The organism is Corynebacterium amycolatum, assembly GCF_016889425.1.
Classification (GTDB): domain Bacteria; phylum Actinomycetota; class Actinomycetes; order Mycobacteriales; family Mycobacteriaceae; genus Corynebacterium; species Corynebacterium amycolatum.
On sequence record NZ_CP069513.1, the window covers coordinates 575,538 to 633,208 of the forward strand.

The 57,671-nt window shown below is 58.6% G+C and carries 51 protein-coding genes, 1 tRNA gene, 2 pseudogenes and 1 CRISPR repeat array (2 of these 55 cut by a window edge); of the genes and pseudogenes, 20 read left to right on the forward strand and 34 right to left on the reverse strand.

What is annotated here, in order from left to right; all coding sequences use genetic code 11:
• The 4 genes and pseudogenes from I6J19_RS02595 to I6J19_RS02610 all read right to left on the reverse strand — a co-directional run.
• Positions 1-177, reverse strand: the 5' portion of a protein-coding gene (locus tag I6J19_RS02595) for a DegT/DnrJ/EryC1/StrS family aminotransferase (RefSeq protein ID WP_038627215.1). 1,002 nt of this gene lie to the left of the window's left edge; only the first 177 of its 1,179 coding nucleotides appear in the window; its start codon is at positions 175-177; its stop codon lies beyond the left edge, outside the window.
• Positions 177-1,367 (reverse strand): glycosyltransferase family 4 protein, encoded by a 1,191-nt coding sequence (locus I6J19_RS02600; protein ID WP_038627213.1) that lies wholly within the window; start codon positions 1,365-1,367, stop codon positions 177-179. Before I6J19_RS02600 ends, I6J19_RS02595 begins: the two co-directional genes overlap by 1 nt.
• Before the next feature lie 3 nt (positions 1,368-1,370).
• The gene (locus tag I6J19_RS02605; protein ID WP_038627211.1) at positions 1,371-2,615 is read right to left on the reverse strand and encodes a lipopolysaccharide biosynthesis protein; all 1,245 of its coding nucleotides are present in this window, start codon (positions 2,613-2,615) and stop codon (positions 1,371-1,373) included.
• Positions 2,616-2,633: 18 nt separating this feature from the next.
• Positions 2,634-4,510 (reverse strand): annotated as a pseudogene (locus I6J19_RS02610) (polysaccharide biosynthesis protein).
• 367 nt (positions 4,511-4,877) lie between these two features.
• Here I6J19_RS02610 and I6J19_RS02615 point away from each other — a divergent pair.
• Together I6J19_RS02615 and I6J19_RS02620 are read left to right on the forward strand one after the other, a co-directional pair.
• Positions 4,878-5,081 carry a hypothetical protein gene (locus tag I6J19_RS02615; protein ID WP_038627209.1) on the forward strand — a complete coding sequence of 68 codons (204 nt, stop codon included), beginning with the start codon at positions 4,878-4,880 and terminating at the stop codon, positions 5,079-5,081.
• Between the two features lie 132 nt (positions 5,082-5,213).
• Complete coding sequence (locus I6J19_RS02620; protein WP_038627207.1) at positions 5,214-7,778, forward strand: multicopper oxidase domain-containing protein; 2,565 nt, start codon at positions 5,214-5,216, stop codon at positions 7,776-7,778.
• Positions 7,779-7,786: 8 nt separating this feature from the next.
• Here I6J19_RS02620 and I6J19_RS02625 read toward each other — a convergent pair whose 3' ends face one another.
• Positions 7,787-9,328, reverse strand: a complete 1,542-nt coding sequence (locus I6J19_RS02625) for a glutamate synthase subunit beta (RefSeq protein WP_038627205.1) — start codon at positions 9,326-9,328, stop codon at positions 7,787-7,789.
• Entirely contained in the window at positions 9,321-13,943 is a 4,623-nt protein-coding gene (gene gltB / locus I6J19_RS02630) for a glutamate synthase large subunit (protein ID WP_052155625.1), read from the reverse strand. The genes I6J19_RS02625 and gltB overlap by 8 nt, the downstream gene beginning before the upstream one ends.
• A gap of 325 nt (positions 13,944-14,268) precedes the next feature.
• Here gltB and I6J19_RS02635 point away from each other — a divergent pair, with 325 nt between their 5' ends.
• Positions 14,269-15,114: an HNH endonuclease family protein gene (locus I6J19_RS02635; RefSeq protein WP_235191220.1), complete on the forward strand. Its 846-nt coding sequence runs from the start codon at positions 14,269-14,271 to the stop codon at positions 15,112-15,114.
• 540 nt (positions 15,115-15,654) lie between these two features.
• A complete protein-coding gene (locus I6J19_RS02640; protein ID WP_038627201.1) occupies positions 15,655-17,352 on the forward strand; it encodes an AMP-binding protein in 1,698 nt (565 codons plus the stop codon).
• A gap of 30 nt (positions 17,353-17,382) precedes the next feature.
• On the opposite strand, the gene I6J19_RS02645 is transcribed toward I6J19_RS02640, so the two are convergent.
• A complete protein-coding gene (locus I6J19_RS02645) occupies positions 17,383-18,114 on the reverse strand; it encodes an SDR family oxidoreductase (RefSeq protein ID WP_038627199.1) in 732 nt (243 codons plus the stop codon).
• A gap of 25 nt (positions 18,115-18,139) precedes the next feature.
• Positions 18,140-18,901: an SDR family oxidoreductase gene (locus tag I6J19_RS02650; RefSeq protein ID WP_187402527.1), complete on the reverse strand. Its 762-nt coding sequence runs from the start codon at positions 18,899-18,901 to the stop codon at positions 18,140-18,142.
• A 183-nt stretch (positions 18,902-19,084) separates the two neighbouring features.
• On the opposite strand from I6J19_RS02650, the gene I6J19_RS02655 reads away from it, so the two are divergent.
• A complete protein-coding gene (locus tag I6J19_RS02655) occupies positions 19,085-21,145 on the forward strand; it encodes an oxidoreductase (protein WP_038627194.1) in 2,061 nt (686 codons plus the stop codon).
• A gap of 5 nt (positions 21,146-21,150) precedes the next feature.
• Here the strand turns inward: I6J19_RS02655 and I6J19_RS02660 are convergent, their stop codons facing one another.
• The 4 genes from I6J19_RS02660 to I6J19_RS02675 all read right to left on the reverse strand — a co-directional run bounded on the left by I6J19_RS02660 (position 21,151) and on the right by I6J19_RS02675 (position 24,280).
• The gene (locus I6J19_RS02660) at positions 21,151-21,813 is read right to left on the reverse strand and encodes a nitroreductase family protein (RefSeq protein ID WP_038627191.1); all 663 of its coding nucleotides are present in this window, start codon (positions 21,811-21,813) and stop codon (positions 21,151-21,153) included.
• A gap of 3 nt (positions 21,814-21,816) precedes the next feature.
• A complete protein-coding gene (locus I6J19_RS02665) occupies positions 21,817-22,317 on the reverse strand; it encodes a methylated-DNA--[protein]-cysteine S-methyltransferase (RefSeq protein WP_038627189.1) in 501 nt (166 codons plus the stop codon).
• Between the two features lie 12 nt (positions 22,318-22,329).
• Positions 22,330-23,277: an alpha/beta hydrolase family protein gene (locus I6J19_RS02670; RefSeq protein WP_038627187.1), complete on the reverse strand. Its 948-nt coding sequence runs from the start codon at positions 23,275-23,277 to the stop codon at positions 22,330-22,332.
• A 109-nt stretch (positions 23,278-23,386) separates the two neighbouring features.
• Complete coding sequence (locus tag I6J19_RS02675) at positions 23,387-24,280, reverse strand: cation diffusion facilitator family transporter (protein WP_016421781.1); 894 nt, start codon at positions 24,278-24,280, stop codon at positions 23,387-23,389.
• Positions 24,281-24,323: 43 nt separating this feature from the next.
• Between I6J19_RS02675 and I6J19_RS02680 the strand changes: the two genes are divergently transcribed.
• A complete protein-coding gene (locus I6J19_RS02680; protein WP_038627185.1) occupies positions 24,324-26,741 on the forward strand; it encodes an ATP-dependent RNA helicase in 2,418 nt (805 codons plus the stop codon).
• Positions 26,742-26,753: 12 nt separating this feature from the next.
• Here I6J19_RS02680 and I6J19_RS02685 read toward each other — a convergent pair whose 3' ends face one another.
• A complete protein-coding gene (locus tag I6J19_RS02685) occupies positions 26,754-27,947 on the reverse strand; it encodes a glycosyltransferase 87 family protein (RefSeq protein WP_236658461.1) in 1,194 nt (397 codons plus the stop codon).
• A gap of 57 nt (positions 27,948-28,004) precedes the next feature.
• Here I6J19_RS02685 and I6J19_RS02690 point away from each other — a divergent pair, with 57 nt between their 5' ends.
• Together I6J19_RS02690 and I6J19_RS02695 are read left to right on the forward strand one after the other, a co-directional pair.
• On the forward strand, positions 28,005-28,727 hold the full coding sequence (locus I6J19_RS02690) for a YggS family pyridoxal phosphate-dependent enzyme (protein ID WP_038627181.1): 723 nt from the start codon (positions 28,005-28,007) through the stop codon (positions 28,725-28,727).
• 30 nt (positions 28,728-28,757) lie between these two features.
• The gene (locus I6J19_RS02695; protein ID WP_016421777.1) at positions 28,758-29,144 is read left to right on the forward strand and encodes a Rieske (2Fe-2S) protein; all 387 of its coding nucleotides are present in this window, start codon (positions 28,758-28,760) and stop codon (positions 29,142-29,144) included.
• Here the strand turns inward: I6J19_RS02695 and I6J19_RS02700 are convergent.
• Together I6J19_RS02700 and I6J19_RS02705 are read right to left on the reverse strand one after the other, a co-directional pair.
• On the reverse strand, positions 29,135-30,373 hold the full coding sequence (locus I6J19_RS02700; protein WP_222867094.1) for a Fic family protein: 1,239 nt from the start codon (positions 30,371-30,373) through the stop codon (positions 29,135-29,137). The genes I6J19_RS02695 and I6J19_RS02700 overlap by 10 nt on opposite strands.
• Before the next feature lie 184 nt (positions 30,374-30,557).
• Complete coding sequence (locus I6J19_RS02705) at positions 30,558-31,766, reverse strand: MFS transporter (RefSeq protein ID WP_038627176.1); 1,209 nt, start codon at positions 31,764-31,766, stop codon at positions 30,558-30,560.
• A 106-nt stretch (positions 31,767-31,872) separates the two neighbouring features.
• On the opposite strand from I6J19_RS02705, the gene I6J19_RS02710 reads away from it, so the two are divergent.
• Complete coding sequence (locus tag I6J19_RS02710) at positions 31,873-33,090, forward strand: saccharopine dehydrogenase family protein (RefSeq protein WP_038627174.1); 1,218 nt, start codon at positions 31,873-31,875, stop codon at positions 33,088-33,090.
• Entirely contained in the window at positions 33,087-33,938 is an 852-nt protein-coding gene (locus I6J19_RS02715) for an SDR family NAD(P)-dependent oxidoreductase (RefSeq protein ID WP_187402526.1), read from the forward strand. Before I6J19_RS02710 ends, I6J19_RS02715 begins: the two co-directional genes overlap by 4 nt.
• Before the next feature lie 13 nt (positions 33,939-33,951).
• Here the strand turns inward: I6J19_RS02715 and I6J19_RS02720 are convergent, their stop codons facing one another.
• A complete protein-coding gene (locus tag I6J19_RS02720) occupies positions 33,952-34,287 on the reverse strand; it encodes a YciI family protein (protein ID WP_038627170.1) in 336 nt (111 codons plus the stop codon).
• Between the two features lie 38 nt (positions 34,288-34,325).
• Between I6J19_RS02720 and I6J19_RS10970 the strand changes: the two genes are divergently transcribed.
• Together I6J19_RS10970 and I6J19_RS02730 are read left to right on the forward strand one after the other, a co-directional pair.
• Complete coding sequence (locus tag I6J19_RS10970) at positions 34,326-34,679, forward strand: hypothetical protein (protein ID WP_316247734.1); 354 nt, start codon at positions 34,326-34,328, stop codon at positions 34,677-34,679.
• A 2-nt stretch (positions 34,680-34,681) separates the two neighbouring features.
• Positions 34,682-35,017, forward strand: a complete 336-nt coding sequence (locus tag I6J19_RS02730; protein ID WP_038627166.1) for a type II toxin-antitoxin system HicB family antitoxin — start codon at positions 34,682-34,684, stop codon at positions 35,015-35,017.
• Between the two features lie 29 nt (positions 35,018-35,046).
• Here I6J19_RS02730 and I6J19_RS02735 read toward each other — a convergent pair whose 3' ends face one another.
• From I6J19_RS02735 to I6J19_RS02785, 12 genes and pseudogenes are all read right to left on the reverse strand, one after another.
• On the reverse strand, positions 35,047-35,547 hold the full coding sequence (locus tag I6J19_RS02735) for a hypothetical protein (RefSeq protein WP_038627163.1): 501 nt from the start codon (positions 35,545-35,547) through the stop codon (positions 35,047-35,049).
• 55 nt (positions 35,548-35,602) lie between these two features.
• Positions 35,603-36,422: direct repeats of the CRISPR family, unit length 28 nt; unit sequence GGAACATCCCCGCTCACGCGGGGAAAAC.
• A gap of 44 nt (positions 36,423-36,466) precedes the next feature.
• Positions 36,467-36,832, reverse strand: coding sequence for a type I-E CRISPR-associated endoribonuclease Cas2e (gene cas2e / locus I6J19_RS02740; protein WP_081913982.1), 366 nt, complete (start codon positions 36,830-36,832; stop codon positions 36,467-36,469).
• On the reverse strand, positions 36,826-37,785 hold the full coding sequence (cas1e, locus tag I6J19_RS02745) for a type I-E CRISPR-associated endonuclease Cas1e (protein WP_038627162.1): 960 nt from the start codon (positions 37,783-37,785) through the stop codon (positions 36,826-36,828). Before cas1e ends, cas2e begins: the two co-directional genes overlap by 7 nt.
• Before the next feature lie 2 nt (positions 37,786-37,787).
• Positions 37,788-38,474 (reverse strand): type I-E CRISPR-associated protein Cas6/Cse3/CasE, encoded by a 687-nt coding sequence (cas6e, locus tag I6J19_RS02750; RefSeq protein ID WP_235191219.1) that lies wholly within the window; start codon positions 38,472-38,474, stop codon positions 37,788-37,790.
• A gap of 18 nt (positions 38,475-38,492) precedes the next feature.
• Positions 38,493-39,194 (reverse strand): type I-E CRISPR-associated protein Cas5/CasD, encoded by a 702-nt coding sequence (gene cas5e, locus I6J19_RS02755; RefSeq protein WP_038627158.1) that lies wholly within the window; start codon positions 39,192-39,194, stop codon positions 38,493-38,495.
• Positions 39,194-40,315, reverse strand: coding sequence for a type I-E CRISPR-associated protein Cas7/Cse4/CasC (gene cas7e, locus I6J19_RS02760; RefSeq protein WP_052155563.1), 1,122 nt, complete (start codon positions 40,313-40,315; stop codon positions 39,194-39,196). Before cas7e ends, cas5e begins: the two co-directional genes overlap by 1 nt.
• A 20-nt stretch (positions 40,316-40,335) precedes the next feature.
• Positions 40,336-40,950 (reverse strand): type I-E CRISPR-associated protein Cse2/CasB, encoded by a 615-nt coding sequence (gene casB / locus I6J19_RS02765; RefSeq protein WP_158407485.1) that lies wholly within the window; start codon positions 40,948-40,950, stop codon positions 40,336-40,338.
• Between the two features lie 11 nt (positions 40,951-40,961).
• Positions 40,962-42,596, reverse strand: a complete 1,635-nt coding sequence (gene casA, locus I6J19_RS02770; protein ID WP_052155561.1) for a type I-E CRISPR-associated protein Cse1/CasA — start codon at positions 42,594-42,596, stop codon at positions 40,962-40,964.
• A complete protein-coding gene (locus tag I6J19_RS10940; RefSeq protein WP_338078362.1) occupies positions 42,593-43,228 on the reverse strand; it encodes a hypothetical protein in 636 nt (211 codons plus the stop codon). Before I6J19_RS10940 ends, casA begins: the two co-directional genes overlap by 4 nt.
• Before the next feature lie 126 nt (positions 43,229-43,354).
• Positions 43,355-44,143 (reverse strand): annotated as a pseudogene (gene cas3 / locus I6J19_RS10945) (CRISPR-associated helicase Cas3'); the annotation flags it as partial.
• A gap of 24 nt (positions 44,144-44,167) precedes the next feature.
• On the reverse strand, positions 44,168-45,403 hold the full coding sequence (locus I6J19_RS02780; RefSeq protein ID WP_081913976.1) for a CRISPR-associated endonuclease Cas3'': 1,236 nt from the start codon (positions 45,401-45,403) through the stop codon (positions 44,168-44,170).
• Positions 45,404-45,660: 257 nt separating this feature from the next.
• Positions 45,661-46,989 (reverse strand): PepSY-associated TM helix domain-containing protein, encoded by a 1,329-nt coding sequence (locus I6J19_RS02785; protein WP_038627156.1) that lies wholly within the window; start codon positions 46,987-46,989, stop codon positions 45,661-45,663.
• A gap of 146 nt (positions 46,990-47,135) precedes the next feature.
• Between I6J19_RS02785 and I6J19_RS02790 the strand changes: the two genes are divergently transcribed.
• Positions 47,136-48,173, forward strand: coding sequence for an aldo/keto reductase (locus I6J19_RS02790; protein ID WP_038627154.1), 1,038 nt, complete (start codon positions 47,136-47,138; stop codon positions 48,171-48,173).
• Here I6J19_RS02790 and I6J19_RS02795 read toward each other — a convergent pair.
• Positions 48,157-49,140: an LLM class oxidoreductase gene (locus I6J19_RS02795; RefSeq protein ID WP_038627152.1), complete on the reverse strand. Its 984-nt coding sequence runs from the start codon at positions 49,138-49,140 to the stop codon at positions 48,157-48,159. The two genes, I6J19_RS02790 and I6J19_RS02795, sit on opposite strands and share 17 nt — an antisense overlap.
• 54 nt (positions 49,141-49,194) lie before the next feature.
• Between I6J19_RS02795 and I6J19_RS02800 the strand changes: the two genes are divergently transcribed.
• Positions 49,195-50,148, forward strand: a complete 954-nt coding sequence (locus tag I6J19_RS02800; protein ID WP_187402525.1) for an NAD(P)-binding domain-containing protein — start codon at positions 49,195-49,197, stop codon at positions 50,146-50,148.
• On the opposite strand, the gene I6J19_RS10975 is transcribed toward I6J19_RS02800, so the two are convergent.
• Positions 50,105-50,422, reverse strand: coding sequence for a GNAT family N-acetyltransferase (locus I6J19_RS10975; protein ID WP_318155910.1), 318 nt, complete (start codon positions 50,420-50,422; stop codon positions 50,105-50,107). The genes I6J19_RS02800 and I6J19_RS10975 overlap by 44 nt on opposite strands.
• The gene (locus I6J19_RS10980; RefSeq protein WP_316247732.1) at positions 50,310-50,627 is read right to left on the reverse strand and encodes a GNAT family N-acetyltransferase; all 318 of its coding nucleotides are present in this window, start codon (positions 50,625-50,627) and stop codon (positions 50,310-50,312) included. The genes I6J19_RS10975 and I6J19_RS10980 overlap by 113 nt, the downstream gene beginning before the upstream one ends.
• Before the next feature lie 281 nt (positions 50,628-50,908).
• Here I6J19_RS10980 and I6J19_RS02810 point away from each other — a divergent pair, with 281 nt between their 5' ends.
• Positions 50,909-52,138, forward strand: a complete 1,230-nt coding sequence (locus I6J19_RS02810; protein WP_038627148.1) for an HNH endonuclease signature motif containing protein — start codon at positions 50,909-50,911, stop codon at positions 52,136-52,138.
• On the opposite strand, the gene I6J19_RS02815 is transcribed toward I6J19_RS02810, so the two are convergent.
• Positions 52,135-52,461 (reverse strand): transglycosylase family protein, encoded by a 327-nt coding sequence (locus I6J19_RS02815; protein WP_005511827.1) that lies wholly within the window; start codon positions 52,459-52,461, stop codon positions 52,135-52,137. The genes I6J19_RS02810 and I6J19_RS02815 overlap by 4 nt on opposite strands.
• 93 nt (positions 52,462-52,554) lie before the next feature.
• Here I6J19_RS02815 and I6J19_RS02820 point away from each other — a divergent pair, with 93 nt between their 5' ends.
• Together I6J19_RS02820 and I6J19_RS02825 are read left to right on the forward strand one after the other, a co-directional pair.
• Positions 52,555-53,568, forward strand: a complete 1,014-nt coding sequence (locus I6J19_RS02820; protein WP_038627146.1) for an App1 family protein — start codon at positions 52,555-52,557, stop codon at positions 53,566-53,568.
• A complete protein-coding gene (locus tag I6J19_RS02825) occupies positions 53,565-54,257 on the forward strand; it encodes an AAA family ATPase (RefSeq protein ID WP_038627143.1) in 693 nt (230 codons plus the stop codon). Before I6J19_RS02820 ends, I6J19_RS02825 begins: the two co-directional genes overlap by 4 nt.
• Here the strand turns inward: I6J19_RS02825 and I6J19_RS02830 are convergent.
• Complete coding sequence (locus I6J19_RS02830; RefSeq protein WP_038627141.1) at positions 54,241-55,623, reverse strand: DHA2 family efflux MFS transporter permease subunit; 1,383 nt, start codon at positions 55,621-55,623, stop codon at positions 54,241-54,243. The two genes, I6J19_RS02825 and I6J19_RS02830, sit on opposite strands and share 17 nt — an antisense overlap.
• 40 nt (positions 55,624-55,663) lie before the next feature.
• Between I6J19_RS02830 and I6J19_RS02835 the strand changes: the two genes are divergently transcribed.
• Positions 55,664-56,080: an iron chaperone gene (locus I6J19_RS02835; RefSeq protein ID WP_038627139.1), complete on the forward strand. Its 417-nt coding sequence runs from the start codon at positions 55,664-55,666 to the stop codon at positions 56,078-56,080.
• Between the two features lie 60 nt (positions 56,081-56,140).
• Positions 56,141-56,338: a hypothetical protein gene (locus tag I6J19_RS02840; RefSeq protein WP_038627137.1), complete on the forward strand. Its 198-nt coding sequence runs from the start codon at positions 56,141-56,143 to the stop codon at positions 56,336-56,338.
• Positions 56,339-56,630: 292 nt separating this feature from the next.
• On the opposite strand, the gene I6J19_RS02845 is transcribed toward I6J19_RS02840, so the two are convergent.
• A tRNA-Leu gene (locus tag I6J19_RS02845) sits at positions 56,631-56,714 on the reverse strand.
• Between the two features lie 285 nt (positions 56,715-56,999).
• Between I6J19_RS02845 and I6J19_RS02850 the strand changes: the two genes are divergently transcribed.
• On the forward strand, positions 57,000-57,671 hold the 5' portion of the coding sequence (locus tag I6J19_RS02850) for a DUF3662 and FHA domain-containing protein (RefSeq protein WP_038627135.1). 228 nt of this gene lie beyond the right edge of the window; 672 of the gene's 900 nt are visible here — the first part of the coding sequence; it begins with the start codon at positions 57,000-57,002; the stop codon falls past the right edge of the window.

Below are 57,671 nucleotides of genomic sequence, written 5' to 3' on the forward strand. Positions count from 1 at the left end.
GTGCTCAACACCGCAGCGCTTGGCAATCTCCGCTTCAAACGCGTCTACCTCGGGGCCCAACGGAGCCACCCAACCAGAGTGGAGTGCACGAACGACGGCCTGTTCTTCTGCTTCGGTGACTGTCGCGAGCGAAAGAAAGATCCGCTCATTGGGCTTGTTAGCGTCGGCGTTAGTCATTACTTCTGAACCTTTCGGACGCGGTTGAGTACCTCGATGAGCTGGTTGTACAGGCTGTCACGAGCAAAACGCTTCTCACCCAGTTCGCGGTTTCGCTGTCCCGCTGCGCGCATCTCATCGCGGTCGGAGATGATCTCAGCGAATCGCTTGGCCGCGGTCGGAATATCGCGCGAGAGACGCCAACCGGCATCGTGCTCGGTTGCGGCTTCCTCCAGCCAGCCACCGTGGTTGAACACCACCGGACGCGATGCGGCCATGGCATCGAAGACCTTGTTCAGGGAGTTGCCCTCCAGGCAGGGGTCATCACGCAGCGGCGATAGCGCGATATCGGCGGCAGACACGTACTTGGCGACATCTTCCTTCGGCTGACGGCCGAGGAACATCGCATCGGCATCGAGACCAGCGTTCTCAGCGCGCTGGTACAACGCATCCGAGTCGCTTCCCTGCCCCAGCAGGACAAAGCGCACATTCTCCACGCCATCACGACGCAGCTGCGCCGCCAAATCCACAAGCCACTCCAGCTGGTAGGACATGCCAAAACCACCGGCGTAGACGGCCACCACATCATCGCCCCAGCCCTGCTCCTTGCGGAAAGCCGCACGCTGCTCGGCCGGGATATCAAAGCGCTCAAAGTCCGACGCATTTGGAATGACGGTCACGCGCTTCTTCGGAGCTACCTCTTTGACGCCATCGGCCATCGACGGCGACAGCGCCACCACCTCGCTCGATGCCGCATAGAATGCCTTCTCCAGCTGCTTAGCCAGGAAAATCGCGACCGGATTATTGAGATAGCCCAACTTGATCGGCACCTCTGGCCACAGGTCACGGATCTCCGCCACCAACGGTGCACGCTGAGTAAACTTCGCCACAATTCCCGGAACCGCCACAGTCAGCGGAGTCGAGGACGCGTAAATCACGTCGGCAGGCACACGGGCAGCAACCGCGGAGGCGCGCACTAGGAAGTTGAAGAAACTGACGATGCGCTCGCGCTTCGACATTTCATTGCGGTACGGAATCGCTAGACGACGCACGTGGATGCCATCAACAGTTTTATCCATGGCCTCATCGCGACCACAGATCATTGTCACCTCGTGGCCTACAGCGGCCATTCGGCGGGCAAACTCGTAGGGTCGGGAACCACCCGGCTCACCGGGGAGAACAAAGTGCTGGTGGATATAAGTGATTCGCATTGTTTAGCTTTCCTCGATTACGTCGACGGGGAGTTCTTCGGTGGTAGTTGATGGATTCTTCTGGCCTCCGGTTGGCCGCATTAGCGCCACTGCCGCAACCACGGCTGCTGCAAAATAGACAACTGCGCTAGTCCACGCGAGGCCGAGGGCGTCTCCGAGAAGAATGCCAATCGGGTAACAAATGACAGCGATAACGGCGGAAATGAGCTCCACTCGGCCAATTCGACGGGGATTGTCGCTGCCGAGAATTTCACCGCACAGGTGTCGGTAGCAGCCGAGCACCACGGCCGCGATAGTCAGTGGCAGCACCAACTCCCGGGCAGGCTCAAACTCATGGCCGAATACCGGCACGATGAGGAAGTAGAGTGCCACACCACCGAGCGCACCAAGCGCGCCGTACGCTGCAGTGACTATGCCAAGGTGTCGGAGCACACGAGACGGGGTGAGTTCGCGACCCCTCTGGTCGCTGGTGCGCTGATCGGCGACCGATTGCGCGACCCAATACAGCGGCTCTGTCGCCGTAGCCACGACCACGAAAAGGCCTAACGACGCCGGTGAGGCCAGCGCCGGCAGTAAAACGCGCCCCAAGCGTGTCGTCGTCAGCGGTCCCAGGCCCGATGCGATGAATGGGGCATTTGTTCGAGCCGTCTCTACCACTCCGCCAACACGGGAATCGGTGTGTTTGCGTGACTTCGCTAGCGACCAGATTGCCAGGGGCAGCGCCGGGAAGATATAGGCCGCAGCCCACCAGCGCCAGTCCTCGACTCCTGCAAAATACAATGCAGTGCTAATCAGCAGTACTGAGCCCTGGAAACCGACGAATACTGCGACAAAGAAAGACACTCGATGGCGGCTGATAGCCATCGCACGAACCATGGAAAATGACACGGTAACCAAGGCGACAACGCCGGCCATTGCCGTCCACGGTCCGTAGACGACACCTGCGATGGCACAGGCAATCAGAGCGACCACAGTCATGGCGAAACCACTCGGAATGAGACCGTGGTCGTAATCATCGCGGCGCAGCAAAAGCCGATCGGCCCCAAAGCCGACGAAGGGCGCCACAATATAGGCGAACTGCAAAACGGTAGCGACCTCGCCTCGACCGGCGGGCCCCAGCACTCGCGCGGAAAGAATACTGACCACAAAAGCGACGATTGCGGCCAGCGCTGAAGCTGCCGAAATCGTCGCAACTGTTCGAACTCTTTGCGCCAGCTGCCCGGAGTTAGAGGAGCTGGTGATTGTCACGGTGGGGAGTCATCCTAACTATTTTGCCTTCGAGCTAGCGGTTGCAAGTGATTGTGCACCAGCGGGATACGCCGCAATACTGCTTTGCGCCCCACCGTGCTCTGCAAGCCAACGACGTGCAGCATCGTGATTATGTGTGCACGGGAGAATCCGCGAATTCAGCCGTTCCGGCTCAACACGTACCTCAGTAATCAGCGGATGACGATCACCAATCTTGGGAACCTCGCGGTCATCAACCAAGTCCTCGGAGATCTTCTCACCTTCGCGAAGACCCGTGTAGACAATCTCTACGTCTGCGTCATGGAGCCTGATAAGGTTCTCCGCCAGCTCAGCAATCTTGACCGGCTCACCCATCTCCAGCACCAGAGTCTCACCGGACTCTGCAATAACGGTAGCCTGCAGCACCAGCTGCGATGCCTCCGGAATGGTCATGAAGTAGCGCTGAACGTCAGGGTGCGTCACCGTAACCGGGCCGCCCTCTTCAATCTGACGCTGGAAAGTCGTAATGACCGAGCCACGCGAGCCAAACACGTTACCGAAGCGGACAGATGCCCAGACACCTTCGTGAGTTTGCCCCATGTGCGCAGTCAGACGTTCTGCGGCGCGCTTGGATTCACCCAGAATCGAGGCTGGGTTCGCAGCCTTTTCGTGGAAATATTAATAACGGTTGAAACATTGGCCGCAGCGGCTGCATCCAGGACGTTCTGGGTTCCGATGACATTGGTTTGCACTGCTTCTGCAGGGTAGCTCTCCAGCAGCGGCAGGTGCTTGAGAGCTGCAGCATGGTAGACAACATCGGGCTTGCGCTCGGTGAAGATCTGCGTCAGCATTTCCGCGTCACGGATATCAGCCAAGACGGTATCGGAGCCGTCGAGAAGCGCCGAACCCGTCAGCGACAGCTGAGTGGCATGCAAGCCGCCCTCATCGCGATCCAGCATGATAATTTCTGCCGGCTCAAAGCGGTGAACCTGTCGGCAGATCTCGGAACCGATAGAACCGCCAGCGCCTGTGACCAGCACCTTCTTACCGCGGATTATCGAAGCGACCTTGGATTCATCCAGGTGCAGCGGCTGGCGGCCGATGAGGTCGGCGATGTTAATTTCGCGCACCTGCGAGGTAGCGACAGCGCCACGGTGGCGCGAGTACTCCTCCACCGGCGGCAGAATAAGCAGGCGCAGGGACGATTCCTCACAAATGTGGTTGAGGACATTGATGCACTCAGTGGACAGTGGCTCATTAGTCGCAATGATGACCGACTGCGCCGAAGTGCGCGATGCGACTTCGCCCAACTGATCAATGCCACGAATCACGCGGAGACCATGGATACGAGAAATATGGTTCTCACCGCTTTCTTCGGGATCGACGATTCCAACCAAGTGGAAGCGGTTCTCACGGGAAATACCGGAATCCGTAAGGCTGTTAATAAAAAACTTGGCTCGACGGCCTGCACCGAGAACAATCAAGCGATCATCCGTCTGGCGGGTGCCAAAGTTATCGGTAATCCAGCGAGCGAGAGTTCGGGTATAGATACTTGCCAAAGTTGCGACACAGCCACCGGCGAACGGAACGTACCACGCAATTTCCGGGAAGGTCTTCAGAATTTGAGCCAAACCAGTGGCTGCGGTAGCGCCCCCCATGCTGATGCTCAGCAGAACAATATCTTCAGTTCGACTGCCGGGCCATACGCGTTGCGGGTTGGTGTACTCCCCGAGCAGCAGGCCAAGCAGGACGATGACTACCACGGCGACAGCGACAACCAAAAAATTAGTGCCTGATATTTCAGAGAAAGATACCAATTCACCGCGGACGATTCCATTAGCGGCGGACAGCGCAACCAGCCAGGCGAGTACATCAAATACACACCAGGCGAGCTGCTTCCAGTCTCGGATAAACATTCTTATGCCTTTTATTGCTGGTTAAATTTTCCTACGCACAATGCGTTCCACAGGCTTGGCATACTATGCGATATGAACTACATTTACAGCCCTCTACTCCAATGGGCTACCCCATCGTTCGGGTAGCCAAAAAGCCACCCTTTCCACCCGTCATCCTCCCTGGTAAAACAATGTTTCGCCAACTATTTACCGAAGCTTCAATCTGTTTACATTCATATAACTAGCTGTACAAACTAACTTCTAACGTAACCACTTCCCGACGATTCCAATTAATGCAAAATCGCCTCTTTATTGAGATGCTTATTCACGGAAGTATTTGCGTGAATACTCAAACAATCGTTTTTGACAAAAGGGTTACACTTTCTCCGTGAGCACATCATCAACGCGTCGGGCACGCGCTTTCATCATCCGGAAGCCCTTCCTTGCTGCATTGATTACTGCCGTTTCAGTTCTAACGGTGATGACGCTATTGCTTGCTACCCTGATGCTGATTCAAAACCGGATGAGTCAGACACAGCAGACCACACAGTTCTGGCAGGCCTACAAAAACGGCGAAGACCTGCCCAAATAAAAGCACTCTTACATGCACCCCTATTAAATGCGCAACCAGTATGCGTATTATTGATATATGTCGTCGCCCGCCACACCAGAGCCCCAAGCCCCCACAACCAAACCCCCTTCTAAACCTGGCAAGAGTCACCGCATGTCCTGGCATCGCAAGGCCGGTATGCCGGTGCGCTGGTGGTTCGCTGCCATCATTGTGGCCGCATTAGTCCACCCATTTGTCACCGATGGGCGCTGGCTGTTGGTGCACCTCTTTACCCTCGGCGCCGTCACTAACTCCATCCTTATCTGGGGCCGCCACTTCACCGAGAAACTACTGAAAATCGATGTGCCCGATGGCAATCGGCACATTCAGTTAGCAAACATTTACCTGCTCAACGCGGGCATTGTCGCAACGGTCGTCGGCAAGCTGGGCGATTGGTGGCCAGTGACCACGGCCGGCGCGGCGGTCGTCGGCGTCGCCGTCGCATGGCATGCGATTTCCCTCGGACGCGACCTGGTAGCGAAACGCGATCGACCATTCGCCATCTCCGTTGCGTACTACGTCGCGTCGGCATGCCTACTGCCGATCGGCGCCACGCTCGGCGCCATCCTCGCATCTCCGAAGGGCGAAGCGCTTCACGACGACCTCCTACTGGCACATGAAGCCATCAACCTTATTGGCTTCCTCGGGCTCGCGGCCTGCGGCACGCTCATCACCATGTTCCCAGCGCTGTGGCGAACCCAGATGTCGCCGCATTCCCGCCCGAAGCTGGCACTAGCAGTACAGCTCATAGGTATCGCGACTACCACAATCGGTGCACTGACCAGCTTCAACTGGTTCGCCTCCGTCGGCCTTGGCATCATCACTATCGGCTGGGTTATAGCCGCCATTCCGTGGGCGCACAACGTCATGACTGTCGCTAAAGACCCCCGCGACCGCCTCAGCTACCCGGCGCTGTCTGTTGCGGCTGCGGCCGTCTGGCTGATCGGCACACTCACAGTTGCCACAGTCAAGGCGCTTGACGGCAGCTTCGTAATCTCATCCCTTACGCTGCCGCTGGTAATCGGTTTCGGCGCACAATTGCTTATCGGCATGATGAGCCAACTCTTGCCCGCCACCATCGGCGGAGGTGCTGGCCCAGTCTCTGCCGGTATGAAGGAACTTGACCGCGCGGGCGCATTCCGCTGGTCGATCATCAATATTGGTCTGGCACTGTGGCTAATGCCGCTGCCTTCCTGGGCCAAAGTGGCGGTCTCCGCAATGGTCTCCCTTGCCTTGGTGTCTTATCTGCCACTTGTCGGTCGTGCCGCGAAGGCTCAGATTGGTGCGCTGAAAGAAAGTCAGAAGGCACGGGCCAACAAAGAAGCAACGCCGAAGCCGGTCGAACTGCACGCAACTGCACGTCGACTCGGTGCTCAAACTACCGCCGCTCTGGCTGTATTGGGTCTGGTAGTGACTATTGGTGTTGCGCTGAGCGGTGGCGGCGGAACGGGCAGCATTGAAACCACCGGCGATATCGCACCCACCGGCGAGACCGTCGAGGTCACGGTTACCGCCAACGATATGACGTACACCCCAAACATCATCGAGGTCAACCCCGGTGACCGCCTGGTCATCACCATGGTCAACGCTGATTCCCAGGTCCACGATCTGCGCTTGGCCACCGGCGAGGACACCGGACGTGTCGCCCCTGGCAACTCCGCCACCATTGAAGTGCCGGTTGTTCCCGGTGACATTGACGGCTGGTGCACCATTGCTGGTCACCGCCAGATGGGCATGACGCTCACGGTCAATACAGGTAGCACTGATCATTCACACCACACCGGACGTGGCAACCACGCTGACCATGCCACTCCCGGTGCGCTCGGGAATGTCGGCGAGCAACCCGGCCCAGACTCCCCTACCATTAATCCAATATTGGCGCCCGCCGAGGACACTACAGTCCACCACGTCACCCTGAGAGCCAGCGAGTTCACCGGCTACGCTGCCCCTGGCGTCGAGCAGCAGCATTGGGTATTCAACGGCAAACCGCTGGGGCCAACCCTGCGCGGCAAGGTGGGCGACGAGTTCGTCGTCACGCTCATTAACGATGGCACGATGAGTCACTCCATCGACTTCCACGCGGGCATTGTCTCGCCGGATGAGCCGATGCGAGACATTGCCCCTGGCGAGAAGCTTGAGTACCGCTTCCGCGCCGACCGGGCGGGCATCTGGATGTACCACTGCGCAACCATGCCCATGTCCATGCACATCGCTGCCGGCATGCACGGTGCGGTCATCATTGACCCGCCGAGCCTCGCAGAAGTCGACCACGAAGTTCTTCTGGTGCAGTCCGAAAGCTACTGGGGCGAAGCCGGCCCCGATGCCGACAAGGTCATGGCCGAGGATCCGGATATCTACAAGTTCAACGGTTACCCCGACCAGTATCTCACCCACCCCATCCGCATTCGCGCAGGTGAGACGGTACGTTTCTGGTTACTGGCCGCAGGCCCCAACAAGGGCACGAGCTTCCACATCGTCGGTACGCAGTTCCATCGCGTGTACAAAGAGGGAACGCTTTTGCTTGACGACGGCGTGGGCGGCGCCCAAGCCCTTGACCTCGGTGCCGCGCAGGGTGGTTATGTTGAGGCCGAATTCCCGGAGCCGGGCACGTACCGCTTTGTTGACCACCAGATGGTGCATGCCGAAATGGGAGCACGCGGCGACATAGTGGTGAACTAAACCAGGGTTTACAACTTAATTGGAGCGTCTTCTGGCTCCACCGCGCGAGGCAAGTTGGACTCGCCCATCAGGTACTGGTCCACGGCCTCGGCGCAGGCGCGGCCTTCGGCGATAGCCCACACGATTAGGCTGGCACCACGGCCATTGTCACCGGCCACGAACACCGGACCGTCGAAGTTCTGCTCGATGTCGCTGCGCACGGCGAGGTAGTCGTCGTCACGCATCATCACACCGCGATCGTTGAACTGAATCCCCAGCTCATGCGGCAGGCCCCCGCGCTCCGGGCCGGAGAAGCCCAGAGCAATGAGAACTAGGTCGGCATCGAGCTCGAAATCCGTGTCCTCCATGGGCACGCGCTTCCCATCGATGACCTCGACCTCGTTGGCGGACAGACCGGTCACGTGACCGTCCTCGCCGTGGAAGGAGACGGTGTTGACGTTGAAGACGCGCTTGCCCAGCGTCTCACCGGTGACGCGAGCGTTAAGGCCGAGCGCCTCGGTAACCTCTGGCGGCTCGGAACCGGTGATGGTGTACTCACCTTCTTCGTGGGCAGTAGCTACGCGCCAGACCAGCGGATACATCGGCCACGGAGTCGACGCCGCACGGGACTTCGGAGCCCGCGGACGGATATCGAACTGCGTGACGGACACCGCTCCCTGGCGCAGCGCGGTACCGAAGCAGTCAATGCCGGTGTCGCCACCACCGATGACGACAACCTTCTTGCCCTTGGCATCAATTGGCGGGGTGTCGAGCTCGCCTACGGCAACGCGGTTGGCGCCCGGCAAGTACTCCATAGCCTGGTGAATGCCCTCGAGGTCACGACCATCGACAGGTAGGTCACGGGCAAGTGACGCACCGGTAGCTAGAACAACCGCGTCGAATTCGGCCAGGTCAGCGGCGGTCGGTGAGACGTTGGTGCGGAACTCGGTGCCCTCAATCTCCATCTGCTCAAGGCGACGGTCGAGGAAGCGCTGCTCCATCTTGTAGTCCGGTACACCGTAGCGCATCAGACCACCAATCTTGTCGTCACGCTCGAAGACCGTGACATCATGCCCGGCGCGAGTCAGCTGCTGTGCTGCAGCAAGGCCCGCCGGACCGGAGCCGATAACAGCGATGTGCTGACCGGTGTCGAAAGTCGGCACAATCGGCTGCACCCAGCCCTCATCGAAGCCGCGTTCAACGATGGCCAGCTCAATACTCTTAATGGTCACCGCATCGTCGTTGATGCCGAGCACACAACCGCCCTCGCACGGAGCCGGACACAGGCGACCGGTCCACTCGGGAAAGTTATTGGTGGCGTGCAAGCGCTCGAAAGCCTCGTGCCAGCGGTTCTGACGAACCAGGTCATTCCACTCCGGAATGATGTTGCCCAGCGGGCAGGCCGAGTGACAAAACGGCACGCCGCAGTCCATGCAGCGAGAAGCCTGCTGCTGCAGCTGCCCCTTGTCCTGCTCCTCATAGACCTCTTTCCAGTCCATCAGACGCAGCGGAACCGGACGATGAGCAGGCTCTTCGCGCTGGAATTTCATGAAACCCTTCGGATCAGCCATTGCTTACTGCCTCCATGATTGCCTCGTTGATGTCAGCGTCGTTGTCCTTTGCCTTCGCGACTACGTCGAGAATTCGGGCGTAATCACGCGGCATGATCTTGATGAACTGTGCAGCCGGGAACCGAGTCTTGGAACCCGTGAGCTTGCGGTGCTTCGACAGCGTGGCCTCCAGCCAGCTGATGTCCTCATCACCCAGCGGCACGATGTCGATCAGCTCGGTGTTGATGTTCGCCCGCGTCGCCTCGTTATCCAGCAGATAGGCGATACCGCCACTCATACCGGCGCCGAAGTTGTGACCGACCGGACCCGCCACTACGACGCGGCCACCGGTCATGTACTCACAACCGTGGTTACCGATGCCCTCGACCACGGCCGTAGCACCGGAGTTACGCACGCAGAAGCGCTCACCGACAGTGCCGCGGACGAAGATCTCACCACTGGTGGCACCGAAACCAATGACGTTGCCGGCAATGGTGTCGGTAGCCACATCCGCGGTCGGCGGAGCCGAACGTGAAGGTCGGACCACAATCTTGCCGCCGCACAGTCCCTTGCCGACGAAGTCGTTAGCATCGCCCTCCAGCTTGATAGTCACACCGGCCGGCAGGAACGCGCCCAGCGAGTTACCGGCGGAACCGAGCAGGTTGACGACGATGGAGTCGTCGGCAAGCCCATGCTTACCTGCGACTTTGGTGACTTCGTACCCGAGCCGCGTGCCCACGGAACGGTTCACATTGCTGATGGCGTGGTGCAGCGCCACTGGCGTCGGCGCCAACCCATTCGCGCGCGCCGTGCGCAGTGCGGGCTGCGCTTCGTCGATGAGGCGCTCGTCCAACGCACCCTCGAGCCCGTGGTCCTGCGCCGTCGTGCAGTAGGAATCCTGGTCCGCAAAGAAGGGGCTTTCGGCAACGTGCAGGATTCGCTCCAGGTCAAGCTTTGCGACGCGCGGAAGGTTGTCGAGATCCTTGCGCGGACGCAGGCACTCGGCATGCCCGACCGCTTCATCGATGGTGCGGAAACCCAGTTCAGCGAGGTATTCACGGACCTGCTGGGCGATAAAGGTGAAGAAGTTGACCACGTGCTCGGCACGGCCGGTGAACTTGCTCCGCAACTTCGGATTCTGGGTGGCAATACCGACTGGGCAGGTGTCCAGGTGGCAGACGCGCATCATGACGCAGCCCTCCACCACCAGCGGAGCGGTGGCGAAACCGAACTCCTCAGCGCCCAACAGCATCGCGACCACGACATCGCGACCGGTCTTGAGTTGACCGTCGCACTGCACGCGGATGCGGTCGCGCAGCCCGTTGAGCATCAGGGTCTGCTGGGTTTCAGCGAGCCCCAGCTCCCACGGACCACCGGCGTGCTTGAGGCTGGTCAGCGGCGAGGCACCAGTGCCGCCATCGTGGCCGGAGATCAACACGACGTCGGCATGCGCCTTCGACACACCAGCGGCGACAGTACCCACACCCTGCTCGGAGACGAGCTTCACGTGAATGCGGGCGCGCGGATTGGCGTTCTTGAGGTCGTAAATGAGCTGCGCCAAATCCTCGATCGAGTAGATGTCGTGGTGCGGCGGCGGCGAAATCAGGCCCACGCCCGGGGTGGTGATGCGGACTTCCGCAATCCACGGGTAGACCTTGTTCGGTGGCAGCTGGCCACCTTCGCCGGGCTTTGCGCCTTGGGCCATCTTAATCTGGATGTCGGTGCAGTTGGACAGGTAGTGGCTGGTCACGCCGAAGCGACCCGATGCGACCTGCTTGATGGCAGAGCGCTTCCAGTCGCCGTTGGCCTCCATCTCGAAGCGGTCCGGGTCCTCGCCGCCCTCGCCGGAGTTGGACATGCCACCCAGGCGATTCATGGCAATAGCCAGCGTCTCGTGCGCCTCCGCGGAGATGGAACCGTAGCTCATCGCGCCGGTGGAGAAACGCTTGACGATGCTGGAGACCGGTTCAACCTCTCCAATGTCGATCGGCTCGCGATCCGAGACGAACTCGAGCATGCCGCGCAGAGTTGCCAGCTGCTTGGTCTGCTCATCGACCTTGTTGGTGTAATCTCGGAAGACCGCGTACTGACCAGTGCGGGTCGCATGCTGCAGCGTGTAGATGGTCTCCGGGTTGAATAGGTGGTACTCGCCTTCGCGGCGCCACTTGTACTCGCCGCCGAGATCCAGCTCGCGGTGTGCTTGCTCTTCCGGACGCGGCAGAAATGCGCTGCGGTGGCGAGCGGCAACATCTTCTGCGACCTCGTCGAGGCCAATGCCCTCCAGCGGAGAAACAGCGCCGGTGAAGTACTCGTCCAGGAACTCCTGCGACAGACCGACGGTGTCGGCCAGCTGTGCGCCACGGTAGGACTGCAGTGAGGCGATACCCATCTTGGACATGACCTTCAGCACGCCCTTGGAGGCGGCCTTACAGTAGTTCGAGCAGGCCTGATCCAGCGTCAGATCACCGAGCTGGTCCTTCATGCGCAGCTCATCGATGGTTTCGAAAGCCATGTATGGGTTAATGGCATCGGCACCAAAGCCCAGCAGCATGGCCATGTGGTGCACCTCGCGGGCGTCGCCAGCCTCAATGATGAGGCTGGCACGCGTCCGAGTGCGTTCCTCCACCAGGTGGTGGTGGACCGCAGAGGTCAGCAGCAGCGAGGGGATCGGCGCAAAGCGCTCGTTGGACTCACGGTCAGACAGCACAATCAGTCGGGCACCACGGTCAATGGCTTCAGAGACCTCACGGCGGACACGACGAATAGCGTTGCGCAGGCCACGGCCACCGCGGGCGACCGGGTACAGGCCGGAGATGACCTCGGCGCGGAACTCGGAGTACTCCTCGTTCTTGCCCGCCTGACACAGGGTGACAAAGTCGTGGTTGTCCAGGATTGGATGCTCTAGCCGGATACGACGGGCGGCATCGGCAGTGGGCTCCAAGATGTTGGTCTCTGCCCCCAGCAACGTATTCATGCTGGTGATGGACTTTTCGCGCAGCGAGTCCAGCGGCGGGTTGGTCACCTGTGCAAACCGCTGCGAGAAGAAGTCGAACAGCATGCGAGGTCGGTTGGACAGCGCCGCAATCGGCGTGTCCGAGCCCATCGAACCCAGGCCCTCCGCGCCGGTGAGTGCCATCGGGCGGATGATTAGGTCAACGTCTTCTTCGGTGATGCCGAAGACGCGCTGTCGTAACACCGCGCGGGCATGCGGCATGTACTGGTAGCGCTCTCGTGGCAAATCGGCGATGTCGACCAGGCCTTCTTTGATCCATTCCTCGTAGGGCCCAGTGGCGGCCAGCGTGGACTTAATCTCCTTGTCCTCAATAATGCGACCGGCCTTCATGTCCACCAGGAACATACGCCCCGGCTGTACGCGCGTGCGCTGCACAATCTGCTCCGGCGGGATATCCAAGACACCAGCTTCGGAGGCCATCACCACCAGGCCCTCGTCAGTCACCCAAATGCGTCCCGGCCGCAGGCCATTGCGATCCAAGGTGGCACCGATGACCTGGCCGTCGGTAAAGCAGATAGCGGCGGGGCCGTCCCACGGCTCCATCAGGCAGGCGTGGTACTCGTAGAACGCGCGAACCTGCGGGCTGAGGTTGTCATCGTGCTCCCAGGCCTGCGGAACCATCATCATGACCGCATGCGGGAGACTGCGACCACCGAGATGCAGGAGCTCCAGGGCCTCGTCGAAACGCGCAGTGTCAGAACCGTTGGGGTCGCACACCGGCAGCGCGCGGTCGATATTGCCCAGCTTGCCAGAGCGAATCAGCGACTCGCGGGCGCGCATCCAGTTTTCGTTGCCGCGCACGGTGTTGATCTCACCATTGTGAGCGACGTAGCGGTACGGGTGTGCCAGCGGCCAGGACGGGAAAGTGTTCGTGGAAAAGCGCGAGTGCACGATGGCCAGCGCGGAAGTAACTTCCTTCTGCTGCAGGTCAAGATAGAAATCCTTCAGCTGCGGGGTAGTGAGCATACCCTTGTAGACAATTGTGCGGCTGGACAGCGACGGGAAGTACACGGTGTCGCCGCCAGAGCCCTCGCCGGCGCCCCGTTCGCCCAGCTCACGCTCGCAGCGCTTACGCAGGAAGAACATCTTGCGGTCGAGATCAATATCGCTGAGCTGGCGCCCCTCGTAGTTCTTCGCGGTAACGAAGAGCTGACGGAGCACTGGCATAGCCTGACGGGCCATCTGGCCGAGCCCTTCAGCGTCGATCGGTACATCGCGCCATGCCAGGATCTCGATGCCCTCTTCAGCGCAGGTGTCTTCAATAGCCCGAATGGCATCGAGAGTGGCCATCCGCGCCTGCGGCAGGAAGGCGATACCAGTGGCGTAGGTTCCCGCCGGCGGCAAAATAACGCCTTCCTTGCTCAGCTCAGCACGGTAGTAGGCATCCGGAACCTGAATGAGAATGCCGGCACCGTCGCCGGTGGTCTTCTCTGCACCGGCGGCACCGCGGTGGTCGAGATTGACCAGTGCCTGAATGCCCTTTTCCACAATGTCATGGGTCTGGCGACCGTAAATGTCGGCAACAAAGGCCACGCCACACGCATCGTGTTCGTTCGACGGGTGGTAGAGACCTTCCCTCTGAGGACCACGAGGCAATGTGGCCGCTGTTTCGATCAGAGTCATGGCTGTCTTAGCTGTCATGGCTGTTTTCCCCTTGTAGGTGCAATGTGCCAATTGGGGGACACGGGTTATCTATATTTCCAACTGTTTTAACAATGCACTTTCATCTAGGCGTATTGCAATACGTATTTAGGGAATTAACTGTATTTGCCCACCCCCGAAGGAGCTAGACCAGCCTGCCAGCCCGAATAAAACCGGGCTTTTACTACCCGTTTTAATCTCATAACCCCCTAATCGAGCTACCACCCCCACTATCCACGCACAGTTGTTCGATTCTTTAGCAAATCCCCTCCATACCCAATCCCCTCCTACCGCTATGGTTAGCTCCATGCTCGCCAACCGTCGTTTCCGCTCGCCATTACAGGGCCTCGCCCTCCTTATCGGCGCAGCGACAATCCTCAGCGGCTGCACGGATCCCATAGACCCCACTCCAGAGAGCCAGTCGCATAGCCCGGCCCCGGCACCCGCTTTTACGCCCGAGCCAGCGGAACCCGCGCCCGAGATTCCTGAAGCGCCCCACACCCCAGACTCCCCCGGCACCCCAGCGCCCGGCACATCGCCTATCGACGGCATCCGTAGCGCCCTCAACCAGCTGGAGATAAAAGGGCGCGCACCGAAAACCGGCTATGCGCGCGACGAATTCGGGCAACGTTGGAGCGATGACATCTCTGCCGAGTTTGGCCACAACGGATGTGACACGCGGAACGACATTTTGAATCGTGACCTTATTAATAAGGAGTACAAACCAAATACCCGCGATTGCGTCGTACTTTCGGGGCAACTACTGGATCCCTACACTGGCACGATGATTGAGTTTCAGCGCGGCCGCGACACCTCTTCCGCCGTGCAAATCGACCATGTTGTGGCCTTGAGCGACGCCTGGCAAAAGGGAGCACAGCAGCTCTCACCTGAGGTTCGGCAGGACTTTGCCAATGACCCCCTCAACCTCTTGGCCGTCGATGGTCCCGCTAATCAGCAAAAGCGAGATAGCGATGCCGCATCCTGGGTACCCGCCAACAAACCATTTCGCTGCCAGTATGTCGCTCGCCAGGTGGCGGTAAAACAGAAATACAACCTGTGGGTCACGCAGGCGGAGTCCGATGCCATCGACCGTTGGCTCTCCACCTGCACACCAGAGGATGAGCCCGCGCTTGCCGCTCTAACCCTGAATTAGGGCAACCGTTTCCGACACACACCGACACCACACTTCTAGGCTCAAGCCGGCGAATATGTCACCTATTTAGCTACGCGCTCGCAACCCCCGCCCCTCCTAGTCGCGAACGTTTCTGTTTTTCTGAAGAATCCTAGCCCCTAATTTCTGGGGGCGACCGCCATTCACTCACGGTCCACTCCCCTCAAACAAACCAACCGAAAACCCCTGGGTTCATAGAGTTATATAGGTCAATATCGGAATTGATATCGTTACCACAGTGTTATCATTTCGTTACGTTTGCCACTTTCCATCGGTTTATAACCGTTTGATAACACTGTATCCTCGAGTCCGTTCGCGAAAAAGGTATCCGTCATAAAGCACTGTGCACACTACTTGCACATCTTTCACATTTCTTCGTCGAAACTACTTTTTGACGCGGCACAGGTTTGTTAAAGTCTGGTTGTTACAAAATCGCACTATCGTGGTTGATGGTGTCAATGTGACTGGAGAGTCGCTTGGCGCTATTAGTCGCTTGTCCATCATCTTGGAGGATTCTCACCCATGGCAGCTGAAATGAAGGCTCCGGAAGTACCACTTGGGCTCCAAATCAAGGCTTTTGCCCAGTCGATTCCACCACTCCTGCGTACCGGCGCCCTGTACATGACTCCGAAGACGGCGCCGAAGATCCTCGATTACCTGCGTCGCTTGAAGTTCTCCGTCGCCAGCCTTATTTCCATGAGTGCGCTGCGCTACCCGGATCGCCTCGCCCTTGTCGACGATGACGGTGAACTCACCTATTCTCAGCTGCTCGACAACTCTCACGCCCTGGCTCGCGCCTTGATAGACCGCGGCATGACCCAGAAGTCCAGCTTCGGCGTTATCGCACGTAACGGCCGCGGCATCATCCTGCCGATGGCCATCAAGGGATTCATCGGCTCCGAAATTATGCTGATGAATATCGGCTCTGGCCCGACTCAGATCCGCGGCGTCGTTGACCAGAATAAGGCCAAGTTCCTGTTCGTCGATGACGAGTTCCTGGGCAATCTGCCGGAAGACCTCGACGATGTCACCGTCGTTATTACCTCCGTGACCAAGCCGGAGACCCGCAAGAACGCAGGCAAGAACTTCCTGTTCATGGAAGACCTCATTGAAGAAGGTCGTACATCGAACGCCAAGTTAGATCCGAAGCCGGAGCAGGGACGCATCATCATCATGTCCTCCGGCACGACCGGCATCCCGAAGGGTGTCCTGCGCAATGAGCCGAAGACACCGGCAACTGTGGGTGCAATCGCCGAGCGTATTCCGTGGCGCCGCAACATGGTCATTCACCAGTCCGCATCCATGTTCCACGCCTGGGGCTGGGCAAATGTGCTGATTGGCATGGCTACCGGCTCCACCATTGTCACCATGCGTGTCTTCGACCCGAAGAAGGCTGTTGACCAGTGTGAGCAGTACGGCTGTAACGGCATGATTTCCGCGGCCTTCTTCCTGCGCCAGATTAAGGACGTTCTGGATGAGGAGCCGAACCGCAAGATTGGACCGTTCCGCTTCATCGTCTCCTCTGGTAACGCCATCCCGGGCTGGCTCGTCTCCGCGCTGACTCACCGCTTCGGTCCGGTTATCTGTAACTTCTACGGCTCCACCGAGGCCGGCCTGTGCTCCATCGCATCCGGCGCGGACCTCGCAGCTCGCCCGGACTCCGCAGGTCGACCGGCAATTGGCGCCAAGGTTCGCATCCTGGGTGACGACGGCAAGGAAGTCGAGCCGGGCGAGGTTGGCATGATCCACACCGCTCAGGAGCTCTCCTTCATCGGTTACCTGAACAAGAAGGACAAGTTCACCACCGTCGATGGCCTGTTCCAGATCGGTGACCTCGGCCGTATCGACCAGGACGGCTACCTGTACATCTGTGGTCGCTCCGACGACATGGTGATCAAGGGCGGCGAGAACGTCTTCCCACGCGAGGTCGAAGAAATTCTCGGCCCGGTGCCGGGCATCGCCGACGTCTTCTGCCACGGCAGCAACGAAAACGACGAGATTTTCGCTGACCTGTTCCTCTACGTTGTCCGCGAGGACAATGAGGCCGGCAAGAACCTCACCGAGGACATGCTGCGCGAGTACGTCCGCGAAACTCTGGCCGAGCACTCCACTCCGGACCGCGTCTTCTTCGTCGACTCCCTGCCGCGCAACGCCATCGGCAAGGTTGTCCCGCGCGAAGTCAAGGCAATGCACGAGCGCCTGAACCTGGACGCTCAGTAAGAAGCCTGTACACGAAAGTGTGCCCACCGGCTATCCGCGCGGGCGCACCTGGATTTCATCCACGTTGGCATCCGCTCCGGTATCAACGGCCAGACGTACTGCGGCTGCGATCGATTCAGGCCGCATGAACTTCGTGCCGTCGTAACGCCAATCCGCATCATCGCGGTGCCAATTCGACTGCAGCTGAACCTGCATATCGGTATCGACGCGTCCGGGGTGCACGGAGCTGACTCGTACCGCGCCACGCTCTTCCTCGCGCAGCGCATCGGTGAAGGCCCGCAGCGCGAACTTCGACGCCGCATACGGCGAAGTACCAGCTGAAGCGCGGAATCCCGAGCCCGAGTTGATGGTCACCAGCGTGCCCTCCGCCTTGCGCAGCGCCGGCAGCAGCTGGCGGGTCAGGTCGGCGACGGCGACGACGTTGATGTCCATGATCCGCGACCAGTCCGCACGCGAAACCTCCGCCACGTCCCCATCGACGTACACACCCGCCGAGTGCACGAGCACATCCAGCCCGCGCCCACCGAGCGCCTCCAACAGCTTTGCCACTTCCGCGTTTACGGCGTCGGCATCACCCAGATCAGCAACGAATACGCTTGCCGACGGCAACTGCGACGCCACCTTCTCAGCAGACTCAGCACTGGTAGCGCCCACAATGACGTGGTGATCACGGGAGAGATCCTTAGCGACCGCCAGGCCAATACCACGGCTTGCGCCCGTGACCAGGGCAATCTTGGTATCAGCGGCAATATCGATGCTCATATACGGCTCCTCTACGTAGTCGGTTTTACTTCTTCGGCTTCGCGCCGCCCACCTGGTCGATGGGGGTCACCTGCAGGAAGTCGATGTTGACGCGATTCGGGCGGGTGGCCGCGAACACAATGATGTCGGCAACATCATCGGCGGTCAGCGACTCAACGCCGTCGTAGACCGCTGCGGCCTTGGTCTCGTCGCCGTCGAAACGCACGAGTGAGAAGTCGGTGTGGACGCGCCCCGGATCGATTTCGGTGACGCGCACTCCATCGACAGCAACCTCTTGACGCAGGACTTCCACCAGGGCGCGCTCAGCGTGCTTGGCGGCGTTGTAGCCGGCACCGCCGGTGTAGACCTGGCGACCGGCAATCGAGCCGACGGTGAGCACAATGCCGCTGGTGGTCTTCAGTGCGGGCAGCAGTGCGCGGGTGACGCGCAGGGTGCCCAGCACGTTGACGTCGTACATCCAACGCCATTTTTCCTCGACAGCGTCTTCAACCGACTCCATGCCCCAGGCACCACCGGCGTTGTTTACCAGCACGTCGACACGCGGTTCAGCCTTAGCCAGCGCCACCACATCGTCGTCAGAGGTGACGTCAACCTTGTAGACTGTCGCTTCACCACCGGCAGCGCGGATCTCCTCCGCGACAGCCTCGAGCTTGTCCTCGCGGCGGGCTCCCAACACAACGCGAAAACCTTCAGCTGCGAACTGCTTGGCAGTGGCTGCACCAATACCGGAAGAAGCACCGGTAACTACAGCTACTTTCCTGCCATTAGTTGAAGTTTCAGAGGTCATGAGGGCTCAACTCCTTGCTACATGCGTCTACTGATATCCCCGACTGTAGTCATAGGACACCTTCCTCCGCCGAAGACTGCGTGTGCTTTACACCTGATGTTCCACGTGAAACGTATATAAAACTGTGCAAAAATTTTTCCGATTCACCGCATGCACAGCCGTTAAAACCGCGATACTGGTTGCATGTCTGACCAGCCTCACTTCCCACATCTTCTCTCCTCTCTCGACGTCGGTCCTCTAACTCTGCGCAATCGCATCATCATGGGTTCAATGCACTCCGGTCTGGAAGATCGCACCCGTGATATCCCCAAGCTGGCTGCCTATCTGGGTCGGCGTGCCGAAGGTGGCGTGGGACTCATCGTCACCGGCGGTTATGCTCCCAACATCGAGGGTTGGCTGACTCCGGCCGGTTCGATGATGGCGTCGAAGCGCATGGCGGACAATCACCGCCGCGTTACTGACCTCGTGCACTCCCACGGCAGCCACATCGTGCTGCAGGTGCTGCACGCCGGTCGTTACAGCTACAGCCCGCTGGCTCGCTCCGCCAATACCGGTCAGTCACCGATTAGCCCGTTTAAGGCTCATCGCCTCACCGGCTTTGATGTCTCACGCACCATTGGCGCTTATGTTCGCGCCGCGAAGCTCGCGAAACGCGCTGGTTACGACGGCATTGAGGTTATGGGCTCCGAGGGTTACCTGCTCAACCAATTCCTGGCCGAGCGCACTAACCACCGCTCGGACAACTGGGGCGGCAGCGCCGAGGCTCGCATGCGTCTGCCCATCGAAATTGTTCGCCGCATTCGCGCCGAAGTGGGCGAGGACTTCCTGCTTCAGTACCGCATTTCGCTGCTTGACCTGGTGGAAGACGGCCAGACCTGGTCCGAGACCACTGAACTCGCGCAGCGTCTGGTCGAGGCTGGCGTCGATGTCTTCAACACCGGCATCGGCTGGCACGAAGCACGCGTCCCCACCATCGTTACGTCCGTGCCGCGCGCCGCATTCACGGATCTGACTGGTCGTCTCCGTTCGCTTGTCGACGTCCCGATCGCAGCCTCCAACCGAATCAACCGCCCTGAGGTTGCGGAGAAGATCCTCGCTGACGGCAATGCGGACCTGATTTCCATGGCCCGCCCACTGCTGGCTGACCCGGACTTCGCCATCAAGGCGGGCGATGGTCGAGCTGACCAGATCAACACCTGTATCGCCTGTAACCAGGCCTGCCTGGACCACACCTTCGCGGCCAAGCGCTCCACCTGTTTGGTCAACCCGAAGGCGGCTTACGAAACCGAGCTGGTATCCGTGCCGGTTGCGAAGGACAAGGCCAAGCGCGTCGCCGTCATCGGCGCTGGTGTGGCTGGACTCGCTTTCGCGGAAGCCGCAGCTCAGCGCGGTCACCAGCCGGAGATTTTCGAGGCCGCCGATCAGATTGGTGGCCAGTTCAACCTCGCCGCACAGATTCCGGGCAAGGAGGACTACGGCGAGACGCTGAAGTACTTCTCACGTCGCCTGGAGGTGCTCGAAGTTCCGGTTCACCTGAACACGCGTGCCGACGTCGACGAGCTCAAGACCAAGTTTGACCACGTGATTGTGGCCACGGGTGTCACCCCACGAATCCCGGGCATTGACGGTATCGACCACGAGAAGGTCATTCGCTACGACGAGCTGCTCTCGGGTGCGAAGCAGGCCGGTAACAAGGTGGCCGTCATCGGTGCTGGTGGTATCGGTGTGGACGTGTGTGAGTACCTCACGCGCAAGCCGAACCAGACCATCGAGGCCTGGAAGGACGCCTGGGGCGTCGGTGACCCAGCGGAGTTCCGCGCGGGTCTGACCAAGCCGGGCACGGTCTCTGGCGCAGCTGAGGAGTTTGAGGTCGAGCGCGAGGTGCACCTGCTGCAGCGCAAGACCTCCCGCATCGGCAAGGGCCTGGGCAAGACCACTGGTTGGGTTCACCGTGCGGAGATTAAGAAGGCCGGTGTCAAGCAGTACACCGGCGTCACCTACAACCGTATCGATGACGAGGGTCTACACATCACCATCGATGAAAAGCCACAGGTCATCGCAGTTGACAACGTGATTGTCTGTACTGGACAGGTATCCAATCTGGACTGCCTGGGCGACAAGGATCGCGAAAGCGTCACCGGCGAGAACTCCAATGTCACCATCATCGGCGGTGCAGACGTGGCCGCTGAGCTGGACGCAAAGCGTGCCATTCGCCAGGCCGTCGAGGTAGCGCTCGCGCTGTAGGGCTGCTACCCCTCGTAGCGGTCGGTGTAGACGCGCTGCTCGAACTCGAAACGGCCCGGGTGAGCCGGGAACTCACCCGGGACACCGATGGCCAGCAACAGCGCTACCGCCACATCGGTGTCACCGGCACCGATAGCTTCCTTGACCTTCTGCTCACTAAAGCCCGTCATCGGGGAGCTAGCCCAACCAAAGGCGCTGGCAGTGACCATAGCGAAAGAAGCGGCAATCATGGCGTCGCGGATTGCGAACTCGCGGGAGAGACCCTTTTTCTCGCGGGCCTCATGGAAGGAGGTCATCGAGGCCTCCCGCTCAGCGGCGGCAACTTTGTCCCACAGGCCAGTGGCCTTGTTGGTCTCAACCAGGCGCGGAATACCGCGCTTCCAGCCGGTCGGCTCACCAATGAAAGCGAGTAGCAGCGGCGCATTGGCAACCTGCTTCTGACCACCGGCAGCTTCCACTACCTTCTGACGCACCTCAGGGTCCTCGATACGCACAATCGCGCGGGACTGAATGTTAAAGGCGCTGGGAGCTTCCAAAGATAGCTCCAGGAGGCGGCGCACGTCAGCGTCGTCAAGAGGTTCGTCCGCATAGACGCGTGTGGCACGACGGTTGCGGACGATGTTCTCAAATTCGGTGGCGAACTGGTCGCGCGGAGAATGTGAAGTCATGCATTAGAGATTAGCGGGTGGCCAACCTTCGAGTTCGAGTAGCCAGCGCTTCATTTCACGGCCACCGGCATAGGCACCGAAAGATCCCGCTCCCCCACTGGCGGGCACCACGCGGTGACAGGGAATCAGAATACCCAGCGGATTGGTGGCACAGGCCGACCCGGCAGCCCTGGCGGCACGGGGTGAGCCGGCCATCTCGGCAAGCTCGCCATAGGTCACAACCTGGCCATACGGCACATCGCGCAGTGCGGTCAGAGCACGAGCGCGGAAAGAATCCTGCGTGAATACGTCGCAGTCCAGCGGCAGCGCAAACTCACGGCGCTGCCCGGCAAAATACTCGCGGAACTGCTGCGCCGCCAGTTCCGCCACCGCCTGCGCTTCGGGGTCGGCGGCGCTGGGGTCGTCGTCAAGCACGGGACCTAAGAGATTGACTTCGACGACCCCGCGAGCGGAGGTGGCGATTCCAAGCGCACCGAAGGGCGTTTCCACCTTGGCAATCACCATGAAACCTCCTACTTAGTCCTTGTTGGTCTGGAACCAGTCCAGCAGCTCGTCCCACTCCTTCTCGTGACCGGAGCGGAAGTAACCACCGTACCCCACACCCTTGCCGCCAGCCGGCTGAGCCTGACGCTTTTCAATCTTTTCAGCAGAGCTCATCACATTGGTAATCAGGTCTGCCGAGGACTCCTCAGTCCAGTAATCATCCGGAACGCGGATGGACAGGAACGGCTGCGGAGCCTTGGAGAAGCGATTAGCGAAGTCAAACTCGGAATCGTCGAAGAAGTAGCCTTCCTTGCGAGCCCAGCGCGCCCACTGACGCATGACACCGTTCGGCGGTTCAACAGCCAGACGCCACGCCGACGCCGGAATGTGGCCAGTAATGAAACCGCTTATCGGGCCCAGAATGTTAAAGATGAAGAATGCGCGGACCTTGCCCGCCACGGACGGCACCTTGGAAATACGCATACCGCGGCAGTTGACCAGTGCTGCTGCGTCATAGGTGCCCTCGGAGCCGGCGTAGGCGATGCCGTGACCACCAACCGCGTGGCCGACAGCGAAGTGCGGCACGTCCGGGTAGGTCTCCTTGGCCCACTCGATCACACCCGGAATATCCTTGGTAATCCAGTCCGACATCCGGATGTCTTCATTGTTCTGGTCAGTCTTCAGAGCGGACTGGCCAATTCCGCGGTAGTCATAGGTGATAACGCCGTAGCCCTTTTCTGCCACGGTCTCAGCGAAACGGTGGTAGAAACCCTGCGGCACACCGGTACCGGAGTGAACGGTGATGATGCCGTTGGGAATGTTCTCTGGGTTCTCCTTCGGGCGGAACATGGTTCCGCGCAGCAGGACGCGGTCATTAGCCGGGATAATGATGTCCTGCCGAGGGCACGGCTCCGGCAACTTCGGGCTCTTCGCGGAAAAACGGCTAATTCCAGTGGAAGTGGTTGAGGCTTCGGAGGTCATTTATGCAGTTCCTTCGAGTGGACTTAACAAGTGCATGATTTTGTATACACAATCTTAAAGTGTAAGGCTCATCACTTTCAGCGCTTTCGTGGAATTTGCCTCACGCGCGTTACAACTGCACATCCCCATAGGCGCGTTCGTCCTCGATCGGCTCCAGATGCGAGGAAATATGCACACCCGGGAAGCGCTCCCGCAGCTCATCCTCCATCGCAGTGAGCACATCGTGGCCGCGCTCGACGCTCCACGCGCCCGGCACCAGCACATGGAACTCAATGAACTGCTGATGCCCCGACACACGAGTGCGAATCTCGTGAACGTCAATGCCCCGACTCCGATTGCGGTGCGAGGCCAAAATCTCGTCCACCGCCACGCGGTCCTCGCCCTCCATGGCCTTGTCCATCAGGCCGTTACCGGAATCGCGCAGCAGCTTGAAACCGGTGACCAGGATGTTTACGGCCACCGCCAGCGCGATAATCGGGTCGAGCCACCACAGGCCAGTAATCCACACCAGAGCCACACCCGCCAGAACACCGGCGGAGGTCCACACATCGGTCATAAGATGCTTGCCGTCGGCGGTCAGCGCCAGGGAGTTATGCTGACGCCCGGCCCTAAGCAGAATCAGCGCCACCGCACCATTAACCACCGAGGCAATCACGGTCACGATGAGGCCCAGGCCGATCTGCTCAATCGGCTGCGGGTGCACCAAACGCTCGATAGAGACATAAATAATCGCCGCCGCCGCCACGAAGATCATGGCACCTTCCAGCCCGGCCGAGAAGTACTCTGCCTTGGAATGGCCGAACTCATGGTCGCGGTCCGCGGGCCGCGCGATAACCTTGAGCACAATAATTGCGACAACTGCCGCAACCAGATTGACAATCGACTCCGTCGCGTCGGAAAGCAGGCCCACCGATCCGGTTAGAGTGTAGCCCCAAAACTTCAGCGCGATGGTGACGACCGCCGCCCCCACTGAAAGCCAACCAAAACGAGATAAGTCCTGCATATGCGGGCACTTTACCCGCCTGTCCGGAGTTACTACCAGTTCTATGAGCACCGATTTCCAGTTCAATTTGCAGAACATTTCTGCAGGCCTGCCGTTCGCGTCGCAGCTCGCCTCGCTTGCCGATGCCGTGCGCGACCACGACGTAGTAGTCCAGGCCCCACCGGGTACCGGCAAGACCACTTTGGTTCCACCGGCGGTGGCCAACACCCTAGGCGGACGCATTGTAGTCACGGCTCCCCGGCGCGTGGCGGTGCGCTCGGCGGCGCGGCGGTTGGCCCAACTGTCGGGCACGAAGCTCGGTGGGGAAGTTGGTTACTCGGTGCGTGGCGACGCCAAAGTCTCCCGCGCCACCCGCGTGGAGTTTGTCACTCCCGGTGTGCTGCTGCGTCGACTGCTGCGCGACGGCGACGTGGATGCCAGCGCGGTGCTCATCGACGAGGTGCACGAGCGCGGCTTGGACACCGACCTGGTGTTGGCGATGGTGCGCGACTTGCGGGATATCCGCGATGACCTGCGCCTTGTCGCTATGTCTGCGACGGTGGACGCACCGAAGTTCGCGGCCTTGCTCGGTGGCTCCACCCCGGCTCCCATTGTGGCGGCGGAGGCGGCAATCCACCCGCTGGATATTCGCTACTCGCCCTTCCCACAGCGGCTGGATGCGCGCGGTGTGACCGACGATTTCCTGCAGCACGTGGCAGCGCAGACCAGGACAATGGTGGAGGAAGCCGCCGGTGATGTGCTGGTTTTCCTCCCCGGGATCCGCGAGGTGGAACGCTGCGCAGGCTATATCGCCGACGCCTCAGATGCGACAGTGCTAACGCTGCATGGCCAGCAGAGCTCCGAAGAGCAGGACCGCGTGTTCCGTCGACAAGCGGACGGTAGGCGCGTGATTGTGTCCACCGCGATTGCGGAATCATCCGTGACCGTGCCGGGCGTGCGCGCCGTTGTCGACGCCTGCCTCACGCGCGGGCCGCGACTCGACATCGCGCGTGGCTTCTCCGGCCTGGTCACCAGCTCGTGTGCGCAGTCCTCCGCGAACCAGCGCGCGGGCCGTGCGGGACGTGAGGGCCCGGGCATCGTGGTGCGCTGCGTCTCTCAGTCGGAGTTCGCGTCCTTTCCCGCCTGGCCCGCGCCGGAAATCGAGGTCGCCGACCTGACCCAAGCGCTCCTCGACGCCGCCGCGTGGGGCACGCCAGGGATGCAGGGACTCAAGCTTCTCGACGCCCCACCACCCCACCACACGGAGGCTGCAAACCGCATTCTCGCTGGCCTGGGTGCTGTTGATGAGACCGGTGACATCACGGAGCTCGGACGCACCCTGGCTACCCTGCCGGTGCATCCACGCATGGGACGCGCGCTGCTGACCGCCACGGCCATGATGCCGGAGCACGCCGGCGCGGTCGCACGCGCGGTGGAGAAACTCACCGATGCCCGCGGCTTGGCCAAGCAGGTGCGCCGCATTGAGCTGGATACTGAAGCCCCCGCCAACCTGCTGTCCTCGGACATCCCCGCGCTGGTCACGGCCCTGGCCTGGCCGGATTTCATCGGGCGACGGCGCAGTGTGAACTCCGACGAGTACCTCTTCACCGGCGGCACCGCAGCGGAACTCGCCCGCGGTTCTGACTTGCACGGCCACGAGTGGATCGCGGCCGCCGACATCTCGCGGCTCTCCCACGGTCGTGCGCTAATCCGCGACGGCGAGGCAATCGACATGGAAATCGCCATGCTCGCCGCCGGCCACCTCGTCCGCACGGAGACCACGGCGCGCGTCGAACAGGGCCGCGTTCGCGCCCGTGAGCGCGACCTGCTCGGCGCCATCGAGCTGTCCTCCCGCCAGGTCTCCCCGACGCCCGAGCAGTGCATTGCCGCCAACTCCGCCTGGCTTGCCGGCACGCTTGCCGACGCCAGCCCCAACCTCGACCGCGACACCGAACAGCTCCGCCGCCGCATGGCCTTTCTCCACACTCATCGCGGTGCCCCATGGCCGGATGTCTCCCCCGCAGGGCTTGCGGCCCAGGCCGAGCTCCTCTTCGCTGGCGAGCTGGACCGCCCGACCCCTCCGACTTTGGATGCCGAGCATCTCCGCCGCCTGCTGCCCTGGCCGGAGGCCACGGACTTCGACCGGCTGGTACCCGAACGCCTGGAGGTCCCATCCGGTTCGAAGATTCGCCTGGAGTACCCGGAGGACCCCACCGACGAAGAGGCGCAGATTGTCCTGGCTGTGAAGTTGCAGGAGTGCTTTGGCCTGGCGGAGACCCCGCAGGTATTGGAAAAGCCGGTGACAATGCATTTGCTGTCACCGGCTCAGCGACCACTCGCGGTCACTGGAGACTTGGAAAGTTTCTGGAATGGCGCCTACGCACAGGTTCGCTCCGAGATGCGGGGCCGTTACCCCAAGCATCCGTGGCCGGAGAACCCGTGGGAGGAGCAGGCTACTGCGAGAACGAAGCGCCGTCGTTAAGCAGGCTCGTCGTTAAGCAGCTGCCTGCGCCCGCACGCGACTGGGTTTGTACCAGAGGTAGATTGCGTAGCCCAGGCAGGTGAAGAAGAGCACGCCGCCCATGATTCCCTGCATGTTGCCGTAGAACCACTGCCCCACGCCCGCAGCATGGCCGAAGTCGTTGCCCACGAAGACCTTGTACGGCGCCCACCAATGGGCGATCATGAACAAGGTGCCGACAACGATGTTCCCGATCTCGCGGACGAAGAGCACCAGCGGCACAAAGACCATGACAATCGACCAGTGGTGGCTGACCGCGTACGGTCCAGCAAAGCTGACCGCCAGCGCGACGAAACCGAGGGCTGCGACCTCATAGCCATCGCGATGGTAGACCCACGCCACGAAAGCGGCAGCGATGGCGCCAAAGAGGAAGAAACCGTAGATGCCAATATCGAGCGCAGTGCCCTCCACCCCGGCGCGGGCGAGCAGACCACTGAACGCCTGGTTGGCCTCGTAAGCCGGGGCGCCACCGCGGTTGCCGGCGAAGAACTCATCGGTCCAGAAGTAAATCGACTCTTTAAAGCGCACGGCGAAACCAATGGCGACGGTCACCAGGAACCAGCAGAAGCTCTTGGCCACGGCCGCAAAGTCACGGCGCATGAGGAACACCAGCGCATATGCCGCAGGGGTGATCTTGATACCCGCCGCGATACCCACGCCCAATCCACGTAGCTTCTTGGGCAAAAAGCCCAACACATCGGAGACCACCAGCAGCGCGAGGAAGACGTTGATCTGCCCGAAGAGCACGTTAGCGCGCAGCGGGTCGAGCAGCATCACCACCCCGAGCAGGCAGGTAGCCATCAGCTTCGGACACTCAGAGCCGAGACGAGTGAAGACCATCCACAGCATCGCCCACACCGCCGCCAGCGTGGCGAACGTCCAGATGATTTGCAGGGTAACCGGCCCCGCCCAGGTCAGCGGGTAAAACAGCAGCGCTGCAAACGGTGGGTAGATGAAGCGGAAACCCGATCTGGTGGGAAACTCTGGGGAGTAGAGATCCTGGTCTCGTCGTAGCGCCCAGCCGGCGTCTTGGAAGACCTCGAGGTCCATCATGTAGGCAGTTGCCGCAAGATAGATGAAGTCGATGACAACGACCAGCGACACCAGCCCAAATACAATTGCCAAGATCCGTCTCTGCATGACGGAAAGCGTCGAGAGTCTGTCCATGAGCATGATTCGACACTACCGCACAGTTCTTCCTACTCAGGCCTTAGAGTGGGAGGTATGTTCGTGGAAAACTATCGCAAGGTTCGCTCCGAGATCGACGACGCTTGCCGACGAGCCGGGCGTCAGCCCTCCGAGGTCCGTCTGCTGCCCGTCAGCAAGACTGTGCCTGTCGACGCCCTGGTGGAATCCTGGCCGGAGCTCGCGGCAGCCGGCTGCGCTGGCCTGGCGGAAAACCGCGTCCAGGAAGCGGTGGCCAAGGCGGAGGTATTCCGGGAGGCCTTCGGCGAGAAAGCACCACATATGGCCATCATTGGTCCACTGCAGACGAATAAGGCAGGCCATTTAGTCAGCTGTGCTGATGAGTTTCAGGCGCTGGACCGACCGAAGGTGGCCGGAGCGCTGCAGCGCCACTTGGCTGATTCCGAGCGCACACTTGATGTGCTGATTCAGGTCAATGTCTCCCGCGAGCCGCAGAAGTCGGGCCTGGCGCCGAGCCACGCAGCGGAGTTTGTCCGCATGTTCGGCCCCGATGGCGAGTACCCGAACCTGCGCCTGCGCGGGTTTATGACCATCGCGGCCCAGAATGACCCGAATGTCCGCGAGACCTTCGCGGAGCTGCGCGATCTGCGCGACAGTCTGCTCGGGGATTTGCCGGAGGGCGTCAGCCTCGACGAACTGTCGATGGGTATGTCCGGCGACTACCGCGAAGCCATCGCCGAGGGAGCGACCACCGTGCGTGTGGGACGCGCTATCTTCGGTGAACGCTCGTATAAAAAATAAAGGTAATCAAATGAAGGTAATCTCAGTGCCATGAGTTCTGATGTCTCCCCGTGCTCCCGTCGTCGTTTCCTCCTGGGAACTGCCGCCACTGCAGCTGGCGCACTCGTAGCCGCTTGTGCACCAAAGTCTGCGGTGGAGAAAGTTGACGCTGCCGACATTCCGGTTGGCGGCGGTGTGGTTATCGGCAATTACGTCGTCACGCAGCCGGAGGAGGGCAAGTTCGCCGCTTTCTCCAGTTCGTGCCCGCACCAGAATGGTCGCATCACTGAGGTCAGCAATGGTGTGATGATTTGCCCGAACCACAACTCCCACTTTGATATTGCTACTGGTCAGGTTGTTTCTGGCCCCTCACGTAAGCCCGCTGGCCAGGCTCCGCTGTCGGCCGATGGCACTGAGCTGATTGTGGGTCAGAAGTAGATTCCGGAAGCAGATTCATGGTCGGCGGGTTCAAGGCCTAAGAGATCTAGTCCCGCCGGTGCCAGCTGGAATCGCAGCGGGCGGCGGCTCGTGGGCATTGCCAATCCTGCCGCCTCTAACTCGGCGAGATACTTTCGCGCTGTCCGCTTTTCCTTGCCGACGGTGTCAGCGACGTGTTCGAGCTTGATTCCATATTCGGGTCCGAACAACCGAACCTGTGCCAGGACGTATAGCGTGCCAATCTCGTTTCCTGTAAGCGACACAGGCAGCACCTGCTCGGGCGAGTTAGATAGCTCAGCTATCCGCTGTTCAAGCCTTTCGCACTGGTAAGACTTCATCTGCAGCTCTTCCAGCAAATACTGCTGTGCATTCAGAATGACATCAGCCATCGCCTCGACGAAGAAAGTGACTTCTCCCCGGTTCATTGGGTCTTCCGTAGTGGTAAAAGCCTTGTAATACTTCGCTTTATCCTCAGCGAGTTGGCGGGAAATAGTCAGCGCAGTTGAGGTCGAGAGTGCCTCCCGCAAAGCCACAGACAGTAGAAAACGTCCCATCCGGCCGTTGCCGTCATAAAACGGGTGAACGAATTCGAACATGAAATGGCTTGCCAAGATTCGAATCAGCCGATTGTCCTCTGCGGAATTCACCGTTGCCAGGAACTCATTGAGGAGTTGGTGAATGGCAGCTTCGCTTTCAACACCTCGATGAACCTGTTGTTGCCCATCGGTAATCGTGACCGTTGCTGCCCTGAAGAGCTCACCGTCTAACTCATCTTCGGCGGCAATCTCATCGCCGAGAAGCTGATCGTACTGCTGACGGATTTCTGTGAGCGTTGTCGGAAACTCAATCCGCTCATCGTTGGCCAACCGGAAATAGAGCTGACTGAATTCATGGAAGCGCTTGTACTGGGTTCCCGAAGTGTTGTCCAACGCCTCCGCGACTTCTCGCCGTGTGAAGTGAATTCCCTCAATTTCATTGGTGGCTACCACCTCGGCCAGGAGCAGATTGAAAAGATAGTGAGTCCGCGCTGCACCCGGCAGGCGATTCCACAACTGTGAGATCTGTAGCTCTAGAGACAGAATCTTTTCAATCTTGGCCGCGAGATCGCTTGTAATGCAGCAAAAGAGCGGCCACTGCCCCAGCGGAAAGTGCCACTGAATCGTCGACGGGGAGTCTTTGCGTGACTGGTATTCGCCTTCCACTGTCTGTTCCGCATCATGTGCGGACATGTGGAAGATCCTCTTAAGCGGATAGTGCTTCACGGCGAGCTCCCTTCTTTCCCCGGTGTTCTTTACATGATGCCTTTTACATATAGTGCCCTAAAAACTAACTCTTAATGTAAAAAATCACTGTTTTTTTACATTAAGGGTTCTTTACGCGGTGCCTAAATGCGCTATGTTGCCGATATTGCCCCTACCGCCGCGGCTTCAGCCCCGCCACAGCACACGCGCCCGCGACGAAGGACAGCGCCACCAGCCACGGAATCAGCCCTGCCCACTCAAAGCGGCTGAACACCATCCCGGATACCCAACCGACAATGGACGAACCCGCATAGTAGCTGAACAGGTACATCGATGATGCCTCGGCGCGGTCGCGCTGCGCCACCAGCCCCACGCCGGACGAGGACAGCGAGTGCGCCACGAAGAACGAGGCCGTGAAAATCAGCACGCCCACAATCAGTGCGGGCAGCCACGGCAGCAGCGCCAGCCCCAGGCCCACGCACGCGGCCAGAGTCGCAATGGCGATGAGGCGACGGCGGCTCACCGTCTTCGCCCACACGCCCGCGCGTGCCGACGACCACGTGCCCGACAGGTAGAGAATAAATACGAACCCTGCCAGTGCCGGAGAGAGCCCGAACTTATCGCCCAGTCGGAAGCCCAGGTAGTTGTACAGAGAGACAAACGACCCCATAAACAGGAACGCCAGGGCGCACAGCGCGAGAATGCGCGGGTCGCGCAAGTGCCGCGCTATGGCCTGCCCCTCCCCTGCAAACGACAGCTGCTTCGGCTGGAACCTGCGCTGTTGCGGCAGGAAGTACCAGGTCAGAATGGCGAAAACAAACGCGACCGTCGCCGAGACCGCAATCGCCACCCGCCAAGAGGCGAACTCCAGCACAATGGACGGAATAATACGGCCGAGCAGACCACCGACCGTCGTGCCCGAGATATACAGCCCCATCACGCGACTGACGTGGTCGGCGTGGACTTCCTCACTGACATAGGCCATAGCCACTGCGGGAACACCGGCAATGACAATGCCCTGCAGCAGGCGCAGCGCAATCATCGAACCGATGCCCGGCGCGATTGACACCACGAGCCCCAGCAGCGTTGCCACAAATGCGCTGATGACGATCACGCGCCTGCGTCCAAAGCGTTCGGACAATATGGACACCGGGATAATCGCACAGGCCAGACCACCGGTGGTGGCGGATACCGTCAGTGCGGCGGTGGCTGGGTCGACCGATAGCTCGTCGGAAAGCGTGGGCAGTAGCGCCTGCGTTGCGTAGAGCGCTTGGAACGATGCCAGGCCGGCGAAAAGCACAGCGATAAGCGCGCGGCGGAATCCGGGATCTTCTGGCCGTAGTCCTTCGATCTGTTCGGGGTTTTCGTTAGCGCTAGTCACTTGTCCTACGTTAGCCCTCTCTCCAAACCCCTCGCTGAATACACCAAACCAAAAAACCTTTTTAATTCGCCCGCGGTATCGCTTTCGTTTTATTAGTTTCGTAGGCATGACTACTTCTTCCGCACAGCCACAGGGTCGCAATCACGACCGCGAGTACGACATTGTCGTCTACGGTGCCACGGGTTTCGTGGGCCGCTTGATTGTGGACTATCTGGCTAAACACGCCGGTCAGACAAAGGTGGCGCTCGCAGGCAGGAACGCCCAGAAGCTTGCCGACGTCGCGGAGAACGCAGGCGTATCGGACTGGCCGGTCATTGTTGCGGATGCCGCCGACCAGCAGGCGGTGGCACAGCTTGCTGCCAGCACAAAGGTGGTGTTGACCCTTGTTGGACCGTACGCAAAGTACGGCCGCACCCTGGTGGCCGAGTGTGCCAAGGCCGGTACTCACTACGTCGACCTGTGTGGCGAGGTGCTGTTCGTCCACGACTCCATTGCAAACAACCACGAGGTAGCGCAGCAGACCGGAGCTAAAATTGTTCACTCCTGCGGCTTCGACTCGATTCCCTCCGACGTCGCTGTCCGCGAGCTCCACGAAGCAGCTCACACCAAGCTCGGTGAGACAACCCTGCTGTTCAAGCACGTCAAGGGTGGCGTCTCCGGCGGCACTATCGATTCGGTCCGCGTTCAGCTTGAACAGGCCAAGAAGGATCCCAAGCTGCGTCGCATCATCGCCGATCAGTACGCGCTGGCTGAGCCGGGACCCGACCAGGGTAAGTTCGGCGTCGACCTGCGCCCGGCGCGCTTCCGCAGCCACTGGCGAGCCCCCTTCTTCATGTCGCCTTTCAACACCCGCATTGTTCAGCGCTCAGCGATGCTGGCGGATTACGGTGATTCCTTCCGCTACCGCGAACTACTCAATGTCGGCCGCGGTCCGAGGGCTTTCGTGCGCGCGAATGCTTTCGCAGCTGTCTGCAGGTTGGCGCTGGCGGCGATGGCATTTGGGCCGACGGCCAAGCTCATTGATAAAAAACTACCGAAGCCGGGCGAGGGCCCGAGCGCTGAAGCACAGGCCGAGGGCCGCTTCACCATCGAGGCCTACACCGTCGATACCTCCGGCATTCACTGGCGTTCCAAGGTGTCCCTTGAGGAAGACCCAGGGTACACAGGCACCGCGATTATGATTTCCAGCGCCGCCCTCGCGCTCGTCCACGACGATCTGCCGGACACCACTGGCGTGCTCACTCCTACTGTCGCGCTTGGCGACGCCCTGTCCCGCCGTCTCCGCGCTGGCGGCATGACCATTGAGACGGTGCAGGCTCGATGATTGGTGGCCTGACCGGTGCTTTTGCGAATCTCACCCGCGGACCGAAGCTGCCGAGTGTAGGTGGTGGCCGTGCGTTAGTGACCGGCGCTTCCTCCGGCATCGGCTGGGCATGCGCGGAGGCACTGGTCAAGGCCGGTTTCGAGGTCGTTGGCACGTCCCGCAGAGGCGCCGATGCGCCGCACCCCGAGGGCGTGCAGATGGTGGCGCTCGACATGTCCAGCGCTGACGATATCGCCGCTGTGGTCGCTCACGGGCCTTACGACGTCGTCGTCGCCAACGCCGGTGAGAGCCAGTCGGGCGCTTTCGAGGAGCTACCCCGCGAGGCGCTTGAGCGTCTCTTCCAGGTCAGTGTTCTGGGGCAGGTGGAGCTGTTACAACAGCTGCTGCCCGGCATGCGTGAGGCCGGTCGTGGCCGAATTGTGCTGGTGGGCTCGATGCTCGGCGGGTTACCGCTGTCCTACCGTTCTTCCTACGTGGCGACCAAGGCCGCTATCCGCGGCTTTGGACTCTCGCTGCGCGGTGAAGTCGCGCAGTTCGGTATCGGCGTGACCGTTGTCGAGCCGGGTTCCATAAACACCGGTATTTCTGCACGTCGGACGACATATAGCGATGAGGGTTCCGTTTACGCTGCTGATGTCCACCGCATGCTGACGAAGTTGAATGCCAACGAGGAAGGGGGCATTCCCGCTTCCGAGATTGCGGAGGTAGTGATGCGCGAGGTGGCCGCCGAACGACCCTTGGCCCTGGTGGCGCGGGGGTCGTCGGCAAGCGTGGCGGTGCCCTTCATGCGGCGGATCCCGACGCAAGCGATGTTGACCATCATGCGCCGGGTGCACGGGCTGCGGTGAGTTAATCGGCGTGCTATTCAGCGATAGCGCGCATCTCGACGGCCTGCGCACACGCCTCCGCAGCTTCGTGGGCTAGGTTGATAGCCTCTTGCTCATCTGCGACTTGGACAATCCAAAAAGCCGACGGGAACGTCATCGCGTTGTAATACGGCAAATCGCTATGTGAACCATCCGGCAGCACCGTCATGGCATCCTCTGGCGGAACCAGCCCGCCGGACATAACCCAGTGGCCTTCGTCCTGCAGCTTCTGATTGAAGCGTCCGATTCGTTCAAAGGCAGCGTGCATTTCCTCATCAGAGTCATACGCGTTGATATCTCTGCGGCCATGGACCGTGAAAAAGTACTGCACACCAAGCTCCTGAGTTTCGTTTTGCTAAGTGTAACAGATTGGATGGGGTTGGCATTGGGGAATTTTTGGGGAATTTTGGCTTTGGTCGCTGGTTACCCTTTGACCGGGGTGGTACTACAGGTGGTACTATCAAAGATGTGGGGGACAAAATAGAAAAAATTCTTACATCTATGCGCGCTTCAAACGCCAACGTTTCTTACCAAGATCTGAAGAAGGTCTGCGACTTTTACTTCGAACGACGCCCTTCGCGCGGGGGCGATCATGAAACATACAAAACACCGTGGCGCGGCGACCCTCGAGTCAACATTCAAAACCGAAATGGGAAAGCTAAGCCCTACCAGGTCAATCAAGTACTAGCCGCCATCGACAAACTTCTACTCGAAGGAAAATAACAATGTCTTATCCTGCTGAAAAGTACACCTACCAGGTCTTCTGGTCAGAACCTGATCAAGAATATGTGGCGACGGTACTGGAGTTTCCTTCACTGTCGTGGGTAGCTGAAAACTCGTCGGAAGCGGAACAAAAACTTCGAGACCTCGTTACTGAGGTTCTTATGGATATGGAAGCCTCCGATGAAGCAGTCCCAGAGCCCTTCGGTCACCGTTCCTACTCGGGGCGATTCAACGTCCGAATCCCCAGTTCACTGCACCGGAAACTGGCAATGGCAGCTGCCCGCGAAGGAGTCTCGCTCAATACTTACGTAGCGCAGACACTCGCAGGCGCTGCATAGGTTTTGATCGGGCGTTTTGCGGGCAGGGCCTAGTTTTGTTCTTTCGCCAATTCCTGTTTCGCAGTGGCGGCTCGCTGTGCCCTGATCTCCGCTACCTGCTGCTTGCGGGTATTGAACCCCATGCGCCACGGGGCGGCTAGACCTGACTCGGGGGCACGCGGGTTATCGCGCCAAGATTTGCCCTCGTTGTAGGCCTGCGCGCCCTCGCGGTATGCGGCAGATTGCTCGGCAAAGGTTGGGTACAGCTGTTCAGCAGCCTGTCTGGCCTGCGCACCGACAGCCTTCATTTTCGCGCGCAGATCCTTGATTTTGTCCTGAATCTTTTTGTTGTAGCGTTCCTGCTGCTCTGCAATATCGACGAGTGCCTGCTGCTCGGTGATGGGGTCGAACGGGGCTTGGCCTGCCTTGTCGTAGGCTTCCTTAGCACGCGGGGTGCGCTCCCAATCACGCAAAGACGGGTTATAAACGCACCAATCTTCCTGGCCGTCGTCTTTGTAGATACTGCCGTTGTGATCCCAGTACTTCGTCATGCGTTTACCCTCCTGAGTGTTTACGCGGGGATACTATCCCCCTCATAATCAAACCGGAACATCCCCGTCCACGCGGGGACAACCGACGGACGGTACTGTGTCGCTGGCGGATATGAGGAGCATCCCCGCTCACGCGGGGAAAACTCCCACAAGCCAGCCTCAAGCAGCCTGATGCCGGGAACATCCCCGCTCACGCGGGAAAACCTTACTTGGTTGTGGGTGGTGATTGGAACACTTGGAACATCCCCGCTCACGCGGGGAAAACTTGCTTGCCATGTTTATTGCTAAGTAACTAGTCGGAACATCCCCGCTCACGCGGGGAAAACTCACACGGGGTAGTCCACCCCAACGCGGTTCTGGGAACATCCCCGCTCACGCGGGGAAAACACGGCGGCGATAAGCTCCGCCTTCGTCATGCCCGGAACATCCCCGCTCACGCGGGGAAAACTATGACAATCCGGCTTCGGTTGAGCCTGTGCCGGGAACATCCCCGCTCACGCGGGGAAAACGCGGGGAGTGGGTTCCCGCGTCGGAGCCTGGTGGGAACATCCCCGCTCACGCGGGGAAAACCGTTTCTTAATGGTGACTTGCCTTATCGGTGGCGGAACATCCCCGCTCACGCGGGGAAAACCGGGGGCTCACCGTGGTGCTGCCAAACATGGACGGAACATCCCCGCTCACGCGGGGAAAACACGGAAAAAGAGGCGGTGCAGATACGCCATGACGGAACATCCCCGCTCACGCGGGGAAAACGGACAGCGCCTACACCCTGTCGTCTCTGCTTGCGGAACATCCCCGCTCACGCGGGGAAAACGCTTCCAGCTCACGACGGACAGCGTCCATGTCGGGAACATCCCCGCTCACGCGGGGAAAACACTTCTTCACCAGCAAAATTCGGTTCCCAGTGTAAGATTTTATATCACTCCGAACGACGAGCATGTCGGGCACGACGTCGTTTAGCCGGATTTGACCATCCCGGCTTTAATCCGACATCACCTTTAGTCCTGTTTTTGAACGGACGCCGGATCAGCGACAACCCCTCGACATCGACGACCTCCCAGTCGTGGCGATGCACCTTGTAGGCATACCCTTGTTCGGCATTCCGATCCGGATAAACCATTATGGCACGACCACTGCCGACCATTTCGATGACCAGGCCCCACAAGATGTCACGGAGACGAGAGTTAACTTTCCCAACAAATACACCTGGGGCGATTTCCTCAAGCCATCGAGTTAAATGACCCCGCAATCCGGCAGGACAGCTCGTCAAAACTATTGTCACCATGGTGGTTCTCCGGAGGAGTAGTTTGTACCACCTTTAATCGTGCCGCGGCTGTAATCCCACAATTCGATAACTTCGCCGAATTCCTCGTTTTCAAGAGGATCTTTCATTAAGAGCTTTAGATCCTTGACGCAGCGCGAAATAACTTTTTCTTCACGAATCCGATCACGCACATGTCGCCTAACCGTAGTGCTTAGTGTTTGAGTATCAACCTCGGTTCCAAGCTCAGAAACCACAGTAAAAGCAACTGGAATCGTTATGTCTGCCTTATACAAATCCGCAATGTCATAAACAAATGCGCGGTCGTGCCCCGTGTGCACAAACCCCAAGCCAGGACTCATTCCCAGGGAAACTATCACGGCATGCACGACACCGTACAGGCAAGAATGTGCTGCTGAGAGGGCCTGACTGATTGGCGTGCCATCCGAGAAATCGTCAGGGCGGTATTCACGGCGCGACCACTCAACCCCGGTTATCTTTGACCATTCCCTATAAACCGAACGAACCCGAGCACCCTCTCGGCCCCGTAATTGCTGCATATTTAGGGATTCCACATCCTCACCGGAAAAACGCATCCCATACATTTCACGCGCAACCGCTAGTCGGGTTTTTCGGTTGCTCACTAGCTTTGCCTGCTGTTCCAGAAGCCGGGTCGACCGACCTATCGGTCGGCCATGCGCGTAATATCGCACACCGTTTTCTCCCACCCAGACAATTGTCGAACCGGCATCTGCAATAACCACCATCGCCTGATGCGTAACCCGTGTACCAGGGCCCAACATAAGCACTCCCAGTGCTGCACTGGGTATATGCATGACACCCTGGTCGTCAGTCGCAGTGAGAGAATTAGAATCTCGACCGATGGTGCAGTGCTCAAGATAGAGAAAAGAAATCCGGTCTTCAGCTCTCGTCAATTCAACTGGTTTGGACGGACGTACTCCTGGAATATCAGCCATGTCTAGTTACGATTCGAACTCATTGGTGCAACTGTCAGCAGCCCACAACCATAGCCTTTTGCTTTGCCAATTCCGTTTGTCAAAACACGGCGGAATCTTTCAGCATCAGCTACCTCGATGGCTCCATCGAACTGTGCCCGAGCGATCGTGACCATCCGTCCCTGCCTACGGAACTTCACTACTTCCCTACCTGTAACGGAAACAGCTAAATCATCATTAGAGGCGTCATGGCTATCTGCATGTGAAAACTCAGCCGGTAGAAATCGCACACCCATAACTTCAGCGCGTTCTAACAACCAATTTCGCTGTTGGGCTGCAGTTACATGCGCAAGTCTCTTAGACTTACCCGTCTGAGGGTCACGCACTGACTTCACAGGATTCGCTGCCAACCTAAAACGAAATCGCTTTCCGACGGAAATACTTTCCAAGACCGGTTCGTATTCACGTATCGCCCACGATACTTGATTTTCCCAGCCTGCTTGCTGCTGTAGATGCTCAAATGATGGCTTTTCCGGACTCACCACGTACAGTGCAAGGGAATGGGCTTCCCGGTCAACTCGCCACAAAACACGACCATCATTGCTGACTAGGTCACTATTTGGCGGAAAAGCTGACAGCACTGCGGCATGCATGGCCTCTGGGCTGGCTAACAACTTACGAGTCCCCCGCCGTTGCGGATTGAGAAACATGCGTGAAAGGTACATCGACTAGTCACCTCCCAGCAACGACATCGGATCGTGAGAAAACACAGGACGCTTTCCTTCTTTATTTTCAATCTCTAGCCATCCATGAACCACTGGTCGCATCTCGTGTTTTCGTTCTCGTGGATCAAAGCTGACTGGAGTATCCGGAATTAGCTCATCGTAGGTCTCACCATCACGCATATCTCGAACAATTGGCAGCGAAACTACTTCTGGCTGACGTTTCCGATACCAAGTCGATGCTTGCCAAGGAGCCTTACGCAGAGCGTCTTCCAGTGTCTTTTCCTCAATTCCTAGAACCATTCTTCCTGTCGGTTGGAATGCACGGCGGCCTAAGTAGAGAGGGAAAGCTGGACGCTGTACCGCGTCGGCAAGCCCTTCAAGGACGCTGCGTGGACCTTCAATTGCAACAATGAAGATGGCATCAGTGAGATAATCACGATACGTCAGGGGCTTGGATTTGTTGTTGCGCCAATCAATTTCAGTCTGGAAATCTCGCTCGACCTTTCCAATCTGATCAGTGCGAACACCAAAGCCGAGTGACGCCAAATCTTCAATCGCATCAGTACGGCGACGTCCGCTTGCAGCTGCAAGCAAACCCACTACCCCGCTTTTCGTCGGCTCTCTCCGAGTACCACGGTGATTGAATCGACTCGAATCTCCCCATGCTTGCATAGGTCCAGCGAGCCTCAAGAGGAGAACCGACATTAGAACTCGGCCTTCTCCATGACGGCCTGCTCAACTAAATTGACCAAACCAGCCATGTCAGTGCGATCGCCAAAGACATTCAACTTTTCCATTGCGGCTTCAGTAGCTGCGCCACCAGTGGCAAGGTATGCACCTCCGAGTGGATGAGAATCGTATGCACCGTCCTGCTCGGCGGCATACTCTGCCAGCTTGATGGATGCGTTTTCTGTGCGGCCACGAGTGGCTTCCACTGGGTCTTCAAAAGCTTCTGACAGATTGACAGGCTGATCATCACGAACTTGAACCACGATCAAATCTGGTCGCGTTCGGTTAGCAAACGTGTTCTGCTTACCAGTTGGCATCGAAAGCGCAAATGCCTTGAGTAGCGCACCAGCAGCTTCCGATGCCGCCTCCTTTGACCCCAAAGACTGAGCCAGTTCACTAGCGTTGACCGTTGCGTAACGGTACAGCGTAGACGAGGTGAACTCCACCGTGCCGATCATGCCAGCACCAGCGTTGTCCTCTGCTGCGTTGTCATCAACCGCAGTGAAGTAGTCAAACTCTGTAACTGTCGGATGAACAGAAATAGCATGATTGAACTGGCACGTTGCATCAACATTGAGGTCTGGAGCATCAGCCAGCATGCGACCGAAGAGTGCAATGTCGACTGAATGCTCGTTATTTAATGCTTCCTTCGCTTCCTTCGCAGGAATTTTTGCGGAATCATCCTGGTACCGAATTGCCAGATCAGCTAGCGCTTTGATTTGCGCGCGGGACACAAAAAGCAGGTACTCAGTACGGATACGCGTATCTTCCTCGCCCTTCTTGGGCTTTGCCTGCTTCAGCTTTGTCTTCTGCAGAACACTGAGCGCTAAATGCTCAGCACTTTCTTCCAGCTCCGGAGCCTGCGAAATGATTTCCGCGGCAATCAATGACGGACTGAAGCGAGTACGCTGTCCCAACTTATCTAGGTCAAGTAAGTTCTCGAATTCCTTACGCGCTGCGCGCTTCCAAGCTTGGCTGGAAACTCGGGCCCGTCGTACACCGCCGTAGTTGGCAGTCTTTGGACTGCCGGTGTCGTCTCGGTTGAGGTTTGATGGCGGGACAGTTTGGAGCGCGTGAATATCAATGTAGATGGTCATGATGTGCCTTTCTGTTGTTACTAGTTTTCTACTGCGCGGTCATGGTCATCGATTTCGGATTGCGGAACTCTGTTCATATCCCGGGCCCAACGAAGTCGCACACGGCGAGCTGAATCTGAATAGGTCAACGCCACCAAATCATTAGCCAACTGGCCGTAATCCATCGGAATGCTGTAACTCCTCAGCATCTGAATTAGTCCGCGTAAATGGTGAACCAACTCATCGGTTGTCTGTGCAGTAAGCACCGCGTTAAAGCGTCGCTCAATACCCTTTTTCTGGTTTTCACCTGCTACTTGATGAAGACGACAAATGGCCGTTCCGAATCCTTCGTTGGCCTTATGCATGGATTCACTTCTCGATTGCTGATGAAGTGCAAAAAATGCCAATGCAAGGTGCGCTGCAGTTTCATAGACGCCGGGTTCATCTCGAGGGCCTTCAAGCTCCGCCGGGAAAGAATTGAATACCTCTGACCACACCTGGGGCTGCTCTGCCAGCGGCGCGCTCAGTGAGCGGCGGAGCACTGCAAGCGAGGCACGAGCTTCCGAGGTTTCGTTGGCCAGACCGCCTGCTAAGCTTTGTGCTTTGCTGGCAACGAACCTGTACAGCAGGGAGCTGCGCGGCTGCGACTTATTCATATCTGCCATTGTTACTTAACTCTCTCTCCAGAATTTTGTTCTTCCGGCCGTGGCAGAACTTTTCCGAGACCTCGTCGGAACCACAGCTCAGCGTGCCCCACGTTGTACTGACGCTCATCAACCTCACGACCTGACCATGCGCTGTCGGGCACACCCGCTATCAACTCTGCAGCCTTCGTGAGTGCTAAGTTCCGCAATTGATCGCTCCACAGCGCAAGATGACTATTTAGGTCTGTTTCTGGTGTGAGTCCATTAATCCACTGGCGGAATACTGGGTCTACATCCGAGTAGAAGGACCCCTCTGCACTAAAGCCTGCAGCCCCGCGTTCGCCACCAGATGCAATGGCCAAATTATTGGCAAATTTTCGCAATTCGGCTGCTGTATCTTGTGTTCGGTTTGCGGCCAACAACACGAATTGGACGGTTTGTTTATCGGCAGCCAAAAGGGCAGGGAACGCCAGGTTGTCTGTTAATAGGCGGTTGTACGAAGCCATTTGAGGACCATATTCGTAACCAACCATCCGAAGACTCAACCGGTAATTCTGCGGCACAACGCCACTGCGGCGACCTGTACGAGTCTTCAACGCTTCCATGACACCGGCGGGCTTTGAAACTTTTACTTCGCTACCAGTGCGCCCCTTGGTCGTATCAACGTCCGCTTCAGGTAGCACAGCCGAGAGTCCTCTCCAAAGCGCGCGATCAGGATTGATGGCCTTTGGCATGTAGATATCTTCTTTGGCCTTCTTCGATTGCGGCTCGCTATAACGCCATGGAGACATCATTTCGAGTGCATCTTGATACAGATAGTCCACCGGATCGCCATTGCAAACAAGTGCTCCGGTAACCATGCCATTTTCCACATGAAGACGGATACGTCGCTGTGGCCACGTCATAAGAGTGAGTTGGCCTTTTGGAAGCGGTTCGGCCGAGACTGCCGCTGTCGGAACCGGCAATTCCCATATAGGAGCACCGGCCCAGGCAGCGGGATTGTGATCAACGATATTTAGCAGCAGCGTTTCAAGGAGACTATGTCCTTCGAGTACGGTCCCGCCTAACCAGCCTGCCCAACCAATGCCAATGGGATAACCTTTCCCGCCTTTGACGCGAGGGTCACCGACTGCACCTGATTTAATTCCTGAGAAATCAAAGGCTAGGCAATGAACCAGCCAACGACCTGCTTCCGCCAATGGAAGTGGCTCAATTGCTGAGCGCCGGTAAAAGAGGTCACCTAGCTCTGGTGAGTCCGGAATAATTGCCTCAAGGCTCTTCCATTCCCCACTTTTTGTAGCCAACGAAGGAGTTTGCATGAAAGGGGCTTCCCGATCGAGCAAATCGAATCGGTGCGAATATTCATCCAAATAGTTGTTAATCTGCTCTAACGGCAGCTTTTTGTCCTCCCATGCTGCCGCCCATTGTTTACGGTTTTCCTTGACATCTTCTCCAAAGTTGAATGCGCGATAAAGAACCGCAAGAGCCACCCGCAAAACCGCAAAATCCTGCGCTGGCGACTCACCAGAGATCCGTTTTAACTCACCAGCCTGCGCAAAGATATCTCGAAGGCCTAATTCCCGACCACTGCCATCGTGTCCCGTGACTTTAATCCAGGGCTCATCGAGCAGATTAAAACTCGGCTCAGCTCCGCTCACTGCGACTCCTTTTCTCGAATGGACCGCAAACCATAGTTCATATCGTATGAAAAACTAACTCCGTTCACATGGCATTCCCCACTTTCATCCAAAGGGAATGGAAGAAGTCCCTTTAGCCAAGAGCTGAGTTGCCAAGAGGGGCTACCAAACCGCTCCAATTCAGCGATGAACTCGTCCACTCCCCCGACTTGCCAAAAAGGAAGCGAAATAGTGCATTTGGCAACTTCACGTGCTAATTCGTCGTCAACTCCATTGGCATCACTCAGTGACTCACCACCGCGATTTTCCAGCCACGGCAATGAATAGAGTTCGCTGCCTCGCTGTTCCACAAGAACTACTTCGATTGACTCTTCGATGTCTCTGACCTGCGACTGTCCACGAAACTCTTCTTCCGACCCATGCCGGAACCACAGGCTCATCTCTTTTTCGTTTGGCGATGGACCGAGCGACCGTTGCGCTTTTTCAGCAAGCTTCTCTCCACTTTCTCGCTGCTCCTGCACCGCCGCATCCCAGTCTTCTCGCCAACTGACTGGACACTGTGCGTCTATGTCATACGTTTCACGAACTATCCCTGCGACATGATCTGGCGATATAAACTGCTTCCGCCCCATCAAAGCTGAAGCCGTCCGCATCAACAACGCAGTGCCATAAATCCGTTTACTACCGCTCACAAACTCTGGAGCATCGCTATCCCTAATCTCAGTGACCCCGAAGAGCACCAGTCGTGGCGCTTGAAGTCGCTCCGGACGGTTTTTACGGCCATGACGGTGGAGGCGACCCGCCCGCTGAATTAGCAAGTCCGAAGGCGCAAAATCACTGAACATAATGTCAAAATCCAAGTCAAGGGACTGCTCGACAATTTGTGTTGACACCACTACTCCCCGTCGTGGACGCACACCAGACTTGCCATATTTGGCAACAAGTTCTTCTTCTTTAGCCCGTCGATCTGCCGCAGCGAAGCGTGAATGAAGCAAAAATACTTCCTCATCAGTGAAGCTGCCGTCAGCAAAAATTTCGTCGTAAAGCGTTTGGGCACGCTGAACTGTATTACACACGACTACAGCGCAACCGCCATCACGAAGCTCTTCCGTCAACATGGAAACTACAGATGAGTCGTCACAGTATTCGAGTGACACAACCTGTCTGCGAGAAGAAGCTTCTGGCTTACGGATAGATACGCCATCAGCATTGACAAAGGTCAGAAGCGGATAAGCCCGTTCGTCTTTGGCAACTTCCATCTCGCCAAGAATCTTGTTGGAAATTTGCGCATTTTCTAACTGTGCAATTCCCGAGGCATAGGCCTCCATCAAATGAAAACGAGTATCCGGTGGAAGCGTTGCCGACAACGCAATGACTGGAACTCCATATGCACCACACCATTCCAATGCGCGGTACAAATACTGCTGCATGTAAATGTCTGCAGCATGCACCTCATCGAGAATCAATACCTTTCCGGCAAGCCCCAGATGCCGCAACATGATGTGCTTCGACTGCAGCGCCGAGAAAAGGAACTGATCGATTGTGCCAACAGTAAAGTCTGCCAGCGCTGCAGTTTTTCGAGATCGTAGCCATCAATGAGCCTCAACTGCAGGCTCTTTAGAATTGGCACCATATTCTTCGTCATAAATAGCCGAAAAACTCTGTGACGGAAACTTAAGACCTTGGAATTCATCATTAAACTGCGCGCGACTATGTGTGAGCATCGCAGAGGCCAACTGGTCTTCCGCAATCGCACGATCGAGCCACTTCAAAACACGAGAAAACATGGCATCTGATGTGGCGCATGTAGGCAACGCGACTTGCACACCACCACAGCCGAACTTGGCTGCAAAAACTTCCGCGACCGCAAGCGCAGCCTCCGTCTTGCCTTCGCCTGTCGGTGCTTCCAATAGCAACAGGCCTGGTTTATCTACTTCTTCGACAAGCTTTACTGCGTCAAGCTGAACTGGGTATGGGGTGGCACCAGCGGGCAGGTCAAACCGAGCGCGAAATAGGTCATCCGCACTACTTTCCGGGCGAGGATCCCACGGATCAGGAAGATTTAACTTGTTGATTGCATCATCGCTTCTGTTTGTCGACGGTGCATCAGACATCGACAGGGGGAATAAATCAGTATTCGAAGCAAGCCAGTCAGCCATGACCACAATGCCCGTCAGCAACATTTGCGTTGACGCTGACAGTCCTTGTTCTCGGCGTTGTTCAAAATAAGTCGCCGTTAAACCTGCCCTTGTGGCCATGACGTCGAAGAATTCAAAACGAATCTGTTGCCACTTTTCATCTTCGAGCTCCTCAACGAAATCTTCGGCAGAATGCAGCAGATTCTCATCGGGAAACTTGCCGTGATGGCCACCAATTGGTGCAACATATGTGTCGGCAGCATCTTCATCGAATCCATGGTTTTCCACCAACCAAACCCACAATGTATATGCGCCGACAGCGCCGTGGGGTGCTCCACGTAATTCTTTGGGGGAAAGTGTTGTCGCAGCACCTAGCCCATACGAGCATACTCGGTCATACAGTTCGGGAACTTTGACGGAGAAAGCATACGATGCTTTCCCAATATCGTGACACCCAGCGTAAAAAGCCAACCATGCACGCGCCTGCCCCTTCGAGCCGAATTCATCGGTAAGTACTTGCCTTAGTGATTCCGGCAACCACTCATCCCAGAGATAAAAAGCCACATCCTGGGAATCATTTAAATGTTGCGCGAGACTCAACGCTTCTTCGCGTTGCCGATCCCATTTAGCCCACTGCAAGCGGGCTACTTCAGACAATGCATCCGCCAAGTTCGAGTCCATGTTCGACATAACGACTCCGTCCGGCCGAACCTTTATCCGGCCTCTGTTCTAATCTCGAAGATAGCTCAGGCCTTAGTTTCATTCAATATGGAAACTACCCCTTTTTTTACCCCACATAATAAAACATTGCTGTTTAATCAATAGACTCGTCTGCAAGTGCCGCTAACACGAAAAATCCCCGCTTTCGCGGGGATAACATCGCCCCTCACAATAAAACCGGAACATCCCCGCTCACGCAGGGAACCCGAGGGGCGACAGAACCTACACTAACCTCTCCGGAGCTTCCGCCAGGCCCAATCAATAATCACGAAGCCAACGAGCGTCACACCGAACAGTGGTGCAACTACCGAGTAGGCAATCAACAGCGCCACAACAGCCGCTGCGACACCCGGGCGAATATCTCGCCAGCGCGTTGGCGACGGGAGCCTACCAGGACGACCACCGCGACCGCGCCCAAACCACATGGCGTACCCGCGCACAATCATTGCCAGCAGAGCAACACCGATAAGCGCCAGGACCAGCTGATTCACCCACCCAAACAGGATGCCCATGTGCGCGTTAATCAGCCATTCGGTCAGCTTTGCCGGCAGCGGCCAGTCCGCAAAGTGAATCCGGTCAACCATCGCTCCGGTCGACCCGTCTACGGTGACGGTCTCAATGCCCATCCGCCATTCCTCGCGGGCTTCCTTGGCCATCCACACCGTGCCAGCTTCCGGTGGTGTCAGTTCGACTTTCCCGGACAGCCCCTCGGCACGTGCGAGGTTCATAACACTATCCGCCTCTGACCAGTCATAATTCGCAGGCGCAGTCGCAGTCACAGCTGGTTTCGGCGCGTACCAGTCCATCGTCTCGCGCAGCTTCGCGATGCCCGTTCCAGCCACCCACGACCACGTCAGGCCGGTGACGGTCAGGAACAAAAGTCCAACGCTGACCGCCACACCAACATTCGCGTGACGACGCATATGATGCGCCCTCTTACTTGTTCCCCGTGTCCGCTTGCGGCGCGAACGGTCCCACCAGAGCCAGAGGCCACCAATAGCCAGTGCGCCCATCCAGGATGCTGCTGTCTCAGAGTAGAGGCGACCAAAGTTGCTATCAATCCAGAGCCTGCGGTGCCCTTCCGAGATCCAGGCCCGCAGTGGCAGCGCCGCCGAGGAACCGTATTGCACCAGGTCGCCCTTGATGCTCAGGTCGCCTGGGTCGACGAACACCGCATGCCGGTAGGACTCCGACTTCAACTGCTCATCGTTGAACATGACTCGCGTTGTCTGTCCCGGCTTTTCCGGGACCTGCACTGCGGTCACCGGCAGCTTAGGATGCACGCGCTGCGCGACCTCAACCTGCTTTTCCAGAGGCTGTGCGGGAAGGCCTGATGTTGCAGTTAGTTCTTCGTGGTAAACCACCTTTTCTATGCTCGGCGCGAGGGCATACGCCACGCCTGTGACAGCTGCAATAACGAGTAGCGGCGCAACGAGGATGCCTGCAACGACATGGATTCGGTGCAGTAATGCTCGTGGCCCACCATTTTTCTGAGTCTGTGCGACGGGGTTTGCGGCTGGCGTTCCAGCGGCATCGCCTGTGGCTATTGAAGTCATGCTCTATTAGTCGGACGAACCGCCTCACTTGTTCCCCAGCAAGCTCATTTTTATTAACTTCCAGGGGTAACCATTTGGCCACGCGCCCCGTTGAAGGCCACCTCGTGCGCAACTATTCGTCGTAAAGCCCGCGTACCCTCGAACACATGGCTTATCCAGACGTGTACCACGCCAATGACAACCGCTATGAAACGATGCCGTACAACCGCTCCGGCGACACGGGGCTAAAGCTTCCAGCCATTACGCTGGGACTTTGGCATAACTTTGGTGATGACCGGCCGCTCGAGACGCAGCGTGAAATCCTGCGCACCGCGTTCGACCACGGCGTCACGCACTTCGATCTCGCCAACAATTACGGCCCACCACAGGGCTCTGCGGAGGCGAATTTCGGTCGCATCATGGCCAAGGATTTCGCTCCCTACCGCGATGAAATGATCATTTCCTCCAAGGCCGGTTGGTACATGCAGGATGGCCCCTACGGCTTCGGCGGCTCGCGGAAATACCTCGTGGCCAGCTGCGATGCCTCGCTGAAGCGCATGGGCCTGGATTATGTGGACATTTTCTACCACCACCGGCCCGACCCGGATACGCCTATCGAGGAAACCGTCGCCGCCCTCGACTTCCTCGTCCGCTCGGGACGCGCGCTCTACGTCGGCGTGAGCTCCTACTCCCCCGAGCTCACTCGCCGCGCACAGAAAATCGCCCGTGAGCTGGGCACTCCGCTGACTATTCACCAGCCGAGCTACTCCATGTTCAACCGCTGGATCGAGGACGAACTGCTGGCAACCTGCGCCGACGAAGGCATGGGCGTCATCGCCTTTTCCGCGCTTGCGCAGGGGCTTCTCACCGACCGCTATCTAGATGGCGTGCCGGAGGCCTCGCGTCTCGGCGCGCACAAGATGAACTCGGGGTTCCTCAACGACGACACGCTCACCGCCATCCGTGAGCTCAACGCCATTGCTTTACGACGAGGCCAGTCCCTGGCACAGATGGCCATCTCGTGGGTTCTTCGCCGTGACGAAGTGACCTCCGCCCTAATTGGGGCATCGTCGGTGGAGCAGCTGAAAAACAGCCTCGGAGCCCTGGACGCTGCGCCGTTTAGCGATGAAGAACTCGCGGAGATCGACAAGTGGGCCGTCGACCGCGGGATTAACCAGTGGCAGGGCGCTACGGAGTCTGTATAGCCGGCAGCACATACTCAATCAGCTCGTCAATCTGCTCTTCCGCATCGCGTTTAGAGGTGCGGAAGTTGATGCTGACGTGATTGATGCCGAGCTGTCGCTGGGAGTGCAGCAGTTCGATGAGCTTGTTGCGGCCAAGGCGGTACCCGAAGTGGCCGCCCTGCGCGGGTGCGTCGGGGTCTTCATGCAGGTCAATCCACAATGATTCCAGGAAGGGTTTGAAGACACCCTCACCGCACTCCTGGGCTACCGCCTCCTGCCAGTTGGCGATGTTTTTCTTCTGCATCTCCAGGCCTTTGTGATACATGAACCACCCGTCGGTATGAGCGGCTTTCCACTCCAGGCTCTGCTGGCATGAGCCGGTGGCCAACAGCGGAACTCGGCGTGCCAGCGGCTTGGGCACCACATCGGATCCGCCCATCTTCCCCTCGGACCACCGGATAGGCCGGTCACTGGTGCTGAGGGCCTTTTCATAGACCTCGATATGCTCGCGGAAACGCTCACCGCGCTTGCCTTTGTCCTGGTTAAAGGCGGGGAACTCCTCGGGTCGATCGCCGGTGGCAACGCCGAAGAGGAAACGGCCGTCGGAAAGCCTGTCCAGCGTGGCCGCGCGCTTAGCCATCACCAGCGGATGCTGAAAAGGCACGACGATTGCACCCGTGCCGAGTGCGATGTCGCTGGTGTGTGCGGCGATGTAGCTGAGGTACATCCAGGGGTCGTAGACCTGGCCGACGTCGCCGAATGTTTCCACACGCAGCGGGATGTCGCGCGCCCACACTGCCGCGATGCCTGCGCGTTCGGCTTTCCGAATCAGCCGAATCTGATTGCTCAGCGCGTCCTTGGGTTCGGCTTCGGCGTCCTGCTCGATGGGCAGACTGAGCCCCACAGTTAGCCTGCCCGGCGCGAATGTGCGCTGGTAACCGGGTAGTTCGTCGATGGGCTTGTCCGAAAGATCAAACAGCGAGCTCATGGTGTTTAACGGTAGTACAGCTTGAGCCACGGCACCCGCAGTTAAGCTGGAACCATGCTTGAGGATGCCATCATCGTCGGAGGCGGCCAAGCTGCCCTCGCTACCGCCTACTACCTGCACAAACACGACATTGATCCGCTCGTTCTGGACAATCAGCCGGCTCCCGGCGGCTCCTGGCGCAATGTCTGGCCCTCAATGACGCTCTTTTCCACCCCGGGTTTCTCCAACCTTCCGGGCATCCAGATGCCCGATTATGACGGCTTCCCGCCCACTTCCCATGTGATTGATTACCTCAGCTCCTACGAAAAGCGCTACGAACTGCGCGTTCAGCGCCCGGTTAACGTTACCCACGTCACCCACGACGGCACCTTCCACCTCACCAGCGATGCCGGAGACTTCGAGTCCCACCAACTCATCGCCGCCACCGGCAACCGCCCCTTCGTCCCCCACTACCCCGGCACGACCTCCGCAAAACAGTGGCATTCGGCCAATTACCCAGGCCCCGAGCCATTCGAAGGCTCCCGCGTTGCCGTTGTCGGCGCGGCGAACTCCGGCGCCCAAATCGCCGCTGAACTGATACTTTCCGGTATCGACACCACCTGGTTCACCCGCCACGAACCGCGCTGGATGCCCGACGACGTCGACGGTCGCGTCCTGTTCGAACGCAACCGTCAGCGAGCACTCGCCATCGCACGTGGCGAACCCGACCCCGGCCCCTCCGACAGTATCGGCGACATCGTTGTCCTGCCGTCCGTCCGCAAAGCCCGCGACTCCGGTGCCCTCACCTGGACACCCATGTTCTCTTCGCTTGACGACGTCCACGCGGACCACCTCATTTGGTGCACCGGTTTCCGCCCCGCGCTCAGCCCCTTCCGCAGCGTCGACTCCGACCTCATCGAGTTCGTCGGCTACGGCGACTGGGTTGGCCCCGGTGCAGCCACGATTATGGGTGTTGGCCCCTTCGCTAAGCGCGCGGCTGAGCGGGTGGCTGCTCGACTGTCAGCATGATCTGCATCAACATCATGTCCAACCAACGCCCGTTCTTTGTCCCTACCTGAGGCAATAGCCCAACACGCTGGAAACCATACTTTTCGTGCAGCGCAATCGACCCCTCGTTGCTGCCGTCAATCGCTGCCACCAAAACGTGCTTTCCCGCCTCACGAGCAGCATCAATGGTCACCTGTAGAAGCGTCCCGCCAATGCCCCGGCCCTGAAAGCTCGGATGTACGTAGATGGAGTTTTCCACTGTGTACCGAAAACCCGTCGAAGTCGCGAAAGTCACTAAAGGTGGCATATCCAGCGACTTCGTCGTCAAGCGTGGCGACGAAAACCGGGTAACCCTTCTCCCAGTGCACCTCCATCCATGCAATGCGATTCTCCGCACTGACCGTGCCATCGTTCCAGATGGCGACGGTGTTGATCACGGCCTCGTTGTAAATCTCCGCGATTGCCTCGGCGTCCTCCCGCGTTGCTTGCCGAATAATCATGGTTTTGCCCCGTTTTCTGCGCTGGTTTCTGCACTCCGCCTTTATAGATGCGAGATTATCAAGCTTCCGGTTTCGAACGGGTGTTTTATTTATATTTTTCCGCAACCCTCCATGCGTCACCCGCAAACAACCTGGTAGCAAACGCTTTTATGGTCAGCCGACATCTACAAAAACCATTCAAGATCTCTCATCATTTCTCTTTACAAGCCAGAATGACACCTGTACGATAGCAAGTAAGTTCGAAAGAAGGCCGACAACCATTGGAACACCAGGGGGATCCAATGAAGTCCGAACAAGTACCCGAACCATATTGGGCTCATGAAAATCCCGAAGATGAGCTCTCAGCACTCGCGCGGGCTACCAACCGCACCCACCTTGAATTGATTGAAGCCTGCTGCCCTGCAGGCGATGATGACGTTGAAAACCATGCCGCTCGCATCAGCGTTCGCCTGGGAATCACCCGCAGTGAAGCACTGCGTATCTGTGACATTGGCCTATTGCTGGAGAAAATGCCTCAGCTAGCGGCCTACGCCCGGGAAAGCTGTGCATTGTCCATGCGGCAACTCGGCATCATTGCACATGGCGTGGTCGGCATCGAGCCGGATCAAATACCCGATGCGGAGAAGAAAATTCTGGCATTGGTTACGCCACGGAAGCGTCGTCAAGCGATGATTGGCCCTCGTACGCTCACCACCAAAATTGGTGATATTGCTGCGGACTTGGATGACCGTGCTCGCACTGACGGCACAATTCCCACCATCACCGATACGGAATCGGTGACTCTGGTGGAACGCCCCGACAGCTACTCCCAAATCATTCTCACGCTGCGCCCGGACCGCGCCTACTTCGCCATGTGCGCAATTGAAACGGTCTTCCGCGCGAATGAAGAAATGACGCAGGCGGATGCATTTGTGGAACTGATTCACCAGCGCACCAATGCAGAAGTTGTGCTCAATGTTTTCCGCGAGCCCCACAGTGATGACGCCTGGCTGGACGGCGCCGGCTGGCTCGGCGCGCTGGTCACGGAAGAGTGGATGCAAAAGGTGACGCATGTCCGCCTCTCAGCAGACAGCGCCACCAATGGTTACCGCCCAACCCCAGCGCAGGTTGCCCGCGTCCACGGTCGTGACGGCACGTGCCGCTTCCCCGGCTGCGAAGTCCCAGCGTACAAGTGCGATATTGACCATATCGCACCGTACAACCAGGAAGACTCCGAAGCCGGTGGCCCCACCGACACACAGAATCTGCACTGCCTATGCCGGAAGCACCACAACCTGAAAACCCACAAGCTCTGGGATATCACGGCTTATGAGGACGGCTCAGAGGTGTGGTCCTCTGCCGACGGCGTTACCGCGGCGACCGTCCCGGCCGGACCGTTAGCCGGGTTCGGGCGACAGACTTTTGACAAGCGCGCTACTCAGAAGACGAAAGCACGCCATGACCACTACATGAAGTGGTGGCTGTCATTCGCGGCGGTGCCAGATCTAGTCTTTGATGATGGGGAGGATTAACCCAGCGGGCCACCGCAGTTCGGCCATGCGCCAGCACCCTGGGAGGCAAGCACGCGCTCGCCAATCTCAATCTGCTGCTCCTTGGTGGCCTGGTCAGCCGTTGGTGCGTACTGGTCACCGCCGTGGCCGCTCCAGGTCTGCTGCGAGAACTGCAGTCCGCCGTAGTAGCCGTTACCGGTATTGGTCTGCCAGTTTCCGCCGGACTCACATGCCGCAACCTGATCCCAGGCGCTGACTGATGCAGCGTTAGCGGCGGCGGTCGGGGCAGCAATCATGCCTGCTGCCACGGCGGCGGATGCGATGAACTTACCGGAAAAACGCATAAACAGAGAACACTCCTAAAGGGTTGACTTTTCTCTTGGCCGACCAACCTACGCGCACCCTCCCCCACCCTGTCAACCCGTATCCTGGAAAGCATGTCCGTGGCAGATGTCGTCCGCAAAACCGAGAGAAGAATCAACGCGCTGGCCGCCAAGCGTTCCAAAAACGCTGGTTGGGAACCGGAAATCATCGGATTCACCGGGTACGGAAATGCAGAGCGCGTTCGCGTACTCGGCCGTGTCCTTATGAAGGATCCGGCCAAAAAACGAGACGAAGAACGAAACAAAAAACGCGGGTTTTGGCAGTTCTTTACCGTCGAACTCGCGGACTTTCCCGTCACCATCACTGCCGGCAATCGCACGGTGGAAACCACCACGGATAGCAACGGCTACATCGAGGTGCTGATTCGGAATCACGGCCTCGAACCCGGCTGGCACGAGATCACCATCAACGACACTCCCGCAGAGGCCCTCATCCTCTCCCCGGAAACCAAATACGGCATCGTCTCCGATATTGATGACACTGTTTTGGTCACCATGCTGCCGCGCACCCTCATCGCCGCCTACAACTCCTGGGTCAAAGAGACAGACGAGCGCAAAGCCGTCGCTGGCTTCAGCGAGTTCTATGCGCAACTTCGCCGTCGTTACGCGAGCAAAACCGATGAGGACACGGACGTTCCCGTCATCTACCTTTCCACCGGCGCATGGAACACCTTCGGCACACTAAAAAAGTTCCTGCACCGCAACAACCTGCCGAAGGGCCCGCTACTGCTCACCGATTGGGGGCCAACGCCCACTGGCCTGTTCCGCTCGGGCAAGGAACATAAGAAGGTGCGACTGCGGGACCTGTTTATTGACTTCCCCGAAATCAACTGGATTCTCGTCGGTGATGACGGCCAATACGACCCGCTCATCTACGGCACAGCCGCGGCGGAGCATCCGGATAAGGTCGCGGCAATCGCAATCCGCAACCTCACTCCCAGCGAGCACGTGCTCTCCCACGGCACCGCAGTGCCAATTGAAAAACTGGAGAACAAGGAGGTTCCATTCATCGAGGGTGCCGACGGCTTTAAGCTGCTCAAACAGATCGACCAACTGCCGCAACCATGATCTACCTCCGCCAGGCCCGTATTCACGATGATGCCGAGCTCCCGGCTTACGTCGTAAAGCTCGCGTTGCCCTTCCCCATGGCCTTCACCACGCCGATTACCATCTTGACCGGCGAAAACGGCAAGGGAAAGTCGACGGTGCTGGAGGCGTTGGCGTCGGCGATGGGGGTCGACACGGACGGCGGCTCGCGGTTTAAAACGCAGGAGCGCACCTCTCCGATTCCGCTCGCGCTGACCAAGCGCAATCCCCCGGATACGTTCTTCTTTCGCGGCGACGCGCACTTAAACCTCGCGCGTTTCTACGCATCGATCGGCAGCCTCCCCGGCGGTGACGGCATGGCGGATCTGACGAAAATGAGTCACGGCCAATCCATCATGGCGCTGGCCAAACGCCGCTTCGGTGCCGAATCGCTAATCTTCCTCGACGAACCCGAGGCCGGACTGTCGGTACTGCGCCAGCTGGAACTCCTCGGCCGTCTCGGCGCGCTCGCAGAAGCCGGCGCACAGATTATCATGGCGACGCATTCCCCCATCCTGCTCGCCGCACCGGAAGCAACGATCATTTCGCTTGACGACGCCGACACCACCCACTTCGAAGACACCCTCGCGGTACGGGCGACCAGGGATTTCCTAGCCGATCCCGTCGGCATCGCGGACTACATGGTGGAGCGTTTTACTTCGGATTCTTAAGCCCCAGCGATGCCACGACGCCCACGGCCGACAGCGCCACCGGCAGCCACATGGCATCACTCATGGCGGTGGTGAAGTCGCCACGGTTGCTGCTGAGCGCCGCCGCCATGACGGTGGCAATCAGCGCACTACCCAGCACACTGCCGATCTGGCGGATGGTGTTGTACACACCGGAGGCAGCACCGGCGAGGATCGGGTCAATGTTGCGGGTCGCGGCCGTCGACAGCGTGCCCCAAATAAATGCGTTGGCCACACCGAATGCGGCGCCCGGCAGTAGCAGCCACAGCACGGAGAGGTCCTCGTGGATGAGGTAGTGAAACCCGAGCATGCCCACCAGCGAGGACCCAAAACCGATCAGCGCGAACTCGCGGAACTTCAGCCGATCCAGCATTCGCCCAGTCCACGGTGCCATGACACCGGAAATCAGCGCCTGCGGCACGAGCAGTAGTGAGGCTTGGATGGTCGATAGGTCGCGAGCATTCTGGGCGAAGAGGATGATTGGGAAACCAACCGCGACCACCAGCGCTCCCATCACGGCAATGGCCAACGAGGAGACGGTGAAGTTACGATCCTTAAAAAGGGACAGCGGCATCAGCGGTTCGGCCGTGGTCTTGGCCTCCCAGACCGTAAACAGGCCAAGAATCACCACACCGGCGGCAATCAGTGCCCAGATCCAACCGGACCAGCCGGCACTCTCCCCCTCCTGAATGCCGAAGACCAGCAGGAACATACCAATCGCGCTGAGCACAACGCCCAGATAGTCAATCTTGTTGCGGTGCGTCTCGAAGGTCGGCAGATAGCGGAACGCAAAAACGAGCCCGACCACGCCAATCGGCACATTAATGAGGAAAATCCAGCGCCAACTCAGCAGCTGAATCAACACGCCACCAGCCAGCGGCCCCGTCAGCGAGGCAATTCCGGCCGCCGCGCCCCACAGCCCCATCGCCGCACCGCGATGCACCGGTGGAAACATCTGCGTAATCAGCGCCATCGTCTGCGGTGTCAGCAGCGCGGCCCCCAGTCCCTGCACCACGCGGGCAATGATCAGCATGCTTAACGACGGCGCCAACCCACACGCCAGCGACGCCAACACGAAGATAACCAAGCCCGCTACATAGGTGTGCTTGACTCCCCAGAGGTCACCGAGCCTGCCGGTAATAAGCAACGGCACCGCATAGGCCAGCAAATAACCGCTGGTCACCCACATGACCTGGTTGAGCTCACCGCCCAGTTCATGCTGGATGGTGTTAATACCAACGGTGACAATGGTGGCGTCGACCAGAATCATGAAGAAGCCGAGCAATACGGTCCACAGCGCTGGCCACGCCTTTTTGGGATCAAACTGAGTATTCAAATCTGTAGCCACTCGAAGTCATGTTAGTTGATGGCACAGTAAAATCCAGACCATGGCTGTTCAGCATATGACCGACGAAACCATCGCCGAGTTCTTCGCCGACCACCTCTCGCGCGTAGATGATGACATGCAGCGCGCGGTGGCTCTCGAGGTGCTCGAGTGGGTCCACGAAAAGTATCCTGAACTGGGCGTTCGAATCGCCTGGAGCCAGCCGATGTTCACCCTTGATGGCACGTTCATTATCGGCTTCTCCTACGCCAAGAAGCACATGGCGATTGCCCCGGAGCGCGCAGGTATTGAAAAGTTCGCCGACGAGTTCGATGCCCGCGGCCTCTCCTACGGCAAAATGATGGTCCGCTTCCCCTGGCCAAAGGACGGCAAGGCCGAGTCCATGCCGCTGGACCTGCTTGCCAAGATGATCGAGTTCAACATGGAGGACAAGCGTGGCATGACCACGTTTTGGCGGTAGGCCAGACTCCAAACCAAACCCACCTACATCGCTAAATCCGCCAGGGCATCCTCATCAACAATGGCCGTCCACCGTCGGCCCGATTCGATGATGCCCTCGCACTTCCGCTTACTCATCACTCGCGAGACCAACGTCCCAGCACTTGCGACTGCCAATACCGGTATTGCAATGGGTGCGGCCGGTACGAGCGTGGCAATTGAAACGGCCGACGCATCCGACGACTTGTGGCCACGCTATTCACCTATCGATGCGCTGTAGCGTGTCCACAAGTGAATAGCGCATCGACAAGTGAGAGAGCCGGGCCCACAGCGTGCGCATAAGTGCCGAAAAACCATCGATAAGTCAGGAGAATCCATCGATAAGTGAGAGAAATACATCGACAAGTCCCCGAAACCTGGCCATAAGTGCCGGACAGGGTTAAGGGAGGGTTAAAGGACAAGCCAACAACCTCAGCTCAGCATCCGCCTCTGCTTCAACCCAAGCCCCACTCCAACCGCCACCGCAAACAAAAAATCCTCGGAAGCTTTTACACTTCCGAGGATCTTCGCTGTGGGCGAAGGGGGACTTGAACCCCCACGTCCGTAAAGGACACTGGCACCTGAAGCCAGCGCGTCTGCCATTCCGCCACTCGCCCGTGGGAACGAATAGAACTATAACACCCCGCGCTAATACACCACCAAATCCCCAGGCCAGCGCGCGTTTTTCACCACTTTTCACCACTTTTAAAACGTCTTTTTCGCACTTAGCAACAGCCACTTATTTCACAAGCGTCGTCACTATTTGATAAACCTCAGCAGTTCCTAGCCCTTAACTGAAGGTGTAGGGCTCTATACTGTTGCTAAAGTATCGATAATTTTTATGCACATTTTTCACGTAACCCGCCGCGGTTTGGCGGGAGAAGGCGAATTTCTTTAGTCAGATGGATTTCCTAGGACGCATCCGCAAGCTCGATAGCTCGCTTCAGCGCGGGCTCGACAACAGCTTTGCGCGCGTGTTCGGCGGCAAGGTTGTCCCGAATGAGTTAGAAGAATGCCTGAAGCAGGAAATTGAAGATTTCCTGATGCAGGACGCCAACGGTCAGTACTTGGCACCCAATGATTTCCGCATTGGCATCAGCGCCGCCGATTACAAAAACCTCTCCGCATCAGAGCCCAACCTGCCGAATCAATTGGCTGACCGCATGACGCGCTACTGCCGTAACAACGGCTGGGGTTTCACCGGTACCATCAGCGTCCACCTGCAGGCAGTGGAGTCGCTCCACACCGGTCAGCTGAAGACGGCCAGCACTTTCACCGAGGACACTGTAAGCACTTCGGAGTTCGTTCCATTCGACGACAGCGCTGATGATGCCAACACTGACGCAGCCCCGTCGCAAAGCGATGATGAACCTCAAGCCGCCGAGACCTCTGCCGCCTACCACCCACAGCCGGAAGCTGAGCAGTTCCCCACCGCTTCCCGTCCCGCGCCTACCGCCGACCCGGAAGCGGCAACTGAGCTGAGCAACTCGGCCGTGGACGAAGACCAGTCCCAGGAAAAGACCATCACCCTGCTGTTGCAGGACGGCTCCTCGCGCGTATTCGAGGTGCGCCAT

Excerpts from the sequence above, each read along its gene's own strand:
- I6J19_RS02695 (WP_016421777.1), top strand. The coding sequence starts at position 28,758 with ATGAGTTCTGATGTCTCCCCGTGCTCCCGTCGTCGTTTCCTCCTGGGA.
- I6J19_RS02640 (WP_038627201.1), top strand. The coding sequence starts at position 15,655 with ATGGCAGCTGAAATGAAGGCTCCGGAAGTACCACTTGGGCTCCAAATC.
- I6J19_RS02785 (WP_038627156.1), bottom strand. The coding sequence starts at position 46,989 with ATGACTTCAATAGCCACAGGCGATGCCGCTGGAACGCCAGCCGCAAAC.
- I6J19_RS02700 (WP_222867094.1), bottom strand. The coding sequence starts at position 30,373 with ATGTCCGCACATGATGCGGAACAGACAGTGGAAGGCGAATACCAGTCA.
- I6J19_RS02665 (WP_038627189.1), bottom strand. The coding sequence starts at position 22,317 with ATGGTGATTGCCAAGGTGGAAACGCCCTTCGGTGCGCTTGGAATCGCC.
- I6J19_RS02735 (WP_038627163.1), bottom strand. The coding sequence starts at position 35,547 with ATGACGAAGTACTGGGATCACAACGGCAGTATCTACAAAGACGACGGC.
- I6J19_RS02685 (WP_236658461.1), bottom strand. The coding sequence starts at position 27,947 with ATGGACAGACTCTCGACGCTTTCCGTCATGCAGAGACGGATCTTGGCA.
- I6J19_RS02675 (WP_016421781.1), bottom strand. The coding sequence starts at position 24,280 with ATGCAGGACTTATCTCGTTTTGGTTGGCTTTCAGTGGGGGCGGCGGTC.
- I6J19_RS02635 (WP_235191220.1), top strand. The coding sequence starts at position 14,269 with ATGCTCGCCAACCGTCGTTTCCGCTCGCCATTACAGGGCCTCGCCCTC.
- I6J19_RS02815 (WP_005511827.1), bottom strand. The coding sequence starts at position 52,461 with ATGCGTTTTTCCGGTAAGTTCATCGCATCCGCCGCCGTGGCAGCAGGC.
- I6J19_RS02680 (WP_038627185.1), top strand. The coding sequence starts at position 24,324 with ATGAGCACCGATTTCCAGTTCAATTTGCAGAACATTTCTGCAGGCCTG.
- cas6e (WP_235191219.1), bottom strand. The coding sequence starts at position 38,474 with ATGTTTCTCAATCCGCAACGGCGGGGGACTCGTAAGTTGTTAGCCAGC.
- I6J19_RS02710 (WP_038627174.1), top strand. The coding sequence starts at position 31,873 with ATGACTACTTCTTCCGCACAGCCACAGGGTCGCAATCACGACCGCGAG.
- I6J19_RS02790 (WP_038627154.1), top strand. The coding sequence starts at position 47,136 with ATGGCTTATCCAGACGTGTACCACGCCAATGACAACCGCTATGAAACG.
- I6J19_RS10940 (WP_338078362.1), bottom strand. The coding sequence starts at position 43,228 with ATGCGGACGGCTTCAGCTTTGATGGGGCGGAAGCAGTTTATATCGCCA.
- I6J19_RS02715 (WP_187402526.1), top strand. The coding sequence starts at position 33,087 with ATGATTGGTGGCCTGACCGGTGCTTTTGCGAATCTCACCCGCGGACCG.
- I6J19_RS02810 (WP_038627148.1), top strand. The coding sequence starts at position 50,909 with ATGAAGTCCGAACAAGTACCCGAACCATATTGGGCTCATGAAAATCCC.
- cas2e (WP_081913982.1), bottom strand. The coding sequence starts at position 36,832 with ATGGTGACAATAGTTTTGACGAGCTGTCCTGCCGGATTGCGGGGTCAT.
- I6J19_RS02780 (WP_081913976.1), bottom strand. The coding sequence starts at position 45,403 with ATGTCGAACATGGACTCGAACTTGGCGGATGCATTGTCTGAAGTAGCC.
- cas5e (WP_038627158.1), bottom strand. The coding sequence starts at position 39,194 with ATGTCGGTTCTCCTCTTGAGGCTCGCTGGACCTATGCAAGCATGGGGA.
- I6J19_RS02730 (WP_038627166.1), top strand. The coding sequence starts at position 34,682 with ATGTCTTATCCTGCTGAAAAGTACACCTACCAGGTCTTCTGGTCAGAA.
- gltB (WP_052155625.1), bottom strand. The coding sequence starts at position 13,943 with ATGACTCTGATCGAAACAGCGGCCACATTGCCTCGTGGTCCTCAGAGG.
- I6J19_RS02620 (WP_038627207.1), top strand. The coding sequence starts at position 5,214 with ATGTCCTGGCATCGCAAGGCCGGTATGCCGGTGCGCTGGTGGTTCGCT.
- I6J19_RS02820 (WP_038627146.1), top strand. The coding sequence starts at position 52,555 with ATGTCCGTGGCAGATGTCGTCCGCAAAACCGAGAGAAGAATCAACGCG.
- I6J19_RS02840 (WP_038627137.1), top strand. The coding sequence starts at position 56,141 with ATGGCCGTCCACCGTCGGCCCGATTCGATGATGCCCTCGCACTTCCGC.
- I6J19_RS02690 (WP_038627181.1), top strand. The coding sequence starts at position 28,005 with ATGTTCGTGGAAAACTATCGCAAGGTTCGCTCCGAGATCGACGACGCT.
- I6J19_RS02650 (WP_187402527.1), bottom strand. The coding sequence starts at position 18,901 with ATGACCTCTGAAACTTCAACTAATGGCAGGAAAGTAGCTGTAGTTACC.
- cas1e (WP_038627162.1), bottom strand. The coding sequence starts at position 37,785 with ATGGCTGATATTCCAGGAGTACGTCCGTCCAAACCAGTTGAATTGACG.
- I6J19_RS02800 (WP_187402525.1), top strand. The coding sequence starts at position 49,195 with ATGCTTGAGGATGCCATCATCGTCGGAGGCGGCCAAGCTGCCCTCGCT.
- I6J19_RS02600 (WP_038627213.1), bottom strand. The coding sequence starts at position 1,367 with ATGCGAATCACTTATATCCACCAGCACTTTGTTCTCCCCGGTGAGCCG.
- I6J19_RS02645 (WP_038627199.1), bottom strand. The coding sequence starts at position 18,114 with ATGAGCATCGATATTGCCGCTGATACCAAGATTGCCCTGGTCACGGGC.
- I6J19_RS02660 (WP_038627191.1), bottom strand. The coding sequence starts at position 21,813 with ATGACTTCACATTCTCCGCGCGACCAGTTCGCCACCGAATTTGAGAAC.
- I6J19_RS02825 (WP_038627143.1), top strand. The coding sequence starts at position 53,565 with ATGATCTACCTCCGCCAGGCCCGTATTCACGATGATGCCGAGCTCCCG.
- I6J19_RS02655 (WP_038627194.1), top strand. The coding sequence starts at position 19,085 with ATGTCTGACCAGCCTCACTTCCCACATCTTCTCTCCTCTCTCGACGTC.
- I6J19_RS02625 (WP_038627205.1), bottom strand. The coding sequence starts at position 9,328 with ATGGCTGATCCGAAGGGTTTCATGAAATTCCAGCGCGAAGAGCCTGCT.
- I6J19_RS02795 (WP_038627152.1), bottom strand. The coding sequence starts at position 49,140 with ATGAGCTCGCTGTTTGATCTTTCGGACAAGCCCATCGACGAACTACCC.
- I6J19_RS02670 (WP_038627187.1), bottom strand. The coding sequence starts at position 23,277 with ATGACCTCCGAAGCCTCAACCACTTCCACTGGAATTAGCCGTTTTTCC.
- I6J19_RS10980 (WP_316247732.1), bottom strand. The coding sequence starts at position 50,627 with ATGATTATTCGGCAAGCAACGCGGGAGGACGCCGAGGCAATCGCGGAG.
- cas7e (WP_052155563.1), bottom strand. The coding sequence starts at position 40,315 with ATGACCATCTACATTGATATTCACGCGCTCCAAACTGTCCCGCCATCA.
- I6J19_RS02835 (WP_038627139.1), top strand. The coding sequence starts at position 55,664 with ATGGCTGTTCAGCATATGACCGACGAAACCATCGCCGAGTTCTTCGCC.
- casB (WP_158407485.1), bottom strand. The coding sequence starts at position 40,950 with ATGAATAAGTCGCAGCCGCGCAGCTCCCTGCTGTACAGGTTCGTTGCC.